This is a genomic window from Gluconobacter sp., from assembly GCF_047722525.1.
In the GTDB taxonomy this organism is placed as follows: domain Bacteria; phylum Pseudomonadota; class Alphaproteobacteria; order Acetobacterales; family Acetobacteraceae; genus Gluconobacter.
The window spans coordinates 1-56712 of sequence record NZ_JBDNYY010000012.1; the positions used below are offsets into that span (position 1 = coordinate 1).

General features: G+C 59.2%; 56 protein-coding genes and 1 pseudogene. 46 read left to right on the forward strand and 11 right to left on the reverse strand.

What is annotated here, in order from left to right; all coding sequences use genetic code 11:
• Positions 1-9 precede the first annotated feature (9 nt).
• From ABF859_RS11225 to ABF859_RS11240, 4 genes are all read right to left on the reverse strand, one after another.
• Entirely contained in the window at positions 10-1707 is a 1698-nt protein-coding gene (locus ABF859_RS11225) for a recombinase family protein (protein WP_415527869.1), read from the reverse strand.
• 13 nt (positions 1708-1720) lie between these two features.
• On the reverse strand, positions 1721-2101 hold the full coding sequence (locus ABF859_RS11230) for a helix-turn-helix domain-containing protein (protein WP_025825656.1): 381 nt from the start codon (positions 2099-2101) through the stop codon (positions 1721-1723).
• Complete coding sequence (locus ABF859_RS11235) at positions 2091-2414, reverse strand: type II toxin-antitoxin system HigB family toxin (RefSeq protein WP_182987235.1); 324 nt, start codon at positions 2412-2414, stop codon at positions 2091-2093. The genes ABF859_RS11230 and ABF859_RS11235 overlap by 11 nt, the downstream gene beginning before the upstream one ends.
• A gap of 102 nt (positions 2415-2516) precedes the next feature.
• Complete coding sequence (locus ABF859_RS11240) at positions 2517-2726, reverse strand: hypothetical protein (protein WP_415527870.1); 210 nt, start codon at positions 2724-2726, stop codon at positions 2517-2519.
• A gap of 137 nt (positions 2727-2863) precedes the next feature.
• On the opposite strand from ABF859_RS11240, the gene ABF859_RS11245 reads away from it, so the two are divergent.
• From ABF859_RS11245 to ABF859_RS11260, 4 genes are all read left to right on the forward strand, one after another.
• Positions 2864-3469, forward strand: a complete 606-nt coding sequence (locus tag ABF859_RS11245) for a DUF2726 domain-containing protein (RefSeq protein ID WP_415527871.1) — start codon at positions 2864-2866, stop codon at positions 3467-3469.
• A gap of 204 nt (positions 3470-3673) precedes the next feature.
• On the forward strand, positions 3674-4354 hold the full coding sequence (locus tag ABF859_RS11250) for a DNA methyltransferase (RefSeq protein WP_415527872.1): 681 nt from the start codon (positions 3674-3676) through the stop codon (positions 4352-4354).
• Between the two features lie 303 nt (positions 4355-4657).
• A complete protein-coding gene (locus ABF859_RS11255) occupies positions 4658-4912 on the forward strand; it encodes a transcriptional regulator domain-containing protein (RefSeq protein ID WP_415527917.1) in 255 nt (84 codons plus the stop codon).
• Positions 4913-4961: 49 nt separating this feature from the next.
• A complete protein-coding gene (locus ABF859_RS11260) occupies positions 4962-5450 on the forward strand; it encodes a DUF2285 domain-containing protein (protein WP_415527873.1) in 489 nt (162 codons plus the stop codon).
• A 22-nt stretch (positions 5451-5472) separates the two neighbouring features.
• Here ABF859_RS11260 and ABF859_RS11265 read toward each other — a convergent pair whose 3' ends face one another.
• A complete protein-coding gene (locus ABF859_RS11265; protein ID WP_415527874.1) occupies positions 5473-6129 on the reverse strand; it encodes a hypothetical protein in 657 nt (218 codons plus the stop codon).
• Between the two features lie 198 nt (positions 6130-6327).
• On the opposite strand from ABF859_RS11265, the gene ABF859_RS11270 reads away from it, so the two are divergent.
• The 7 genes from ABF859_RS11270 to ABF859_RS11300 all read left to right on the forward strand — a co-directional run bounded on the left by ABF859_RS11270 (position 6328) and on the right by ABF859_RS11300 (position 12097).
• Entirely contained in the window at positions 6328-6597 is a 270-nt protein-coding gene (locus ABF859_RS11270) for a helix-turn-helix transcriptional regulator (RefSeq protein WP_019086238.1), read from the forward strand.
• Positions 6598-7716 (forward strand): replication initiator protein A, encoded by a 1119-nt coding sequence (locus ABF859_RS11275; RefSeq protein WP_415527876.1) that lies wholly within the window; start codon positions 6598-6600, stop codon positions 7714-7716.
• The gene (locus ABF859_RS11280; RefSeq protein WP_415527878.1) at positions 7713-8228 is read left to right on the forward strand and encodes a DUF2840 domain-containing protein; all 516 of its coding nucleotides are present in this window, start codon (positions 7713-7715) and stop codon (positions 8226-8228) included. The genes ABF859_RS11275 and ABF859_RS11280 overlap by 4 nt, the downstream gene beginning before the upstream one ends.
• Positions 8225-8830 carry a S26 family signal peptidase gene (locus tag ABF859_RS11285; protein WP_415527880.1) on the forward strand — a complete coding sequence of 202 codons (606 nt, stop codon included), beginning with the start codon at positions 8225-8227 and terminating at the stop codon, positions 8828-8830. Before ABF859_RS11280 ends, ABF859_RS11285 begins: the two co-directional genes overlap by 4 nt.
• A complete protein-coding gene (locus ABF859_RS11290; RefSeq protein ID WP_415527881.1) occupies positions 8814-9149 on the forward strand; it encodes a DUF736 domain-containing protein in 336 nt (111 codons plus the stop codon). Before ABF859_RS11285 ends, ABF859_RS11290 begins: the two co-directional genes overlap by 17 nt.
• Positions 9150-9153: 4 nt before the next feature.
• The gene (locus tag ABF859_RS11295; RefSeq protein WP_415527882.1) at positions 9154-9807 is read left to right on the forward strand and encodes a lytic transglycosylase domain-containing protein; all 654 of its coding nucleotides are present in this window, start codon (positions 9154-9156) and stop codon (positions 9805-9807) included.
• 1057 nt (positions 9808-10864) lie between these two features.
• Entirely contained in the window at positions 10865-12097 is a 1233-nt protein-coding gene (locus ABF859_RS11300; protein WP_415527918.1) for a DUF3363 domain-containing protein, read from the forward strand.
• A gap of 5 nt (positions 12098-12102) precedes the next feature.
• On the opposite strand, the gene ABF859_RS11305 is transcribed toward ABF859_RS11300, so the two are convergent.
• Complete coding sequence (locus tag ABF859_RS11305) at positions 12103-13011, reverse strand: LysR substrate-binding domain-containing protein (protein WP_415527883.1); 909 nt, start codon at positions 13009-13011, stop codon at positions 12103-12105.
• A gap of 172 nt (positions 13012-13183) precedes the next feature.
• Here ABF859_RS11305 and ABF859_RS11310 point away from each other — a divergent pair, with 172 nt between their 5' ends.
• From ABF859_RS11310 to ABF859_RS11345, 8 genes are all read left to right on the forward strand, one after another.
• Positions 13184-13738: a sugar ABC transporter gene (locus ABF859_RS11310; RefSeq protein WP_415527884.1), complete on the forward strand. Its 555-nt coding sequence runs from the start codon at positions 13184-13186 to the stop codon at positions 13736-13738.
• Positions 13731-14057 carry a hypothetical protein gene (locus ABF859_RS11315; protein ID WP_415527885.1) on the forward strand — a complete coding sequence of 109 codons (327 nt, stop codon included), beginning with the start codon at positions 13731-13733 and terminating at the stop codon, positions 14055-14057. Before ABF859_RS11310 ends, ABF859_RS11315 begins: the two co-directional genes overlap by 8 nt.
• 33 nt (positions 14058-14090) lie before the next feature.
• Positions 14091-14933: an MBL fold metallo-hydrolase gene (locus ABF859_RS11320; protein WP_415527886.1), complete on the forward strand. Its 843-nt coding sequence runs from the start codon at positions 14091-14093 to the stop codon at positions 14931-14933.
• A gap of 16 nt (positions 14934-14949) precedes the next feature.
• Positions 14950-15945, forward strand: coding sequence for an aldo/keto reductase (locus tag ABF859_RS11325; RefSeq protein WP_415527887.1), 996 nt, complete (start codon positions 14950-14952; stop codon positions 15943-15945).
• Between the two features lie 114 nt (positions 15946-16059).
• Positions 16060-16908 (forward strand): SDR family oxidoreductase, encoded by an 849-nt coding sequence (locus ABF859_RS11330; RefSeq protein WP_415527888.1) that lies wholly within the window; start codon positions 16060-16062, stop codon positions 16906-16908.
• 27 nt (positions 16909-16935) lie between these two features.
• Complete coding sequence (locus tag ABF859_RS11335; RefSeq protein WP_415527889.1) at positions 16936-18522, forward strand: acetolactate synthase large subunit; 1587 nt, start codon at positions 16936-16938, stop codon at positions 18520-18522.
• A 62-nt stretch (positions 18523-18584) separates the two neighbouring features.
• A complete protein-coding gene (locus tag ABF859_RS11340; RefSeq protein WP_415527890.1) occupies positions 18585-19547 on the forward strand; it encodes a LysR family transcriptional regulator in 963 nt (320 codons plus the stop codon).
• Positions 19548-19592: 45 nt separating this feature from the next.
• Positions 19593-20195, forward strand: coding sequence for a cysteine hydrolase family protein (locus ABF859_RS11345; RefSeq protein ID WP_415527891.1), 603 nt, complete (start codon positions 19593-19595; stop codon positions 20193-20195).
• Between the two features lie 23 nt (positions 20196-20218).
• Here ABF859_RS11345 and ABF859_RS11350 read toward each other — a convergent pair whose 3' ends face one another.
• Both ABF859_RS11350 and ABF859_RS11355 read right to left on the reverse strand, forming a co-directional pair.
• Positions 20219-20407 (reverse strand): helix-turn-helix domain-containing protein, encoded by a 189-nt coding sequence (locus ABF859_RS11350; protein WP_415527892.1) that lies wholly within the window; start codon positions 20405-20407, stop codon positions 20219-20221.
• 49 nt (positions 20408-20456) lie between these two features.
• Positions 20457-20741 carry a helix-turn-helix domain-containing protein gene (locus tag ABF859_RS11355; RefSeq protein ID WP_415527893.1) on the reverse strand — a complete coding sequence of 95 codons (285 nt, stop codon included), beginning with the start codon at positions 20739-20741 and terminating at the stop codon, positions 20457-20459.
• A 105-nt stretch (positions 20742-20846) separates the two neighbouring features.
• Here ABF859_RS11355 and ABF859_RS11360 point away from each other — a divergent pair, with 105 nt between their 5' ends.
• From ABF859_RS11360 to ABF859_RS11435, 16 genes are all read left to right on the forward strand, one after another.
• Complete coding sequence (locus tag ABF859_RS11360) at positions 20847-21143, forward strand: DUF2285 domain-containing protein (RefSeq protein ID WP_415527894.1); 297 nt, start codon at positions 20847-20849, stop codon at positions 21141-21143.
• A 117-nt stretch (positions 21144-21260) separates the two neighbouring features.
• Positions 21261-23249, forward strand: a complete 1989-nt coding sequence (locus tag ABF859_RS11365; RefSeq protein ID WP_415527895.1) for a conjugal transfer protein TraG — start codon at positions 21261-21263, stop codon at positions 23247-23249.
• A gap of 8 nt (positions 23250-23257) precedes the next feature.
• A complete protein-coding gene (locus ABF859_RS11370; RefSeq protein ID WP_415527896.1) occupies positions 23258-23695 on the forward strand; it encodes a CopG family transcriptional regulator in 438 nt (145 codons plus the stop codon).
• A 220-nt stretch (positions 23696-23915) separates the two neighbouring features.
• Positions 23916-24872 (forward strand): P-type conjugative transfer ATPase TrbB, encoded by a 957-nt coding sequence (gene trbB, locus ABF859_RS11375; protein ID WP_415527919.1) that lies wholly within the window; start codon positions 23916-23918, stop codon positions 24870-24872.
• Positions 24869-25237: a TrbC/VirB2 family protein gene (locus ABF859_RS11380; RefSeq protein WP_415527897.1), complete on the forward strand. Its 369-nt coding sequence runs from the start codon at positions 24869-24871 to the stop codon at positions 25235-25237. Before trbB ends, ABF859_RS11380 begins: the two co-directional genes overlap by 4 nt.
• Positions 25237-25512, forward strand: a complete 276-nt coding sequence (locus ABF859_RS11385; protein WP_078527183.1) for a VirB3 family type IV secretion system protein — start codon at positions 25237-25239, stop codon at positions 25510-25512. Before ABF859_RS11380 ends, ABF859_RS11385 begins: the two co-directional genes overlap by 1 nt.
• Before the next feature lie 13 nt (positions 25513-25525).
• The gene (gene trbE / locus ABF859_RS11390) at positions 25526-27979 is read left to right on the forward strand and encodes a conjugal transfer protein TrbE (protein ID WP_415527898.1); all 2454 of its coding nucleotides are present in this window, start codon (positions 25526-25528) and stop codon (positions 27977-27979) included.
• On the forward strand, positions 27976-28758 hold the full coding sequence (trbJ, locus tag ABF859_RS11395; RefSeq protein WP_415527899.1) for a P-type conjugative transfer protein TrbJ: 783 nt from the start codon (positions 27976-27978) through the stop codon (positions 28756-28758). Before trbE ends, trbJ begins: the two co-directional genes overlap by 4 nt.
• Before the next feature lie 5 nt (positions 28759-28763).
• A complete protein-coding gene (gene trbL, locus ABF859_RS11400) occupies positions 28764-30167 on the forward strand; it encodes a P-type conjugative transfer protein TrbL (RefSeq protein WP_415527900.1) in 1404 nt (467 codons plus the stop codon).
• Between the two features lie 5 nt (positions 30168-30172).
• Positions 30173-30856, forward strand: a complete 684-nt coding sequence (gene trbF, locus ABF859_RS11405; RefSeq protein WP_415527920.1) for a conjugal transfer protein TrbF — start codon at positions 30173-30175, stop codon at positions 30854-30856.
• A complete protein-coding gene (gene trbG / locus ABF859_RS11410; protein WP_415527901.1) occupies positions 30853-31845 on the forward strand; it encodes a P-type conjugative transfer protein TrbG in 993 nt (330 codons plus the stop codon). Before trbF ends, trbG begins: the two co-directional genes overlap by 4 nt.
• Positions 31842-33035 carry a TrbI/VirB10 family protein gene (locus tag ABF859_RS11415; RefSeq protein WP_415527902.1) on the forward strand — a complete coding sequence of 398 codons (1194 nt, stop codon included), beginning with the start codon at positions 31842-31844 and terminating at the stop codon, positions 33033-33035. Before trbG ends, ABF859_RS11415 begins: the two co-directional genes overlap by 4 nt.
• Positions 33032-33253 carry a DUF2274 domain-containing protein gene (locus ABF859_RS11420; RefSeq protein ID WP_415527903.1) on the forward strand — a complete coding sequence of 74 codons (222 nt, stop codon included), beginning with the start codon at positions 33032-33034 and terminating at the stop codon, positions 33251-33253. Before ABF859_RS11415 ends, ABF859_RS11420 begins: the two co-directional genes overlap by 4 nt.
• Positions 33254-33561: 308 nt before the next feature.
• Entirely contained in the window at positions 33562-34311 is a 750-nt protein-coding gene (locus ABF859_RS11425) for a sce7726 family protein (RefSeq protein ID WP_415527904.1), read from the forward strand.
• A gap of 7 nt (positions 34312-34318) precedes the next feature.
• A complete protein-coding gene (locus ABF859_RS11430; RefSeq protein WP_415527905.1) occupies positions 34319-35254 on the forward strand; it encodes a sce7725 family protein in 936 nt (311 codons plus the stop codon).
• 7 nt (positions 35255-35261) lie between these two features.
• The gene (locus tag ABF859_RS11435) at positions 35262-36293 is read left to right on the forward strand and encodes an RES family NAD+ phosphorylase (protein ID WP_415527906.1); all 1032 of its coding nucleotides are present in this window, start codon (positions 35262-35264) and stop codon (positions 36291-36293) included.
• Between the two features lie 45 nt (positions 36294-36338).
• Here the strand turns inward: ABF859_RS11435 and ABF859_RS11440 are convergent, their stop codons facing one another.
• Both ABF859_RS11440 and ABF859_RS11445 read right to left on the reverse strand, forming a co-directional pair.
• The gene (locus ABF859_RS11440; protein WP_415527907.1) at positions 36339-38018 is read right to left on the reverse strand and encodes a recombinase family protein; all 1680 of its coding nucleotides are present in this window, start codon (positions 38016-38018) and stop codon (positions 36339-36341) included.
• A 12-nt stretch (positions 38019-38030) separates the two neighbouring features.
• A complete protein-coding gene (locus tag ABF859_RS11445) occupies positions 38031-38225 on the reverse strand; it encodes a hypothetical protein (protein ID WP_415527908.1) in 195 nt (64 codons plus the stop codon).
• A 392-nt stretch (positions 38226-38617) separates the two neighbouring features.
• On the opposite strand from ABF859_RS11445, the gene ABF859_RS11450 reads away from it, so the two are divergent.
• The 9 genes from ABF859_RS11450 to ABF859_RS11490 all read left to right on the forward strand — a co-directional run bounded on the left by ABF859_RS11450 (position 38618) and on the right by ABF859_RS11490 (position 55142).
• Positions 38618-40663: a ParB/RepB/Spo0J family partition protein gene (locus tag ABF859_RS11450; RefSeq protein ID WP_415527909.1), complete on the forward strand. Its 2046-nt coding sequence runs from the start codon at positions 38618-38620 to the stop codon at positions 40661-40663.
• 327 nt (positions 40664-40990) lie between these two features.
• Complete coding sequence (locus ABF859_RS11455; protein WP_141261911.1) at positions 40991-42037, forward strand: ParA family protein; 1047 nt, start codon at positions 40991-40993, stop codon at positions 42035-42037.
• Positions 42034-42468, forward strand: a complete 435-nt coding sequence (locus tag ABF859_RS11460) for a hypothetical protein (protein WP_415527910.1) — start codon at positions 42034-42036, stop codon at positions 42466-42468. Before ABF859_RS11455 ends, ABF859_RS11460 begins: the two co-directional genes overlap by 4 nt.
• Before the next feature lie 458 nt (positions 42469-42926).
• A complete protein-coding gene (locus ABF859_RS11465) occupies positions 42927-47792 on the forward strand; it encodes a hypothetical protein (protein WP_415527911.1) in 4866 nt (1621 codons plus the stop codon).
• A 383-nt stretch (positions 47793-48175) separates the two neighbouring features.
• On the forward strand, positions 48176-50854 hold the full coding sequence (locus tag ABF859_RS11470; protein ID WP_415527912.1) for a hypothetical protein: 2679 nt from the start codon (positions 48176-48178) through the stop codon (positions 50852-50854).
• Between the two features lie 278 nt (positions 50855-51132).
• The gene (locus tag ABF859_RS11475; RefSeq protein ID WP_415527913.1) at positions 51133-52335 is read left to right on the forward strand and encodes a DUF932 domain-containing protein; all 1203 of its coding nucleotides are present in this window, start codon (positions 51133-51135) and stop codon (positions 52333-52335) included.
• A gap of 83 nt (positions 52336-52418) precedes the next feature.
• Positions 52419-52847: a hypothetical protein gene (locus ABF859_RS11480; protein WP_415527914.1), complete on the forward strand. Its 429-nt coding sequence runs from the start codon at positions 52419-52421 to the stop codon at positions 52845-52847.
• The gene (locus tag ABF859_RS11485) at positions 52847-53893 is read left to right on the forward strand and encodes a toprim domain-containing protein (RefSeq protein ID WP_415527921.1); all 1047 of its coding nucleotides are present in this window, start codon (positions 52847-52849) and stop codon (positions 53891-53893) included. Before ABF859_RS11480 ends, ABF859_RS11485 begins: the two co-directional genes overlap by 1 nt.
• Before the next feature lie 322 nt (positions 53894-54215).
• A complete protein-coding gene (locus ABF859_RS11490; RefSeq protein WP_415527915.1) occupies positions 54216-55142 on the forward strand; it encodes a DUF2493 domain-containing protein in 927 nt (308 codons plus the stop codon).
• Between the two features lie 9 nt (positions 55143-55151).
• On the opposite strand, the gene ABF859_RS11495 is transcribed toward ABF859_RS11490, so the two are convergent.
• Positions 55152-55361: a hypothetical protein gene (locus ABF859_RS11495; RefSeq protein ID WP_415527916.1), complete on the reverse strand. Its 210-nt coding sequence runs from the start codon at positions 55359-55361 to the stop codon at positions 55152-55154.
• A 163-nt stretch (positions 55362-55524) separates the two neighbouring features.
• Here ABF859_RS11495 and ABF859_RS11500 point away from each other — a divergent pair, with 163 nt between their 5' ends.
• Complete coding sequence (locus ABF859_RS11500; protein ID WP_415527922.1) at positions 55525-55965, forward strand: hypothetical protein; 441 nt, start codon at positions 55525-55527, stop codon at positions 55963-55965.
• Positions 55966-56562: 597 nt separating this feature from the next.
• Positions 56563-56661: pseudogene (locus tag ABF859_RS11505) on the forward strand (DUF736 family protein); the annotation flags it as partial.
• Positions 56662-56712: the final 51 nt, after the last annotated feature.

Consider the following 56712-nt stretch of genomic DNA (forward strand, 5'->3'; position numbering starts at 1 on the left):
TCGTCAGGCTCATAACCTGAAGGCCGCAGGTTCAAATCCTGCCCCCGCAACCACTGATACCGACACTCCCGTGAGCATCGCTCCGGGAGTGTTTCTTTTTGCAGCCTTTCCAGTGGCTTGACGCTCGATCCAGTTCAGGATCGTTCCCAGTTCTCCATACAGCATCGCGTCGATCTCACCCCGGTTTGGGCCGGGTGTCAGCACGACTTTCTCGATCAGTGCCCGCAGCGCCTCGGCAGCTTCCAGCCGCTCCTCGGGGCGGTTGAGGGCATCGGTCAGGCGGCCGACCTTCCGGGCATAGACCGCTGAGGCACTCGGCAGTATGTCCGGCACGTCATCGGGAACGTCGGAGAGTAGCGACGCCAGTTCGGCTTTGCGGGCTTCGAGCGCGTCCATCTCCGCCTTCATGCTGGGGTGGAACATGCCCTCCTTGATGGCCTCGATGATGCCACGAATCTGTTTCTCGACCTTCACCTGTTCCACCTGCCAGATATCGGCATTGGACCGACGCTCGCGGTTGAGGCGGTTGCTTTCCACCGCATAGGCACGCATGGCCTCGGCCGCGATCTCGGGGGCCATCATCCGGTCCTTGAGGCCGGAGAGCACCCGGCGTTCCAGATCAGGGCGGGGGATGGTGCGGCTGTTGGTGCAGGAACCATTGGTGACGTGGGACGAGCAGGCAAAGCGATCGGAGCCCCGCAGAGCGTAAGGGCCACCGCACAGCCCACAGAACAGCAGGCCCGACAGCAGGGATTTCGGTCGGCGCGTGCCATTCAGCCGGTTGCGCTTGTGATGCGCCCGGACGGCCTCAGTGACGTTGACGTATTTCTCAGCGATGACGTTCTGGCGGGCCTTGGTCGCCTGCCATAATGCGTCATCGACGATCCGCAGATTGGGCACGTCTGTGATGACCCATTCTGATTCTGGGTTCAGGCGTGAGACGCGCTTGCCGGTGGACGGGTCTTTGACATAGCGCTGCCGGTTCCAGACCAGCCGGCCAATGTATAATTCGTTGTTGATGATGCCGGTGCCGCGCTTCACATGGCCCCGGATGGTGGTGTCGCTCCACAGTTTACCCTCGGGGCCGCCGATGCCCTGGTCGTTGAGGGCTTTGGCGATGGCGCGCGGGCCAATGCCAGCGGCGAAGTCACGGAAGATGCGGCGGATGATCTCCGCCTGCTGCGCGTCGATCTCACGGTCGCCCCGGATCTGTTCGCCTTTGGCGTCGAACTGCCGGACGACGCGATAGCCATAGCACAACCCGCCGCCGGATTTTCCATCCTCGACCCGACCGCGCAGGCCGCGATGGGTCTTGGCTGCCAGGTCTTTCAGGAACAGCGCGTTCATCGTGCCCTTGAGACCGACATGTAGTTCGCTGATCTCACCCTCGGCCAGGGTGACGATCGGCACGCCGGCGAATTTCAGGTGCTTGAACAGGGTGGCAACGTCGGCCTGGTCGCGCGAGATGCGGTCCAGAGCTTCGGCCAGAACGATGTCGAACCGTCCTGCCTGGGCATCCTGTAACAGGGTCTGGATACCGGGACGCAGGATCATGCTGGCGCCGGAGATGCCCGCGTCCTTGTAGGCGCCGACCACCTTCCATTTTTCCCGCTTCGCGTGTTCGCGGCAGATGCGGAATTGGTCCTCGATCGAGGCGTCACGCTGGTTGTCGGACGAGTAGCGGGCATACAGGGCGACGCGGGTCATGGGATGTTCCTTATCAGGCGACCTTGTCCATCCGGCTGGGCCGGATCAGCACCTCGGCGGAGATGCCGAGACCGTCATGCAACTGGCGGATCATGTCGATCGACAGGCCGCGCTTGCGGTTCAGCACATCGGCCACCCGGTTGCGCGGGCCGATCATCGGCTCCAGATCCTTGCGGGTGAGGCCCTGCTGCTCCATGCGGAAGCGGATCGCCTCCACTGGATCGGGCGGGTCGATCGGATGGTGCTTGGCTTCGTAGGCGTCGATCAGCGTCGCCAGTACGTCGAGCCGGTCGCCGTCCGGCGTGCCGCTTTTGGCACCCCACAGGCGCCCGACCTCTTCGAGAGCCGCGTCATAATCCGCTTCGTTGCGGATGGGTTTCAGATCAGCCGTCATGCTCCACCTCCGTCACGTCGATCCTGTCATACGCCTTGTGCGTGCCGATCCATTTGATCCAGACGATGCTCTTCTCGAAATCGACTGCCACGATCAGGCGATAGGCATTGCCCTTGATGTTGAAGACGATCCGTTCCGCGCTGACGATGCTGGCCGTGGCATAAAGCCGCTTCACATCGGCGGTGCTCGTCCAGGCGGCCTTGCCGACTTCGGCGAACCAGGCGTCCAGCGCCGCCTTTACGGCCGGCTGGTCCTTCTGGCCCGCCAGACTGTCAACGAACTCTCTCAGCGTGCGACGGGCGATGATCCTCATTGACCGACCTTATATCACGGGACCATAATGGTCACAAGAAAAATACACGCCTGTCCGGCGAGGGGTCGTTCGCCGGGGGGCAACGCTGACGGGAAGGAGAGGCTACCGCATGCGACCGGATCGGGTCTGCCGGGTCTGTTTCCGCTCCAGCGCACGGGCGCGCTCGAACTGCTCGCGGGCGATCTGCCGGCCGATCAGGCGGGCGAGGGAGCGAATGGTGTCATCGGATGGGCGGAATGCGTCCTCAGTCCTTTCCGCCTCAGTGGTGGGGCCGAACACCTCGATCCTGATTCTATCGGGTCTGCGTGCCATTCTGTCCACCTTCCGGGTCATGGGGCGACAGGAACGATGAAGGACAGGACAAGGGGATTTGAGAAGACCGTGCGGCACCCCATGCGGTAATCGGCGGTGATCGCGCAGAAAAGGGAGGCTTATCGGTCGTGGAAAAGGTGATCATTCTTCTGGCGATTGGATATGCCATCGGATTCTATATTCGGGATCGCCGCGCGAAAGAGGCCCTGGCGCAGCAGGCCGCTGTTCGGCAGCAGGAAGACGAGCGGCGTCGGCAATACCGACAGGAAAATGACCTGTCCGATCCCCAGAATCAGTTGCGCTTCATTGGTGAATGCAGCCTGAAGGCTGTCCCTCCCGTCAATCGGGAAGCCGTGCGCGTGCTCTATGCGATCGACGAGTGGATCAAGGATAGGCAGCCCGACTGGCGTTTCGCCTTTGAAGTTTCGATGGGTGGTTTCATCAAGACGCCTTATGCCTCGGATGATCCGCGTCAGAAGCGGGCGTTCAATTCCTACAGCGGTAAGCGCGTCGATTTCCTTCTGATCGATCGTTTTGGCAATCCGGTCTTGGTGGTCGAGTATAACGGTTCCGGTCACGATCTATCCGGCGACGCTGACGCTCGTATGGCGGTCAAGCGTCTGGCCTTGCAGAAGGCAGGTATCCCGTTGCTCGAAATTCCCGAGAGGATGAGCAAGCCGGATGTCTTCGCTGCACTTTCGGAGAAAATTGGAGTGCTGGAAACAGACAAAAGAACAGGCTAATGGCTCCGCCCTCGCGCCGGCAAGGGTTCGCGTCAGCGAGCTGACGCCGCCCGATGGGGTGTCCCCGATCTTCCTGCACTACGCTCCGTGCGGACCGGGTGATACCCCTCCCCATCGGTCGCCCTTGCCGTTGCTACCCCGCTGCTCGCCGCGAGGCAGAGGAACAGCGGGGGCTGTTCCTCGCGGAACAAAGGGCAAAAGACCATGACCGGCAACACCAACACGGCGACCGATTTCCGCAACACCATCCTCAATGGTGACAGCGTGCAGCTTATGCGCGCATTACCTCGCAACTCGGTGGATTTCATCCTGACAGACCCGCCTTACCTGGTGAATTATCAAGGCAGGGACGGGCGGAAGGTGCGCAATGACGACAATGCGCGCTGGCTCCGGCCCGCTTTCAACCAGATGCACCGTGTCCTGAAATGGGGCGGCTTTGCCGTTTCGTTCTATGGCTGGAACCGTATCGACCTGTTTGCCGATGCCTGGAAGGCGGCGGGGTTCCGCATGGTCGGGCATATCGTCTTTCGCAAGTCCTATTCATCCTCTTCCCGGTTTCTTCGGTATGAACACGAAAGCGCCTACCTGCTGGCCAAGGGCAACGTGACACCGCCCGCAAAGCCTATTCCGGACGTGATCGACATGCCGTATTCGGGAAACAAGCTGCACCCGACGCAAAAGCCGGTGGCAGCACTTCTTCCCGTGGTGGAAGTCTTCTGTCCGAAGGGTGGGGTGGTTCTGGACCCGTTCGCCGGTTCGGGTTCGTCGCTGGTGGCAGCGCAGCATCTTGGCCGCGACTGGCTGGGGATGGAACTGGACCCTGACCATGCAGCCACGGCAAGCCGCCGGTTGGTCTGGCACGCGGCGAAGAAAGTGGCGGCATAGGGAGTGAACGCCGCAGACCCGACAATTCGGTTCTGCGGCGCTCCCTTTCTTGGCCTGTCTGTCCGCACAAATTTGCGCCGATCCGACTTCGCGGATCGGCGACGGGAAGATGGAAAATAAGCGCCACTCGCCGGCGAGTGCCCGGCTCGCGGAATATTCTTGCACGCGGGGATGAACGCCATAACGTCGTGCGATCGCGTTACGAGATCGACATATCTCCAAATGCAGTCTGCACAAAATCTTCCCTTTGCGCATCCTGATTGTCCTGCTGCCAGAGACAGGCGCAAGAGGAAGGGTAATGCGATGCCGATATCAGATTGGCAGTCGCCGGCCGCTTACGAACACGCACAAGACATAGCTGCCGCCGGCATGGCCTGGGAATATCTTCGACGTGACGACGAATACCGTCGCGCGTTCCAGCAGATGAAAACGCTTCCGGCTCCGAAGTCAGGGGGCAGCAAAGCCTTTTCCAAACGATGGGGTTTGCGATTTCCCTGTCGATCCGGCGCAGCCTGCCGGCCGCACGCCTGTCTTCTGGCTACCAGAACTCTCGCCTGACGTCATTGAACTGCATGCAGCACTTGCGGACGCGGATGATCCGGCCGTCATGCCGATCAACCTGACGGAATTACCTGATCTCGTTGCACGGCTGGATGAAGATGAAGCGTGGCATGGTTTCTGGCGGCCCGGCTCGTCGGCACATCAATTCTGGCTCCCGACACATCCACCGGATGGACGCGCCACCTATGTCCTGATCCTGCCGCTCGATAAGCTGCTGGAACTTCGCGCCGAGGCAGTGCTGCGTTTATGGCGCGCGCTGGTCGGCCGGTCTGAGGGCAAGCGGGCGCGCGACTTTCCGCAGCAGACACGGGACCGGCATATCCTGATGCTCAGGGCGTTTGATGGCCGGGCAGCTGGTGCGAGCTATCGCAAGCTCGCCGAGGTTCTGCTCCGGTTCGAAGGCAGGAAGGCCGATTGGGAAAATGATCCTCGTAAAAACCAGGTTCGTCGGCTCGTTGCCGATGGTCGGTATTATGTTCGGGGAGGTTATCGTGATCTGTTGCGCTATCCGTTTCGCTTGTCTCAGGGAGATTAAAAATAATCTATATTCTTGAGTTTTATTCGTCAAATTCTATAATTTCTGGAAGTTCCGCTTTCCCCTTTATTTTGTATTCAGAAAGAGTTCTTATTCTTCTGTAAATACTAAGTAATATTTTAAGTGATATCAATGGATCGTTTGTTCTTTCTAGAATGGCTTTAGTTGAGGGAAGGTCAAGAATTTTTGCCATCTCTCCGTTGGCAAAGGTAACTAATTTTAGTTGTTCTTTTGTTAATTCTATTTTCTTTTTTTCAACGTCCATGCGCAATAATTTGCGTTTTTGAAGATCTGTATGAATGGCATTGTAAGTTTTGTTGCATGCGCCAATAGACGCAGCGACACTACCAACTACGCCAGCTATCTGTACGGCAAGTGGAAGATTCAGAAGGAGTTCAATATAGCCTGGAGAGGCATATTGCATTTTCTGGATCAGAGGACGTCTTTTGGGGGGCGTTGCGTACTTTAGCTGATTATAAAAGCTAACAGCACTATATCCTCCTTGCCATGGAAACGCACGAAAAGCGCGCTCTATTCGTTCATCTGTCACTTCATCCGGTGATGGAAGGACGGCTTCAAAAGCGAAGTAAACCTGTTCATAAGCTCTGGGAAACTTGTAGAGATCTTCTAAAGACCAGCGCTTGTCGATAAAAATTTTATAGCTTTTAGGGTATTCCAAAAAAACTCTCCTGTATGGCGCGTAGAATACTGGAATCTCAAATCGTGTTTATTGTTCATGAGAGTAGCATCCCTGATAAGGGTGCCGGAATCAATCCCGCTTAATTCCGGCACTCTCCATCCCGCCGATCCTCCGCCACGGTTCGCCATGGTCCGCTGTCGTTACCGATAGCCGCCGAACCCAACCGGAGGCCCGATCATGCTCGATCCCAAGACGGGGTTGCCGCCCCGTTTCCTGCGCACGCCCGATGCGGCGCGCTTCCTCGGCATTTCCATCCGCACGCTGGAAAAGCACCGCACCTATGGCACCGGCCCGACCTATCGGAAGATCGGTGGCCGCATCGTCTATGCCCTCCCAGATCTTCAGGGGTGGGTCGAGAATGGTGTCCGTCGGTCCACAACCGACGAGACACCCTGCCGCGTCTTTCCCGCCCGTCCGCTGACTCCCGCCGAAAAGGCGACCCTCTGAATGGCCGGCGTCATGCCGCAGCGCGGCCAGCAGGGGCGGGAGAGCGAGCGGCTTCGCCTCGATCCCTTCGTGATCGCGGGCGGTGATGCCCGCCCCCGTGACCAGCGTGACCTTATGGAGCGCCCTTTCTTCTCGCTCTCCAAGGTAAAGCGCGTTGCCCCGATCTTCTATGAGGCCGGCGGTCAGCGGGTCGAGATTCATGGCCTGGCCGAGCACGGCATGGCGACGATCTGGGATGCCGACGTGCTGATCTGGGCCGCCAGCCAGATCGTCGAGGCGGAGAATGGCGGCCTCCGGACATCCCGCTTCCTGCGCTTCACCCCGTACCAGCTTCTGACGGCCGTTGGCCGTGCCACGGGCGCAAGGGAATACCGCCTGCTCAAGGCCGCGTTCGCCCGCCTGCAATCGACTGTGATCCGCACCACCATCCGTAACGGCGAGCATTGGCGCCGGCACCAGTTCTCCTGGATTAACGAATGGGAGGAACGGACGACCCGCGACGGCCGTGTCGAGGGCATGGAGTGCGTCCTGCCGGACTGGTTCTATCGCGGCGTCATCGACCGCTCGTTGGTCCTGACCATCGACCCTGCCTATTTCCGCCTGACGGGCGGCATCGAACGCTGGCTCTACCGCGTCGCCCGTAAACATGCCGGGCATCAGCCGCAGGGCTGGCTGTTCGAGATTCCCCATCTTCACGAGAAATCCGGCAGCCTGGCGCGTGTCTCCGATTTCGCGCTCGACCTGCGGCGCATCGCCGCCCGCCAGTCGCTCCCCGGCTATCGCCTCGCGATCCGGCGCGAAGGACGGCGGAAACTGCTGCATATTCGTCCCGTCAATTTATCCACAGTGCCTGTGGATGACGGTGTGGACGGACACGGGATTTCGGGCGCAGGGACTATCGGGACTTCGGGCGCATCACTATCGGGATTTCAGGCGCACGAACCCCAGTTAAGTCTTTGGCCTGAAACGCGGAATCGCGCTCCTAACTTAGAGTCTAACTTGGAATCTAACTTTTTGATGTTGGGGCGACCGGATACCGACCGTGGTGCCGGTGCCGCCGCCAGGCCGGGCGATCCGCACGCGTGTGGTCTTTCTCCCATGCCGGGAGACGGGCCATGACCAGCGCCACAACGTCCCGTGCGCGGGGCCACGCCCTGCTGTTCGCACACGAGGCATTGACCCATGTCGAACTGACGCACATCGAAAAACGCGTCGAGAACTGGATCAGGTTCGGCCATGAGGCTCAGGAACAGATCCTCGACCGACGCCGTCGTATCTTCTCCTTCCGGCCTGGCAGCGTTTTCGCCTTCGTTCGCTGGGCGGCCAACGATTTCGGCACCATCGCGTCACACATCGACATCCTGCGCGCCGGGGCAGCGGGAGAACCCTGCCAGACGGTGCCGTTCGTTCGACCGGGTGGTGAAATCCTGCTGAGGGTCGTGGGTTGGCCGAAGGTCGAGCAGGTGCTCCGTCATATCGACGGGGTGGAAAAGGCGGGCATCGACGCCTGCGCGGTCGCGCCCGATCACTGGCGGCATGTCGGCAACCGGTTGAACGCGGGTGAGCAGCCGCGCGCCTACACGATGGCACGTCATCGGGCCTGGCTCAGACGGCGGGAGATCGTGCCATGACCCGCTTCGGTTATGTCATGGCGACGTATTTCGTCGCGATGGGCGTGGCCGTCGCCGCCATCGTCCCGGTGCCGGTGAAGCTGCTCTGGAACGCATCCGCCAGTACGTCCCTCGGTCTCTACGACCTTACAGCGCCGAACGGGCTGAAGGCCGGAGATCTGGTCGCCGTCAGGCCACCGGAGCCGCTGGCCGATTTCATGGTCGGACGCGGCTATATCGGGCGAGGTGTGCCGCTGCTGAAGCCTGTCGCGGCGCTGCCTGGGCAACAGGTGTGCCGTGCTGGCCGTACCGTCACTGTGGATGGTGTGCGGCTCGGGGAGGCGCAGGACCGCGATCGGCGCGGGCGTGTGCTGCCGGTCTGGCAGGGCTGCCGCCGCATCGCGCCGGATCAGATTTTCCTCATGAACCCGTCCGTTCGCGACAGTCTGGACGGCCGCTATTTCGGCCCGCTCCCGCGCGCGGCCGTAATCGGTCGGGCGACGCCACTCTACACCGACACGCGCGGCGACGGCCATTTCGTCTGGCACGGTCTGCTCGCTGGTAGGCCCATGCCGTTCCTTCCCAACATCGCTACGGAGACTTCCCATGCCGCAGATCGGTAGCTTCACGCACGACAAGACCGGCTTTGCCGGACGCATCCAGACCTTCCTCGGTTCCCATGAGATCGTCATCGTGCAGGCCGAGAAATCGGACTCCGACAACGCCCCGGATTATCGCGTTCATCGTGATGACGAGGATGGTCCGGAGGTGGGTGCCGGCTGGAAACGCACGGGCGAGCGTGCCGGCGATTACGTTGCCTTGCTGATCGACGATCCGCTCCTGCCGCAGCCATTGCGCGCCAATCTGTTCCGTGACGGCAGCAATGGCGGTCTCTGGTCGCTGCACTGGAACCGTCCCCAAAAGCGTGATGGGCGGGACTGACGTCATGCGGAAGCAGACCCGGATCGTGTGTCTGCTGGCGGCGGGATGTTTTGTGTCCATGGCTCCGGTTGCTGTATCGGCGCAGACAGTCGACACCCCGTATGCCGCCGAGATCGCTGAGGCTGCACGGCGCTTCGACATCCCGGCGACCTGGATCTGGGCTGTCATGGGGGCCGAGAGTGGTAGTGATCCGGGGGCCGTTTCATCGGCGGGCGCGATGGGGCTGATGCAGATCATGCCCGGAACATGGACGGATCTGCGCGTCCGGCATCATCTCGGGCGTGACCCCTACGATCCGCGCGACAACATCCTGGCGGGCGCGGCCTATCTCCGCGAACTGCATGACCGCTACGGTTCGCCGGGTTTTCTGGCCGCCTATAACGCCGGTCCGGATCGCTATGAGGCGTCTCTGGCAGGGCGTCCACTGCCGCTGGAAACACGCGCTTATGTCGCCGCCATTGCGCCTATCATTGGAGGTGGTGTGGGTGTGCCCGTCATGATTGCGGCGCCCGATCGGTTTGCCTGGACCCGTGCGCCGCTGTTCATCGTGCAGTCGGATCGCAGCACGGCGGTCGCGTCTGTGCGCGATATGTCGGGCATTATGCCGCGATCGGATGGCTTGTTCGTCGCGGGTGGCGGCATGGGATCGCGGCCATGATGGCGATGTGCAGGGCAGGGGGTGGAGAGGCGGAAAGAGGGCAGAAAAGGGAGCGCAAGATTAAAGCAGACGGCACCCCATGGATCCGATCCGCAGGGCAAGCCCTTGTCTGCACATTGTTTTGGGTGGCACCCCCTTTGAGGGGGTATGGTGCCGGCACAGGCGGCGAAGTCAGTTCCCCTCCCGTTTTTCGCGGCACTCTTGTCTGTTTTTGGCCGTTTCGGGCGGATCGGCGGCCATGAGCGCAGACGACGACAATCGGTTCCGTACACGGCCGGGCCGTATTCGCGCCGACACGCCGAAGGTCGGTCGTGCCAGCAGCTTCCTGACCAGGGTGCGGACGGTTACGCGCCAGCAGCAGGCGGCGACCGGCGGGAGTGGACGCCCCCGAGGCGGCGGTCCCGGACATGCACCGAAGGGGGAGGGAAGCATCGCGTCCGGACGTGGTGTGCGGCGTGGACGCGGGGCGACGTTCGTGCGCGCCCGGAACCTCTCGAATGGCTGGAGCCATTGTCGGCCGGGGAGCCGCCGTGTCGTCGTCAAATCCCGCTCCGTCCGTGCCGCCGGGCGGAATGGCAAGGCCGCTGCCCATCTCCGCTACATCCAGCGCGACGGCACCGCCCGCGACGGTGCACGGGGCCGGCTCTATTCGGGGATCGAAGACCGTGCCGATGGTGATGCGTTTCTCGATCGTGGGCGCGACGACCGCCATCAGTTCCGGTTCATCGTCTCACCGGAGGATGCCGGGGATCTTGCCGACCTGACGGGCTATACCCGCGATCTGATGGCGCAGGTCGAAGCCGATCTCGGCACGAAGCTCGATTGGGTGGCCGTCAACCATCACAATACCGGCCATCCGCATGTGCATGTCGTCGTCAACGGCCGTGACGACCTGGGCGAGGATCTGGTTATCAACGGCGACTATCTCGCCAGCGGCATCCGCGAACGGGCGAGCGAACTGGTCACGCTGGAACTCGGCCCCGTCACCGAGATCGAGCAGCGCCGCAAGTTGGTCGCCGAAATCGATCAGGATCGTTTTACCCGCATCGACCGGGCGATGCTCGCGGAGGCCGAGGACCGGTTTCTCGATGTGCGCCACGAGCCGGACGATCCGCGTGGCCAGGCGGACCGGACGCTCCGCCTCCGCCGTCTTGGCAAGCTGGGCGATATGGGTCTTGCCACGGAGCACGGGCCGGGGCTGTGGGAACTGAGCGAGCGGCTGGAGCCGACGCTGCGCGAGATGGGCGAGCGTAACGACATCATCCGCACGATGCAGAAGGCGCTCCGGGCGGAGGGCGCCGAGCGCGATCCGATGAGCTTCGCGATCCATGATGCAGCACCGGCGACGCCGGTCGTCGGTCGCGTCATCGACAAGCACCTCTCCGACGAGTTGGGCGAGGAACTGACGCTGGTGGTCGATGGGATCGACGGCCGCACGCACCATGTCGCCGGCATCGACCCGGTCCGTGTCGCGGAGGCACGGATTGGCAGTATCGTTGAGATTGGCCCGCCTGATAGCGCCGGGCGCCCCTCCGATCGCGCGATTGCCAGCATCGCCGAGGGGGGCGTTTATCGGCCGAGCCGTCATCTGGAACAGGCCCGGTTCGAGGGGCGCGTGCCGAGCGGCGACTATGACGGTTTTATCGCCTCCCATGTCCGGCGGCTGGAGGCCCTGAGCCGGGCCGGTATCGTCGAACGGATTGATGTCGACCAGTGGCGTATTCCCGAGGATTTCGCCATCCGTGCTGCTGCCCATGATGCGGGGAGGGGTGGACGGGCCAATGTTCGCATCCTGTCGACTTTCGACCTCGACAGGCAGATCGGCGCGGATGGTGCGACCTGGCTCGATCGGCGGCTGGTCGGAGGTGCTGTGTCCGATCTGGTGCCTGCCGGCTTCGGGGAACAGGTGCGCGAAGCGATGGAACAGCGGCGGGAGAGGTTGATCGGGCAGGGGGATGCGACACGCCACCAAGATGGGCGCGTCAGCTACCGTCGCAACCTGATCGCCACACTTCAGGATCGGGAGGTTGCCCGTGTCGGGGCGGAATTGGCGGCAATGAAGTCCGTGCCGTTTCGGGCGGTCGCGGACGGCGAGATGGTCAGTGGGATGTTCACCGGCACCGCCCAGCTATCCAGCGGGAAGTTTGCCATCGTCGAGAAGTCTCATGAATTCACGCTGGTCCCGTGGCGGCCTGTGATCGAGCGTCACCTCGGTCGAGAGGTGGCTGGCGTTGTGCAGGGAGGATCGGTGTCGTGGCAGATGGGGCGGCAGAGAGGGCTTGAATTTTAACGGATTCAGCAAGAGTTGTTCAAGCTTGGATTTGACGATTGTGCTTCTTTAATAAGCCAATTCGCAAAAATCTGAGTTGAACCACCACTTAATCTGATCGGTTCGGGCAGGATGAGACAGAATGTCTTGGAAACCAAATTGCCCGCAGGCCAAGGCGCAATCAGACGACCGTCCGCCAGTTCTCTTTCGACATAGAGGCGCGGCACGAGTGCAACGCCAAGGCCGGCCAATGCAGCCTCGATCAGCATTATATGTAAATCGTAACGGGCACCGATCGCGGGGTTCGTCAGTGTGATCCCGGTTTCCCGTGCATATCGTTGCCAGGCGTCCGGGTTTTGCCGTCGATGCAGGCGCGGCAAATCATCCAGTGTCGTCGCCCCATCCCTGTCCAAAAGCGTGGGATGGCAAATGGGTACCAGCACTTCATTCAGCAGGTGGTGTGTCCGCATTCCCGTCCAGGCCGGATGGTCGAAATGGATCGCGGCGTCGAAACCGCTGCCGGCAAGGACAAAGGGTTCCATCCGCTCTGCGAGATGTACCGTGACGTTTGGATGTAGTTCCTGAAACTGTCCCAATCGGGGAATGAGCCACCGCGTTGCGAAAGTCGGGATGGCGGCGATATCGAGGCTCGCGCCATCGCTGGGTTGCCCCATCAGCACCTGACTGTCTCGTTCCAAGCGGTCGAGTGTCTCGCGAACTTGAGCGGCATAACGCTCTCCGTTCGGTAAAAGCCGAACACGATTTCCGATGCGCTCGAATAGTATGACGTCGAGGAAGGCTTCGAGCCGGGCGATCTGACGGCTGATCGCTCCTTCGGTCAGGGCTAGTTCATCCGCTGCGCGGGCAAAACTGCCATGACGAGCGGCAGATTCGAAGGCCATGAGCGCGGAGTTACTTGGTATCTTGCGGCGCATGAGCGGTTCCCGGCTCAGTGATTCATTTCTTTGGTCAATCCCACCGTGACATTAGGTCACTGAAGGATGATCCAATATCGATATATGTGCCGAGATTATCCGATTACCATGACAAACAATCAACCAAAGATGTGGTCAGGCCATGTTAACGGTTCCGATCAAGGGATGTCAGATGATCTACACGGTGGAATGCAGTTTTGCCGATCCGCGCAGCGAAGCGGAATGGAACGACTTCTACAGCTTGGACAAGTTACCGGCTTTGGTTTCGGTCAGCGGCTTTCATACGTCCCAGCGTTTCAAGGCGTTGCGCGAAGGTTGCCCTGTCTATCTTGCCATGCACTCGGTAGACGGTCTCGATGTCCTGACAAGTGAAGAGTATCGTCAGAAGGGCGGTGGCAATTTCGCGCGGTGGCAGCCTCACATTACCGACTGGCATCGCAATCTTTATGCTGGTCTTGATCGCGCTCCCTCCGTCGGGCCTGACAAGATTCTGGCGATGAGCGAGAAAGGCCCGGAATCCTTGATCCGCTTGGGCTTCGCCTTCAACGAACTGCACGCGGTGGCGTTGGAAAAATTCCCAGAATATCGATGGCTCGCCAGGTTGAAGCGCTCCCAGACGTTCGAGGCTCTGCCGACGGATATTCATCTCTATGAGCCGATGACCGCACAGTTGGTCAATTCCGAAGATACTGTTTCCAGAAAGCCTCGGCAGGCCAGCGATGCCTAACGTTACGCTTTTTATATCGCAGGAAAAGATGCCGTCGGAAGAGACACTTACGACGCTCACTCGGGAATGCACAGCGCTTTGCACGGACCTCCTCGAGGCAGCACTGGACAAGGTGCATATCATCTACGTCGCCGTCCGGCACGGTCGTGGACATCCGGTTTTTGCCGAAATTCAATTTCGGCTGGAAGTGTTTCGAACAGCTTCTGTCATGGAAAAGTTCATGGAGGAAATCGGTGACAGCATAAAGCGTAATACGGGCCTTTCCGCCCGTATTCGCTGCTTTGGATATCCGACCGAAAACATTCACGCCCGCAACTGAATAACTGCCAGGCAGAGAACTCAGGAGAGAATAATGTCGGCTACACAATTCCCCTTCCAGCAGGTCGGAGATTTCACGATCACGGCGATCAGCGATGGCAATCTGAGCGCCAGCCTGGATCTCCTCTCGAATATCGAGCCCACGGATGCCGCGCGGATGGAAGAGGAAGCGGGGGTGAAGGACACCTCCGCCATTCATATAAACTGCTATCTGGTACGCGGGGGTGGTCGCACGGTCCTGATTGACGCTGGGGCTGGTGGTTTCAAGCAATGGGGAGGCCTTTTGGCGTCCAATCTTCCACAGGCCGGAGTGCAGCTTTCCGGGGTCGACACGATTCTGCTGACGCATGCTCATCCAGATCATGTTGCTGGGCTTTTGGATAAAAACGGGGAGGCCGTCTTTCCGAATGCCGAGCTTGTCGTCCATAGGCGAGAAGTCGAGTTCTGGCAGGATGATGGCAATCTGAGCCGCGCAAGCGAGCGGGCGCGTGGAAATTTTCTCATGGCGCGTCAGGTATTCGAGAATTATCGTGACAGGTTACGTCTTTTTGAAGGTGGCGAGGTGTCCCCCGGCCTGACGGCTGCGCCGCTTCCGGGACATACGGCAGGGCATACAGGCTATCGCCTTGAATCCGGCGGTCGAAACCTTCTGATCTGGGGGGACATCGTTCATTTCCCGGAGATTCAGATTCCACGCCCGGATGTGTCGATCGCTTTCGACCTGGACCCAATTCTCGCAGCTGAGACACGGGCACGACTGCTTGACCTTGTTAGTTCTGAACGGTTGCTGATTGCCGGTATGCATCTTCGCGAACGTGGTTTTGGACGCATTGAGCGAAAAGGTCAGAGTTACAGCCTTGTCTATGAGAATGAATAAAAGAAGGAAAAGGTAAATGTTGTTCTCAAAGCTCGGCTCCACTGGCCTTGATATTTCGCGTCTCTGCTTGGGGTGTATGACTTTCGGAGAACCGGATGCCGGCGTTCATAATTGGACGATTGGCGAAGCTGATAGTCGGCAGATTATCAGGCGAGCAGTCGAGTGTGGGATCAATTTTTTCGATACTGCGAATAGCTACTCAGCCGGCACCTCTGAAGTGATCGTTGGTAAGCTCCTTAAGGAATATACCCGTCGAGACGAAGTAGTTATCGCCACAAAGGTCTTTTTTCCTGAACGGATGCTGGAAGGGAATGCTGCTCCTAATCGCAAGGGTCTCTCGCGCAAAGCGATCATGACCGAGATCGATGCCAGCCTGACGCGCCTTGGAACCGATTATATCGATCTCTATCAGATTCACCGTTGGGATTATGGTACGCCGATCGAAGAGACGATGGAGGCGCTTCACGATATCGTAAAGGGCGGTAAGGCCCGATACATCGGTGCTTCATCAATGTTCGCATGGCAATTCGCCAAAGCGCAGGAGACGGCGCGCCTGAATGGATGGACGCGTTTCGTTAGCATGCAGAATTATCTTAATTTGCTCTATCGCGAGGAAGAACGCGAAATGATCCCGTTGTGTGCGGATCAGGGTGTCGGACTCATGCCGTGGAGTCCATTGGCACGTGGTCGGCTGGCGCGTCCTGTCGGCCAGCAGACGAAACGGAGCGAAAGCGATACTTTCGGTCAGACTCTCTTTGCAGCGACGGAAAGGGCGGACAATACAGTGATTGGCGCAGTTGAACGTGTTGCCGCCGCGCGTAACGTAACTATGGCGCAAGTGGCACTTGCGTGGGTTTTGACCAAACAAGAGGTATCGGCCCCGATTGTGGGGGCCTCTAAATCTTATCATCTTGATGATGCGATCGGCGCGCTGGAGATCGTGTTGACCGATGATGAGATTACCATGCTGGAGGCAGATTATGTGCCGCACCAAGTTGTTGGATTCGAATGACAATATAAAATAAAGTACTTATAAATTATAATAAAAAATATAAATAAATTATGTCTATATATGGTAAAAATATTATTTGTGTTTATTCTTCTTCAATAAGAACGGGAGGGTTTCGTGTCTTCTAAAAATAAAGAAGTAGTACATAGTGACAATGGCGATAATATCGCGAGTGAGGCAAATTCAATGTTCTCTCTGAAAGGCCGGCGCGCGCTCGTTCTGGGGGGCAGTTCAGGACTGGGGTTCGGTGTGGCTTCAGCTCTTGCCCAACTTGGAGCAGAGATATGCATTTTAGCTCGGAACCAGGAGAAACTTAATGAATCTGTCGCAGAGCTTAAGAAAGTAAATGGAAATATTTCAGGAATAAGTTTTGATATTAGTAATTTTGATAAAATATCTTCAGTTATTGAAAGTGTTCGCCAGTTAATTGGAGATCCAGATATTTTTATAGCTAATGGCGGTGGTCCGCCGCCGAGTGCAGCCGTGGAGTTCGACCCAGTCGTCTGGCGTGCTCAGTTTGAGACAATGTTGTTAACTACCATGGCATTCACAACAGCTTTTCTACCGTCCATGCGGCAGAATGGCTACGGACGTATCGTGATGATTTCGTCAGTCAGTGTTGTAGAGCCTATTCCTGGCCTTGTTTTGTCAAATACCTTGCGTGCCGGCCTGGCAAATTGGGGTAAAACGCTGGCCTCGGAAGTGGCTGCCGATGGTGTGACAGTAAATACGCTCATGCCCGGCTTGTTCGCAACCGATCGCGTTAAAAGGCTGAACCAGCTAGCTGCGCAGGCCAAAGGTGAAGATATCGAGACGATAGCAGCTAAGGAACAAGCCGCAATTCCCATCCGGCGATACGGCCGGCCCGAAGAGTTTGGTGCCGTCGCGGCTTTTCTTGCCAGTCCAGCGGCTTCTTACGTCACAGGCGCCCTTATTCCAGTTGATGGCGGATTGATGAAGAGCTGACTTCTTCATTTTTCTCGCGGCAAAAATATGAATGAAGTGATTCCGATGGCTCACGCAAAGTCGCGCTTCCCCACTGGGGCAGAAACTCTCGTCTCTAGCCTTGCTGCAAGTGGCATTGATGTTTGCTTTGCCAATCCAGGAACGTCGGAGATGCACTTCGTCGCTGCGCTTGATAAAATCAATGGCATTCGACCGATCCTATGCCTTTTCGAGGGCGTCGCTACCGGGGCAGCGGACGGTTATGCCCGGATAGCAGGAAAGCCCGCGTCTACTCTTTTACATCTTGGGCCAGGTCTAGGTAATGGTCTTGCTAACCTTCACAACGCGAAACGTGCTTCCGTACCCATGGTCAATATCGTCGGAAATCATGCTTCTTATCACCTGCAATTCGATGCGCCATTAACCTCAGATGTCGCAGGGTTTGCGCGTCCTGTATCCGATTGGGTACATACGTCACAAAGTGCTCGAACAGTCCCTGCGGATGCTGCTCGCGCGGTGCAGGCAGCCAGAGCAGCACCTGGACAAATAGCAACGCTTATTTTGCCAGCAGATACCGCGTGGCTGCCTGGGGAACGCGCGTCCGGCCCGCTGCCTGTTTCTGGGGCCAGCGATGTTTCTGCTGCGGCAATAGATCAATGTGTCGCGGCCTTACGGAGTGGACGAAAAACAGCTATTTTGCTCCGTGGCGCTGCCCTAACAGGAGCAGGACTGAGAGCGGCCGGGCGTATTGCTGCGCAGACACACGCCAGGTTGTTCTGCGATACCTTCGCGCCTCGTATTGAACGAGGTGTTGGGCGGATTCCGGTAGAGCGTCTCCAGTATCGCGCGGATGAGGTTGTGCAGCAGTTGTGTGCTTTCGAGACTTTAATTTTAGTAGGAGCTCAACCGCCAGTTGCTTTCTTTGCCTATCCTGGCAAGCCGAGTTGGCTCACGCCGGAAACATGCACGATTTTAACACTCTCCTATCCTCATGAAGCCGGATCGGAAGCCGTTGAAATGCTAGCTAACGCATTGGGGGCTCCGGAAGTAAGATTAATTGGTTCCCAGAGTAACTTTACGTTGCCAGAGGATGATATCTTAACCGCAGAAGCTGTCGTACAGATTGTCGCGTGTCTATTGCCCGAGAATTCTATTGTAGCTGATGAGGGGCTGACCTCTACTTTCCCTAACTATGACTTGCTTGCTACAGCAGCACCACATGATCATTTGAACCTTACTGGGGGTTCGATAGGTGGCATTCTTCCGCTCGGTACTGGCGCTGCGGTTGCGGCCCCCGAGCGCAAAGTTGTTTGTCTAGAAGGTGATGGTAGCGGTATGTATACCCTACAAGCACTATGGACGCAGGCCCGTGAAAAGCTCGATGTAATTACGATTATTTTCGCAAACAGATCTTACTCTGTTCTGAATCAGGAGTTGGAACGAGTTGGGGTAGCGACTGCCGGGCTGCGGGCGCGTTCGTTGTTTGACTTGCGAAATCCAGAAATAAATTGGGTGAACTTGGCCCAAGGTATGGGGGTTGAGGCTGTCAGCGTTGATACTGTTAAGGAATTTTATGATGTATTGTCATCGGTTTTTCTGAAACGTGGTCCCTTCCTCATTGAGGCTGTGATTTAATAATGCGTCGGATACGCCATATTTCCGACGTGACAGGAATTGCAGGCGGACGCATCCCGCTTATGACGCTTATCCAGCTCCTCTCGGTTGCACAACATCTGAATTTTCGCCATGCTGCCGGTGCACTCGGGGTCGCGCAATCGAGCGTTAGTGCTCGGATCAAGGCGCTGGAAGAGACGCTTGGCATCGTCCTGTTCGAACGGCGTCATCGCGGCGTCCGGCTGACCGAGGCCGGGCGCCGTTTCGTCACTGAGGTGTCGGCAGGTATCGAGCAGATCGACCATGCCGTCAGAACGGCTGGTGCCGTTTCCGATGGTACAGTGGGTCGCCTCGCGATTGGGCTGAACGGCTCGATCGCGACAGGGTTTCTCGCCGATTTGCGTCGGCGCTACAGCGCAGCCCACCCGGCAATCGAGCAGAGCATCATCGAAGGACCGTCGTTACATACTCTCGCCATGATACGCGACGGCACGCTCGATGTGGCTTTTATCATCAATGTCTCCAATGTGCCTGACTGCCATAGTCGGCACCTCTGGAGCGAGGCCCTGGTGATTGCTCTTCCTACCGCGCATCCGCTCGCAGATCTGGAATCCCTCGGCTGGGCAGATCTCCTCACGGAAAACTTCCTTGTCCGGTCGAGTGGCGCCGGGCCGCAGGTTTTCGAACATATCGTCCGGCGCGTGGCCGAACATGGACGATCGCCGCGCCTCCAGCGGCTCGATGTCGGGCGGGATACGTTGATGCACATGGTTGCCGCAGGAGAGGGGATCACGCTAACCCACGAAGCAGGGGGTCATGTGCCATTCCCCGGCATCGTTTTCCGTCCGATCTACGACGAGAAGGAACAGGCCCGGTTCAGCGCCGTCTGGTCGCCCCAGAACCGTAGCCCCGCGCTGCGGAATTTTCTGGATCTCGCCACGCATATGAGTCGTCTGGACGATTTGACCATGCGGGGTCAAACCATGTCATCCTCGTTTTCAGCCAAAGCACCGGGACAGCACGAAACTGGCGGCGCACCTTTATGAAGCGTCGGCCTGTCGATACAGCCTGTTATCAGGAGGAAAATCCCAATGACCCTTGAAACCTTCCGTCAGATCTACGGTCTCGACGACAGCCCGTCACCGCTCGACCGGTCGGTACTGATCCTGATCGACATCCAGCGCGAATATCGCGACGGACGGGTGCCGCTTACCAATGTCGATGCGGCGGCGGATGAGGCAGGACGGCTGCTCGATCTCGCGCGGCGCGAGGGCGTGCCAGTCATCCATATCGCCCATGACGCAGGACCAGGCGCTCCCGCCTTCGCCAGCGATAGTCCGTATCGCGATTTCCTGCCCCAGGTGACGCCCCGCGAAGGGGAGACGGTTCTGTTCAAGACCCATGCGAATGCGTTTATCGGCACCGGGCTCGCGGACCGGATCAAGGAGACAGGTCGGAATGAGGTCATCATTGCCGGGGATACGGTGGGTGTCTGCGTGTCCACCACGGCCCGCGCGGCGGCGGAGGAATACGGTCTGCGCGTAACCCTTGTGGCGGACGCCATTGCCGCACGTGATGTCGCTGATCCGCTGGGTGGAACGATCGCGGCCGAAACCGTGCGCCGCGTTGCGCTGGCCGAGCTGGCGGATATGTTCGCCGTCGTCGTGAAGGACAGCACCGTGTGGAAGGACTGAGGGCGTTTTTCCCCCTCAGCCGGTCAGCGCGGGCTGGCCAGGACAGCTTTCAATAGCGCCCCTGGTTCCACGTCCAAGGCCTCCGCAATCTTTCCCAGAATCGTAACGCTTGCCGAAACCAGGCCGGCGCGATCGGCCAGCTCCTCTTGCGTCATGTCCCTGTCATGACGCATCCGACGCAGGTTGACCGCCATGACCTCCTTGAGATCCATGCCATCATCGAGACCTGCGCCGGAACGATCGTTCCAGGAATGATCGTTCCTATTCGTCCCGACCCGTGGTATCCTCGCCCTCTGGCGGGGGCTTTTCTGCGCCAGGTGCGAGACGAATGAGAAGATCGGCGCCGGAAACGCCAAGGGTGGCTGTTATGTCAGCGAACTCGATGACATCGATTCGTCGCTCGCCATTCTCGTATTTGGCGACGAAGGATTGGGGCTTGCCGAGGGAGGCCGCCAGTTCCGCCTGCGTCATACCCCCGGTCTTACGTGCTTCGACAAGAAGCGATTGCAGCAAAAGCTGCCGGGGTGTGCGCAGGGATTTCTTCACGCGGAACAGCTCTCCGACGGGCAGGGGAGCTGTTCCGATAATCCCGATTCAGGATTATCCCATTTTAGGATATGTTTGACTGCAATCCTGCTGGAGGGCTGTCGGATGACAGCAAGACCCGAACTGGACCCCGATGTCGATGACCTGGCCCCGACCGTGCCGGAGATCACGACCTACGACGAAGTGCATTTCATCACCTATCTCCGCCTGCTCGATGCCGAGGCTGATCGGGCCGACTGGGCGGAGGTGGCGCGGATCGTGCTGCATCGCGATCCGGCGGACGCAGAGCGCACGCGCATCTGCTGGGAAAGCCATCTCGCCCGTGCGCAGTGGATGACGAAAATCGGCTACCGGAAAATTCTCGAGCAGGCCGTGATCGACGCCCGCGCAACCCGGCACTGACCGTCCTTTTTCTACGCCATGGTATCCGGTGGTACGATCGCGAATCATTATATATTGCCTGCCGCTGGGTCGCCCCTTCTCTGATCGGTTTCATTCCTCAAGCCGATTGGAGCCCCGATGTCCGGAAGCCGTGTCCTGTGGGGGCAGGTCGCCCTCGTTCTGCTGATCGTCTTCGTCGCCATCTGGAGTGCCACGGAATGGACGGCCTGGCGTCTCGGCTTTCAGCCCCAGCTTGGCGCACCCTGGTTCATGGTGGCGGGCTGGCCGTTTTACGATCCGCCGGCCTTCTTCTGGTGGTGGTATTTCTACGACGCCTACGCCCCGTCGATCTTCGTGGCGGGCGGGTATATCGCGTCGTCCGGCGGCCTCATCGCCATCGTCGTTGCCATTGGCCTGTCCGTCCTCCGGGCGCGGGAAGCCCGCAACGTCGCCACATATGGCTCGGCCCGCTGGGCGGATGCTGCCGAGGTGAAGGAAGCCGGGCTGCTCGACCCCGACGGCGTGGTGCTGGGCCGGCTGGATCGGGACTATCTCCGGCACAACGGTCCCGAGCATGTGCTGTGTTTCGCGCCGACCCGCTCGGGCAAAGGCATAGGGCTGGTCGTGCCGACGCTGCTGACCTGGCCGGGCTCGGCGATCGTCCATGACATCAAGGGCGAGAACTGGGGGCTGACCGCCGGATTTCGTGCGCGCCACGGGCGCGTGCTGCTGTTCGATCCGACCGATCCGGCATCCTCGCCCTACAACCCGCTGCTGGAGGTCCGGCGTGGTGACAGGGAGGTGCGCGATGTCCAGAACATCGCCGATATCCTCGTCGACCCCGAAGGTGCTTTGGATCGACGCAACCATTGGGAGAAGACCTCGCACTCCCTGCTGGTGGGTGCGATCCTGCATGTCCTTTACGCCGAGCCGGACAAGACGCTGGCCGGTGTCGCGAATTTTCTTTCCGATCCGAAGCGGCCGATGGAGGCGACGCTGCGTGCCATGATGTCCACGTCGCATCTCGGCAAGGCGGGCGTGCATCCCGTCATTGCCTCTTCGGCGCGCGAGCTGCTGAACAAGAGCGACAACGAGCGCTCAGGTGTATTGTCCACCGCCATGTCGTTCCTGGGCCTCTATCGCGACCCCGTGGTGGCAAAAGTGACGGCACGATGCGACTGGCGCATCGCGGATCTCGTGTCCGGCCGCCAGCCCGCGAGCCTCTATCTCGTCGTACCGCCATCCGACATTGCCCGCACCAAGCCGCTGATCCGCCTGATCCTGAACCAGATTGGCAGGCGGCTGACGGAGGATCTGCATGTCTCCGCCCATCGGCACCAGTTGCTGCTGATGCTCGATGAGTTTCCCGCCCTTGGTCGGCTGGATTTCTTCGAGAGTGCGCTGGCCTTCATGGCGGGGTATGGGATCAAATCTTTCCTGATCGCGCAGAGTCTCAACCAGATCGAAAAAGCTTACGGCGCGAACAACAGCATTCTCGACAACTGTCATGTCCGCGTCGCGTTTGCCACCAACGACGAGCGTACCGCCCGGCGTGTGTCGGACGCGCTCGGCACCGCGACCGAGATACGTGATTCCACCAATTATGCCGGCCATCGCCTGTCACCCTGGCTCGGGCATCTCATGGTCTCACGACAGGAGACGGCACGACCTCTACTCACGCCCGGCGAGGTGATGCAGCTTCCGCCGACCGATGAACTGCTGCTGGTCGCGGGCGTCGCCCCCGTCCGCGCGAAGAAGGCGCGCTATTACGAGGACGCGCGGTTCATGGAGCGTATCCTCCCGCCCCCGGCCACCGGAGCGCAACGCCCGTCCGCGCCTCCGTCCGATGATTGGTCGGCGCTGGAGACAATGGCGCCATCAGGAGGATCAGCACCGGGTGGGAACACGGGCGCTGATGGTGATCCCGCCAATGCCGGCATCCGCCGCGAACCGGAATTGCCGGAGCATGAGGACGTCGTGCCGCCCGAGCATCCGGGCGTGCAGGAGTTCGATGTGCTCGACGACGAGCCGGATGTCGATGCCGCCAAGGCGCGCGCCATCCGCCAGCAGGCCCGCTCGGTCGCCCGTCAGGCGACAATGGACCCGGCCGACGGCCTCGATCTGTGAGGATGCCCATGTCGAGCAAGACCCGCATGAATGTGTATTTCGAGCCCGAGCTTCTGAAGCAGGTCGAAGCGCTGGCGCTGCGACGCAACGTCTCGAAGTCGGCGGTGATCGAGGCCGCCGTCGCCTCCTTTCTCTCTGCCGACGCATCGGAGCGGCTGGAAGCGGTGTTCGCCCGTCGCATGGACAGGATCGACCGCCAGATCGCCGGGATGGAAGAAGACGTCGCCATTATGGGTGAGACGCTGGCACTGTTCATCCGCTTCTGGCTGACCGTCACCCCGCCACTGCCTGACAGTGCCCAGGCATCGGCTAGGGCGAAAGGCGTCGAGCGGTTCGAGGGTTTCCTGCAATCGCTCGGGCGAAAACTGGCCACTGGAGATCGGTTTCTCAGGGAACTGTCGCGCGATATCGACACGCGGCGCAATGGAGGTGAAAATCCCCAGTAAACGTCAGATTGAGTGGGCCTGTCGCAAGGATTCGTCAATCCCGCCGATCGCCGCCGTTTCCACGCGATGACCGCACGGTGAGTGATAGTTGTTGAATCGAGCCGAAATGGCCTTCTTTTAATCATCCCCGTATGGGGGCCATCTGTTCCGGTCCCGTTCGAGCGGGGATCAGATGGCGGTTTCGCACCATAATTCGGAAAGTCAGGCACGTGGCATTTCCATGCTGCGCACAGCGATGGGGCCGGCGATCGCAGGGCACCTTGCCGATCCTTCCGTGGTCGAGGTGATGCTTAACCCGGACGGGCGGCTGTGGATCGACCGTCTGTCGGAGGGCCTGTCCGACACGGGCGACGTCATCACACCCGCCGACGCTGAGCGCATCGTGCGCCTGGTCGCGCATCATGTCGGGGCGGAGGTGCATGACGGTGCCCCGCGTGTCTCGGCCGAATTGCCGACCGGCGAACGGTTCGAGGGATTGCTGCCGCCCGTCGTGACGGCCCCGAGTTTCGCGATCCGCAAGCCCGCGGTCGCCGTGTTCACCCTTGATGACTATGTCGCCGCCGGAATCATGACCGATGCCCAGGCGGATTTCCTGCGGCATGCGGTCTCGGAACGGAAAAACATCCTCGTCGCGGGCGGCACAAGTACGGGCAAGACCACGCTGGTCAATGCCCTGCTGGCCGAGGTGGCCAAAACCGGCGATCGCGTCGTGCTGATCGAAGATACGCGCGAACTGCAATGCACAGCACCCAATCTCATAGCGCTGCGGACCCGCGAAGGTGTGATCACTCTTTCTGACCTTGTCCGCTCCGGCCTCCGCCTGCGACCAGACCGTATTCCCATCGGTGAGGTGCGTGGAGCCGAAGCGCTCGATCTGGTCAAGGCGTGGGGGACCGGCCATCCCGGCGGCATTGGCACGCTGCACGCCGGATCGGTATTGGCCGCCCTGTATCGTCTCGAACAGCTGATCCAGGAGGCGGTGGTCACGGTGCCACGCGCCATGATCGCCGAAACCATCGACGTCATCGCCGTGCTTTCGGGGCGTGGCAATTCCCGCCGCCTTTCCGAACTGGCTGAAATCGACGGCCTCGATCCCTTGACGGGCGCCTATCGCATCCGTCCGGTCAGCTTCTCTTCTCCCGAAACATCCTGCTCTGCCAATGGAGAATCATCATGATTCCGCCCTCACGTCTGCGCGCCGTGGTGTGCGCTGTCGCACGTCCTGACCGGCATGTGCCGGATCTTCGTGTATTCGGAATATCCATGCTGCTGTCGCTTGCTTTCGCGTCATCGGCATGGGCGTCAGGATCCAGCATGCCGTGGGAAACGCCCCTGAACGAGATTCTGGAATCCGTGCAGGGACCGGTGGCGAAAATCATCTCGGTGATCATCATCACGGTCACGGGTCTGACCCTGGCCTTCGGGGAAACATCCGGCGGGTTCCGCCGCCTGATCCAGATTGTCTTTGGACTAAGCATCGCTTTTGCAGCGTCCAGCTTCTTCCTGTCGTTCTTCTCCTTCTCGGGCGGAGCGCTAATCTGATGGCGGGATATGACGATGACGCGGTGCCGGGCTTCCATGTCCCGGTGCATCGCTCGCTGACCGACCCGATCCTGCTGGGTGGCGCGCCCCGTGCTGTCGCCATCGCTAATGGCACGCTGGCGGCTGCGATCGCCCTTGGCCTGCGGCTGTGGCTGATCGGGGCCGCATTCTGGATCGTGGGTCATGGGCTCGCGGTCTGGGGTGCCAGGCGCGATCCTTTCTTCATCGAGGTGGGGCGGCGGCATCTGCGCTATCCCGCCTGGTTGCGGGTCTAAGGAGGGCAGGGCGATGATGTCGCTTGGCGAATATCGCAGTCGTGCCGCCCTCCTGTCTGATTTCCTGCCCTGGGCCGCGCTCGTTGAGAAAGGTGTAGTGCTGAACAAGGACGGCAGTTTCCAGCGCACGGCGAAAATTCGAGGCCCTGATCTGGACAGCGCCACACCGGCCGAACTGGTGGGTGTGACGGGGCGGTTGAACAATGCCCTGCGCCGTCTGGGGTCAGGCTGGGCCGTGTTCGTGGAAGCGCAGCGCGTTCCGGCCACGCTCTATCCCGAGAGCGATTTCCCGGATGCCGCCTCGCACATGGTGGACCTTGAGCGCCGGGAAGCCTTCGAGGATGAAGGCGTGCATTTCGAGAGCCGGTATTTCCTGACCCTGCTCTGGCTGCCACCGGCGGAATCATCAGGTCGCGCCGAGCGTTTTCTCTACGAGGGTAGGGAGCGCGACGGGCCGGACCCGTACGGCATCCTGAATGCCTTCGTGGATCGTAGCCACCGGCTTCTTGCTTTGCTGGACGGGTTCATGCCCGAAGCCTCCTGGCTGAATGACGGCGAGACGCTGACCTATCTGCATTCCACTATTTCAACCCGGAACCAGCGGATCCGGGTACCAGAAATTCCGATGCATCTTGATGCACTCCTGGTGGACCAGCCGCTCTCGGGCGGACTGGAGCCAAAGCTGGGCGATGCGTATCTGAAAACCCTGACGATCACCGGTTTCCCGTCACGGACCTTCCCCGGAATCCTGGACGATCTGAACCGGCTGGCCATGCCCTATCGTTGGTCCACCCGAGCCATCCTTCTGGACAAGACGGACGCCACAAAGGTGCTGACGAAAATCCGGCGTCAATGGTTCGCCAAGCGCAAAAGCATCGCAGCCATTGTCCGGGAGGTGATGACCAACGAGGCGTCGGTGCTGGTGGATAATGATGCCGCCAACAAAGCGGCCGACGCCGATCTGGCTTTGCAGTCCCTCGGTGCCGACGATGTCGGACAGGCGTATCTTACCGCGACCATCACGGTCTGGGATGGCAGTGCCAGCATAGCGGCGGAAAAACTACGCCTCGTCGAAAAGATCATACAGGGGCGCGATTTCACCTGCATGGCGGAAAGCCTCAATGCCGTGGAGGCATGGCTGGGATCTTTGCCAGGGCATGTCTACGCCAATGTCCGCCAGCCGCCGGTTTCGACACTGAATCTGGCGCATATGATCCCGCTCTCCGCCGTATGGGCCGGGCCGGAGCAGGACGGGCATTTCAGGGCAGCCCCGTTGTTCTATGGCAGGACGGCGGGTGCCACACCGTTCCGGTTTTCCCTGCATGTCGGCGATGTCGGCCACACGTTGATCGCGGGACCAACGGGTGCTGGCAAATCCGTCCTGCTGGCGTTGATGGCGCTCCAGTTTCGCCGTTATGCGGGATCGGAGATTTTCGCCTTCGATTTTGGTGGTTCCATGCGGGCGGCGACGCTGGCAATGGGAGGCGACTGGCACGATCTCGGTGGCGGTTTGACCGATGATGATCCATCGGGAGAACAGGGTGGCAATGTCTCGCTCCAGCCTCTGGCGCGGATTGATGATCCCGATGAGCGAAAATGGGCCAGTGAATGGCTCGGCCAGATCCTTGTCGGAGAGGGGGTGACGCTGACCCCGGAGGTGAAGTCTCACCTCTGGTCGGCCCTGAATTCTCTGGCGTCATCGCCCAGCTCAGAACGCACGATCTCAGGTCTGGTCGCACTCCTCCAGTCTAATGCCCTGAAGCAGGCGCTGGCTCCATACTGTCTCGGTGGTCCTTATGGCCGCCTGCTCGACGCTGATAGCGAGCGCGTAGGTGACGCCGACGTGGTGGTGTTCGAAACCGAGGGCCTGATCGGCTCGGGCGCTGCATCATCCGTGCTGTCCTATCTGTTTCACCGCATTGAGGGCCGTCTGGACGGGCGGCCCACCCTGCTGGTCATCGATGAGGGCTGGCTGGTGCTGGATGACGGCGATTTTGCCGGCCAGCTCCGGGAGTGGCTGAAAACCCTGCGCAAGAAGAACGCCAGCGTCATCTTCGCCACGCAGTCCCTGTCGGACATCGCCAATTCCCGCATCGCGCCGGCGGTGGTGGAAAGTTGCCCCACGCGGATTTTCCTGCCCAATGAACGGGCGATCGAGCCGCAGATCATGGCGCTTTATCGGGACTTCGGCCTGAACGACCGGCAGATTGCCATCATCGCTCGCGCGGCCTCGAAGCGGGAGTATTACTGCCAGACCCAGCGCGGCAACCGGCTGTTTGAACTTGGGCTCGGTCCTGTTGCCCTGGCGCTGTGCGCGGCCTCCGGCAAGGACGATCACCGGCTGATCGACAGTGTGCTGGCGGAACACGGGCCAGACGGCTTTCTCCCGGCTTGGTTCGAAGCACGCGGCGTTGCGTGGGCGGCCGACCTTCTGCGTGACGATCGCCGATCGGAGGGCGTGCCATGACGGAAAAACTTTTCCGCATCCGGGCAAAACTTTTCCGTCGTATGGGGCTGTTGGCATCCGTCATGGCCCTGGCCGTTGGTGCCGGCGTCAGTTCGGTGCAACCCGCCCACGCGCAATGGGCGGTCTATGATGGGGCTGCGCATGTCCAGACCGTGCTGATCGCGGCGCGGGAATTGCAGCAGATCGATAACCAGATCACGTCTCTCGCCAATCAGGCGCAGATGCTGGTCAACCAGGCGAAGAACCTCGCCCTGCTGCCCCTGTCGACATTGTCGACACTGCAATCGACAATTTCCCAGACCACGGCACTGCTCGGGCAGGCGCAGAACATCGCTTATTCGGTGACCTCGGTCGAACAGCAGTACCAGCAGGCGTATACATCAATTTCGTCGGGCATGTCAGACAGTGCCCTGTTCAGCCAGGCACAGACACGCTGGCAGAATTCCGTGGGTGGGTTTGAGGATGCCCTGAAACTTCAGGCGCGTGTGGTAGGAAACATTCCCTCTGACAGTAGCGCCATGACCCAACTGGTTTCAGCCAGTCAGAGTTCGGCCGGGGCGTTGCAGGCCGCACAGGCCGGAAACCAGCTTCTCGCCCTGCAATCCCGCCAGCTTTCGGACGTGGTCGCGGTCCTGTCCGCCAATGGCCGGGCCGCCGATCTGGAGCGGGCGCGGCAGGCAGTAGTCGAGGCGGAAAGTGCGGCGCAGTACAAGCATTTTTCCCAATATAACGCCTACAGTCCGACTTCGGTCTCCATGTTCGGCAGCAACGGGAACTGACGGCCATGGCGACCAATGATGTCGGCGTCATCGATACTTTCCTGAACACCTTCACCACCACCATCGATACCGGCTTCGGTCTGGTGAAGGGGAATGTGATTTCATTGGCAGGTACGCTGTCGGTGCTGGACATCGCACTGGCCGGTCTGTTCTGGGCCTGGGCGGCGGATGAGGACATTATCCAGCGTCTGGTGAAGAAGACGCTCTATATCGGGTTCTTCGCCTGGGTCATCAATGATTTCGATGCGCTTTCGAAGATCGTCTTCGACAGCTTTGCGGCCCTCGGTCTGAAGGTCGGCGGTGGCAGTCTGGCGCTTGGAGATTTTCTGCGGCCCGGCCGTCTGGCCTCCACGGGGTTCACGGCGGCGCAGCCGCTTCTGGACTCTGTTCACAATCTCCTCGGTCCTGTCGCCTTCTTTACGAATTTCATCCAGATCTTCGTGCTGTGTCTGTCCTGGCTGATCGTGCTGGCAGCCTTTTTCATCCTCGCCGTGCAGCTTTTCGTAGCGCTGATTGAGTTCAAGCTGACCACGCTGGCGGGTTTCATCCTGATCCCCTTCGCGCTGTTCAATCGTACGGCTTTCCTCGCCGAGAAGGTGCTGGGCAATGTCGTCTCCTCGGGTGTGAAGATCATGGTGCTGGCGGTCATTTCCGCCATCGCGTCCGTTCTGTTCGCCCAGTTCACGACGTCCTATGGCAGCGATGTGCCGACCATCGGCCAGGCTGTCTCGGTGGTGCTGGCGTCTCTGTCGATCGTCGGACTCGCCATCTATGGCGGCAGCATCGCCAATGGTCTGATCTCCGGTGCTCCGCAGCTTGGTGCGGGCGCGGCAGTCGGTACCGGCATGGCGGTTGGCGCCATGGGTACTGCCGCTGTTGCCGCGCCCGCTGCCGCAATTTCCGGAGGTGCCGCTGCGCTGGGCGCAACAGCCGCTGCCGCGCGGGGAGGGGCCGCGATTGCCGGGGCAGCCACATCCGCCTATTCGGCCGGAGCCGCAGGTGCGTCTGGCAGCGCGGTCAGCATGGTCGCCGGGGTCGGAGGCATGGGCCGGGCTGTCGGCGGGAATGTCGCGCATGCCGTCAAAGGGGCGGCCTCACGTGCCGGTTCATCCCTCAAAGAAAGCTATGCCGCCGGTGGACGCTGGGCCGCACGCGGGATGGGCGGCGAAGGCGGAGATAGCGGACCGGCACCTTCTGGTGGCGGTGGTCCTGCTGGAGAAGGGGGTGGCGGCCCTACCGGTGAGGGTCCGTCTGGTGGCGATGGTGGCGGTTCCGGCGAACCGCCCCGCTGGGCTCAGAAGATGAAGCGCCGGCAGGCCGCGACCCATGCCGCCGAGGCCGCCCATGTCATCCGCTCCGCCGATGGCGGGGGCGGATCTTCCTCAATTGATCTGTCGGAAAAGGAATGAGGACGATGTTCCGTCGCTCGACCACACGCTACGGGACCACGCCCGAACCGGTGACCCCGTACCAGAAAGCCGCACAAATCTGGGATGAACGGATCGGCTCTGCCCGCATCCAGGCCCGTAACTGGCGGCTGATGGCGTTCGGGTCGCTATTCCTCTCGGCCGGGCTCGGGGGCGGGCTGGTCTGGCAGTCTGCGCGCGGCACCATCACGCCGTGGGTCGTGCAGGTGGACCGTCTGGGCGAGGCGCAGGTCGTGGCCCCGGCCACGTCCGGCTACATGCCTGCTGATCCGCAGATCACCTGGTATCTGGCACAGTTCGTTCACGACGTCCGATCCCTGTCCTCCGATGCGGTGGTGGTCCGGCAGAACTGGCTGCATGCCTATGATTTCACCACCACGTCCGGTGCGCAGGCGCTTAACGATTATGCCCGCCTCAATGATCCGTTCTCGCGCATCGGGCACGAGCAGGTCGAACTGGACATCGCCTCGGTGATCCGGGCTTCGCTCAGCAGCTTCCGTGTGGCCTGGACCGAACGCCATTACCGCGACGGCGCGTTCACCGGCACCGAACGCTGGACCGCTATCGTCTCGGTCGTTCTGCGCACGCCGCGTGACGCCGACCATCTTCGGAAAAATCCCCTCGGAATCTACGTCTCCGCCATCAACTGGTCGAAGGAGCTGGGCCAATGATCCGTCGTGCTCTCCCGCTGCTGGTCCTGCCTCTGGCCGGATGCGCGCAGCATTACCATCCGCCTGTTATCCGGTACGACGATGCTGTTCAGGCCACGCGTCTGCCGGATCCGCCGAAACCGGTACAGGTTGTTGAAGTCCCGCAGCCACTTCCCCTGCCGGGCCAGCTCAAGCCGCTGCCCTCACGACGCGTCACCCATCCGGCCCCCGAAGTCGCCGATCCGACCGCGCGCGTGACGCAGGCCAATCTGGCGGCGCGCATCCAGCCCACACGGGCTGGATTCATCAATGCAGTGCAGGTCTATCCTTATTCTCCGGGCGCCCTCTATCAGGTTTATACCTCGCCCGGCGAAATCACCGACATCATGCTCCAGCAGGGCGAAAAGCTGGTGGGCACCGGGCCTGTCGCGGCCGGTGATACCGTGCGCTGGATTATCGGTGATACTGAGAGCGGGGCAGGGGCGACAAAACGGATTCATATCCTGGTCAAGCCGACGCGCCCGGACCTGACCACCAATCTGATCGTCAACACCGACCGGCGGACCTATCTGGCGGAACTGCGCTCCACGCCAGCGACTTACATGGCATCGGTGTCGTGGGACTATCCCGAGGACGACCTGATTGCCCTGCATCGGCAGGACAGCGCCGCCGATGATGCTGCCCCCGTGGATGCGGGGCTGGACTTGAATGCTCTGAATTTCCGTTACGCCATCCAGCCGGTCAAAGGTGGCACGCCGCCCTGGCTGCCCGGCCGGGCCTTTGATGATGGTCACAAGGTCTATATCGCCTTTCCTGCCGGCATAGGGCAGGGGGAACTGCCCCCGCTGTTCGTGCTGGGAGCCGATGGCGGTCCGGAACTGGTCAACTACCGGGTGCGGCAGAACTGGATGATCGTGGACCGTCTGTTCGCTGCCGCCGAACTGCGGCTGGGCGACAAGCATTCCGAGCAAAGGGTGCGCATCGTCCGCACTGACGGACGGCGGACATGAGCGGGCAAGCGCCGAGAGTGGACGAAAATCCTGCGGCTCCCGCCACAGGGGGAAATTCCGTATCACCACCTCCCGATCTGCGCCTGCGGGCGGAACGGCCGCGCGTGGTGCGTCTTAACCGCACCGTGGTCTGGGCGCTCGGCGGGGCAGGGATGCTCGCCATTGGTCTCGCGCTCGGCTACGCGCTGGAGAACAGCAGCCACAAAGCGCCGCCTGCCGCCAGCCAGGACACGGATGTGCGTCCGTCCGCCGATGGGTTGGCAGGGCTGCCCTCAGACTATGTCGGCAACGGCGTGCCGAAGCTCGGTCCTGCACTGCCCGGTGACCTTGGGCACACTATCCTGAAGGCACAGGGGCAGGGGAAAGCTACATCAGGCGGGGAGGATCGCCGTGCTGCCCAGGAGATCGAGGCGGCGATCGCCAGCAGGCTGTTTGTGCAGACGGGGGAGCGTGACCGGGCCAGCGAACAGGCGACCCCGCCCGCGCCGGGCGCTTCTGCCACTCAGGGGCGGGCGTCCGCCACGGCCGGGTCACAGGCCGGAAACCTCGCCTTTCTGGAAGGGCAGCCCGATCGCGCGACGACCAGTCCGGACCGCATCGCGCCGCCTGCCTCGCCCTACGTCCTCCAGGCGGGCACGGTGATCGCTGGCGCGCTGAATACGAAAATCAGCTCCGACCTGCCCGGCCAGATCGTGGGCCATGTCACCCAGAACGTCTATGACAGCCCGACCGGGCGCTATCTTCTGATCCCGCAGGGTAGTATCCTGTTCGGGGCCTATAACAGCGGGATTTCCTTCGGACAGCAGCGTACCCAGATCATCTGGACGCGGCTGATCTTCCCCGATGGTGAGAGTCTGGTGCTGGAGAAGCTCCCCGGTGGCGATGCCATCGGCCAGTCCGGGCTGTCCGACGAGGTGAACAACCATTGGGGGCAGTTGTTCAAAGCGGCCCTGGTGACCACGCTCCTCAGCGTCGGCTCCGAGGCGGGGACCAGTCAGAGCGAAAACAATCTGGCCCAGGCCATCCGTTCCGGCGCCAGCAACGGCTTCTCCATGGTTGGCAACCGGCTGGTCGATCGCAGTTTGAACGTGCAGCCGACGCTCACCGACCGGCCGGGCCTGCCATTCACGCTCGTTTTGAATCGCGATCTGGCCCTCAAGCCCTGGAAAGAGAAGGAACCTCGCCCATGACGAAGCTGAAGCTTGGGCCGATTGATGATGACAAGCCTGTGAAGGTCACGCTGGAACTGCCCGCCGTGCTTCACCGTGATCTTGTTGCCTATGCCGAGATTCTGGGTCGTGGAGCCAGGCAGGCGCCCACCGATCCCACGCGTCTCATAGTGCCCATGCTGACCCGGTTTATCGCCACCGATCGGGGCTTCGCTAAGGCGCGGAGAGAGAAGCTCTAGCGTAAGGGACGCTGATTGGTTACAATCAAGAGAAGAGACTGATCTGGTGTCATCGGAGTTTTTGTCTGGTCTGCCCCGCCAATTTTCTGGATTCCTTGGTAAGATTTTTTTGATAAAAGCAATCGAATCGTAAGGTTATAAAGTGAACTGCTCAATGGACGGGAGGAACGGCCATCTACAGCTCAGTACAACTGTCTGCGTTTACACGCCTATTTTCCGCTGCTGTTTTTCGGGAGCTGGCGAAGAAGGGGCGGTCTGGTCTGTTCCGTCGGCTTGTCGACCAAACTGATCTTGAGGCTCGTTGTGGCTTGCAGGCAAGCGTTGGTGACGTTTTCGATGCGGCTTTCGACACACTTAAAGTGGCGGGGAAGCGTGACGAGTATGTCTATCGGACGGCAATCAGTCACAAGATACTGATGGGCACCCACTCACTGCGTACTGCGTCGATGCTCAATGAATTCCGGGCGGGATCATGCAAAGCTGACCTTGTTGTTTTGAACGGTACAGCGACCGTTTATGAGATAAAATCCGAGCGGGATAGTTTGGTCCGTCTCGCCAACCAGGTCGAAAATTATAAACGTGTATTCGCGAAAGTTAACGTTATCGCGAGTGAAAGTCATGTAAACGGCGTCTTATCTACTGTTCCGTCAGACGTTGGTGTTATGTGCTTATCCAAACGCTACCAGATCTCAACGGTGCGGGAAGCTCTGGATAGCCCTGAGCGGATTTGCCCTGCATCTGTATTCGAGTCACTTCGGGCTGCTGAAGCGACTTCGATTATTAGAGCGTTAGGACGTACTGTGCCAGATGTTCCTAACACTCGACGTCATGCTGTTTTACGAGAGCTTTTCATTGATCTCGATCCAATGAGTGTGCATGCCGAAATGGTACGTGTTCTCAAGCGGACCCGTAATCTTGCGCCACTGAGTGAACTTGTCGAGCAGTTGCCGCAATCGTTGCAAGCTGCTGCCCTATCAATTCCCGTTCGCCGGACCGATCATGATCGGTTGGTAGAGGCCGTCAGAAGTCCGCTGGATGCGGCAATGGCATGGAGCTAAAGACCGCATGTATTATCCTTATTTTCGTGGAAAACAATTCGAACTGATTACTATTCGTGAAATGGCCACTTTAATGGCTGAGAACAATTTCACTCCGATCATTGAACCCGTTAGAGAGGCGTTAGGGGGACTTGAAAAAACCCTTAAAGCAATTTGCTCTGCCGGTGGTCGTGCAATCGTTATTGTAAATCCTCATCACGGTGACCATCAAGAAGATGGTGCTAATATTAGTCAATTGCTCAGAGATGGTTATTCCTGTCATGAATCTATCGTTGCAGGAATCTTGTTGCGTAATGACATGAATGTAGAAGATGTCCTTACGTGTTATTCATCTCACGCTGATCATCATCCAGTATTTATTCATGCCGGCTTTAGTGCACCGAAATTGCTGGTTGCGGAGCTGGCAAGTGAAATGAAGAATATCAAGAATGTCTTCATTGAAGATCATGCTAAACTTCTTTATCGAAAGCATTTTGTTTCAAGTGATCGCGTTCTTGTGCAGGATGGTTTTAATCGTCAGAGGAATGCTGATTACCCAGAAATTGAGGAATTTTCTGATTTGCATGTGACATATTCAGATCTTGGTATGTCTGGCTTCGGAGATTTTTTGACGGTTGGTGATAGTTATAGTGAAAGCGGAGGCCCCGCGTATGCAGTTGCTCTCCATTTGACTTTTATAGATCCTGACCAAGACGATATGATGTATATCTATCATTTTGTGTCAGATACTAAAGATACTCCAACAGATCCTGCCGGGAAATTCGGGCAAGCACTTGATAAGCTAATCAAGAAACTTAATACGAAGAGATCGAAGCTACTCGAAACTAGTGCGATTAAGGAGTTTCGAGAACTACATGCGAAAGGTCATTTTCCAGGGCTGGGTTATGTAAAAAAACTCTCAATGAAACATCATATCGAGACCTTAGCAGCCTATCTCGGTTGAGGCGCGTATGGCTAAAAGATACTGTTGCCCTGAGTGTTTTGGTGACGTTGGGCTTCGTGGCAACATAATACCGTCACTCAAATCTAAGCAGGGCACATGTAGTTTTTGTGGCACGCTAAATGTACCTTTAGTCGAGCCATCGCAGCTTGCGGATGTTTTTGGGGCGCTTATTAACATCTATGAACGTAATGATGATGGCAAGCTTTTGGTTGAGTGGTTGAAGGATGATTGGAATCTCTTTGACCATCCCGCAATGGACGTGGCACATGCTAAAGAATTGCTCAGTGAAATTCTGGATGATGGCGAAATAGTCCGTCAATATTTTGCTCCTTCCGAGAGTTACATTAGCAAGGGTTTAGAGCAGTGGGAAAAACTTCGTGATGAAATGATGTATAGGAATCGTTGGTTTCTCGACGTGGAGATCGACCTTGATCAGTTGCGAGGACATTTGGCGTTGCTGATTGCGTCGAACTTGCCGCACCGCTGGTTTCGCTCCCGTATCTGTGTCGACGACGAAGATTATCCGATCGACCAGATGGGTGCGCCACCACGTCGTAGGGCCTCGCACGGTCGTGCCAATCCTGCGGGTATCCCATATCTTTATCTTGGATCGCAACCAGGCACTGCAGTGGCAGAAGTCCGACCACATACCGGCGAAAATGCTTGTGTGGCTCAGTTTGACATTCCAAGTATTAAAGCTGTCGATTTGCGTAATCCACGTAAGCTTGTTTCGCCATTTATTTTGACCGACACTACTGACATAGGCCAGTTACGAGCTGCTCTCCCGTTTCTGGAGCGCCTTGGCGATGAACTGACCCGACCGGTGCTACCTCACGGTGCCGCTATTGATTATATTCCTAGTCAATACTTATGTGAGTTCATTAAGAAAAGCGGCTTTGATGGGGTCATTTATCGTAGTTCTGTGAGTGACGGGTTCAATCTGGCGCTTTTCGATCCCGAGAAGGCTTCTTGTGATTCGGTTGCACGCTACAATGTTTCTAAAGTGGCCGTTGATGTAAAACCGGTCAAAGAGGATTAGCGTATTTGTCATCTATCGAAAGACTGTATGAATTTTATTTTTGATTTATATAGAAAAAATCAATGACTGTCGGTATCGGGGGCTGCGTGCCCCCGCAACCATCTGAACTTGCGATACGAACGCATCAAGAACGCCACTGTCCCGATGGACCGTGGCGTTTTTCTTGCGCGCCGCGAACTGCAGGATCGCCGCCAGATCACCGCGCAGGATGATCGCCAGTTCGCCGTCCGCCGGTTGGAGCGTGATCTGCGAAATGAGCGTGCGCAGGCGCTCGGCAGCCTCGGTCTTCGTCTCTTCCGCCTGAAGGCTCTCGTGCAGGCTGGCAATCCGCTTCTGGTAGATCTCCGCCATGTTCGGATGGAGAAGGGGAGGCGGCTCTTCGGTATTGGCGACCTTCTGTTCCAGTTCCTCCTTGCGGGCTTCGAGCGTCGTCATTTTTTTCATGACCCGCTTGGATGCCTCAATGTCATCTGAGGCAAGGATAAGATTCAGCGGTTTATCCAGTTCTCTGTCGATGCGAGGAATTTCATTCCGCATTGCTGGGAGATCGGCACCAAGTTCCATGCGTAGTCGGTTCACCTCGCGGGTGAATTCGTTGCAGAATTCCTTGAACAGCTCCGGTTCCATCAGATGTGTCCGGAGACCGCTTAGAACCGATGCTTCCAGTGCGTCGCGACGGATGTTGAGGCGGTTGTCGCAGGTGCCCTTATTACGCGCCGTCGAGCAGCCCAGCAGATCCTTCGAGATCATGCTGTACCCACCACCACAGCAGCCGCAGCGGATCAGCCCCGCAAAGAGATGGCGGGGACGGCGCCGCTCACTGAGGGCCTCGTTGCCCCGTTCCGGCTGGCTGAAGGTTGTTTCGGCCTGGCGTGCCTTTACAGCGTCCCACAGATCCTGCTCGACGATCCGCAACTCCGGCACGTCCTGGATCACCCATTCGGATTCAGGATTGAGGCGCGAGACGCGCTTGCCGCTATCGGGGTCTTTGAGGTAGCGCAGGCGGTTCCAGACCAGCCGACCGACATACATCTCGTTGTTGAGGATACCGGTGCCGCGTTCCCGATTGCCGTGAATGGTGGACGGCCCCCACTCACGGCCCTGTGGCCCCGGAACGTCGTCACGGTTCAGTTCCATGGCGATCGTGCGCGACGACTTGCCCCGCGTGTAATCGGTGAAGATCCGCCTGACTGTGCGGGCCTCCTCCTCATTGATGGTCCGGTCGCCCCGGATGCGCTCGCCTTTCGTATCGAACTGGCGCACCACGTCATAGCCATAGGAATTACCACCGCCGGACTTGCCGTCCTCGACGCGTCCGCGCAGCCCTCGCCGGACCTTCTCGGCCAGATCCTTGAGGAACAGGGCGTTCATGGTGCCCTTGAGGCCGATATGCAGGTGTGTGACGTCTCCCTCGGACAGGGTGATGATCCGCACGCCGGAGAAGGTCATCCGCTTGAACAGACCGGCGATATCTTCCTGGTCGCGCGACAGTCGGTCCATGGCTTCGGCCAGTACGATCGTGAAGCGGCCACGCGTCGCGTCCTGGATCAGTTCCTGAATACCGGGGCGGAGCAGGGAAGCGCCCGAGATCGCCCGGTCGGTATAGCTGTCGACGATCGTCCAGCCCTGCTTTTCCGCGTGAAGCCGGCAGAGGCGTAACTGATCCTCGATCGAGGCATCACGCTGGTTTTCGGACGAATAGCGGGCATAAAGCGCGACCTTCACAATCCCATCTCCCTACTCCTGGAAATCGCGTCGCCTCGCGGCCTCCACTTCAGCGTTGACGAAATCCCGTGCGGCCTGACGGGCCAGAAGCCGGACCAGACTGACCAGCCGCGGATCGGCTCCACTGCGTAATGGTGTCACGTTGGCGTCCGGGGCGTCGAGAACGAGCCGCAGCTTGCCAGCTATCGTATCGCGTTGGCGTGCCATCTTCCCGTCCTTTCTGCATGGACCTTTGGTTAGCTCTAACGGCAGTGTGGATGTCGGACGGGATGTGCGTGAACAGAAAAATACGCGGAAACAAAGAGATGGATCGTAGGAAGAGGGCTTTGGGATAGTCGCGAACACGCGCGGCTATCGCTGCCCGCACTATCACAAATTGGTGATGTCGCGACTATAATAGTCGCAATTTATCGCAGCGTGTATCGACTCGCAGGTTGGTTGGGACGGATCGGCGTTCCGTAAAGCCGTATCTACGCGGTTCCGTGGATGCGATCCGGCGTCTGGTGGGGCCGGGAGAGAGGAAGAGGGAAGTGGGGTTTTCGTGACGGATTCAGGGGTGGGAGAGAGGCTTCCGCCCGTCCGTCACGGAGTGTCCCGTCATGGCGAGCGCCATCCAGAAAATCGCCCTCAATGCGTCCCGTGATATCCCTTTCAACAGGCTGGTGCTGTCGCAGTCCAATGTGCGGCGTGTCAAGGCCGGCCTGTCGATCGAGGAACTGGCCCGCGACATCGAACGTCGCGGGCTGCTCCAGAGCCTGAACGTCCGGCCCGTCCTGAACGGGGAGGGGGCAGAAACCGGCGCTTATGAGGTGCCTGCCGGTGGCCGCCGGTTCCGCGCCCTCGAACTGCTGGTGAAGCAGAAGAAACTGGTGAAGACGGCCCCGGTGCCCTGTGTCGTGCGGGAGGCCGGATCGGCCATTCTCGCCGAGGATGATTCCCTGGCCGAAAACGTGCAGCGCGTGGCCCTGCATCCGCTGGACCAGTTTCGTGCCTTTCGCGACATGCTGGAGAAGGGCATGTCCGAGGACGAGATTGCGGCCGCATTCTTCGTCGTGCCGACCGTGGTTAAACAGCGCCTGCGCCTGATGAGCGTGTCGGACAAACTGCTCGAGATCTACGAGCAGGATGGCATGAAGCTCGAGCAACTCATGGCCTTCTCGATCAGCGATGACCATGCCCGTCAGGAACAGATCTGGGAGATCGTCTCCCAGAGCCACAATCGCGAGCCTTATCTGATCCGCCGCATGCTGACGGAGAAAACCGTGCGCGCATCGGATCGCCGCGTGCGCTTTGTCGGGCTGGAGGCTTATCTGGCGGCCGGCGGGCACATCATGCGTGACCTGTTCGAGGCTGATGATGGAGGATGGTTGGATAATCCGACCCTGCTCGACCGGCTGGTGATGGAAAAACTGGCGTCAGCCGCAGAGGATATCCGTGCCGAGGGCTGGAAATGGGTCGAAACGGCGCTGTCCTTCCCCTGGGGGCACACACGGGACTTCATGGAGATCGAAGGCACGCCTGTTGTGCTCTCGGACGAAGAAGCGGCCCGTCTGACAGCGCTGCACAGCGAGCAGGAAACCATCGAGGCGGAATACGCGCAGGCCGATGAATTCCCCGAGGACGTCGATATCCGGCTGGGCGAGATTGAGCAGGCCATTGAGGCGCTGGAGGAACGCCCTGTGTCCTTCGATCCGGTGGACATGGCCCGCGCTGGTGTCTTTGTCAGCCTGGACACCGATGGCACGCTGCAGGTCGAACGGGGCTTTGTCCGGCCAGAAGACATGCCGCTGGAACCCGAGGATGTCGCCAGCGATGGCGATGCCATGGATGGCATTGAAGGCTATGATGATCGGGATGAGCCGGAAGGCATGACATCCCAAGAGATCGAGCCTGAAGAAGAGGACGGGTTGAAGCCACTTTCCGACCGTTTGCTGACCGAACTGACGGCGTGGAGGACACTGGCCCTGCGGGATGCTTTTGGGGCCAATCCGCATATCGCGCTGACGGAACTGCTGCACACGCTGGTGCGCGACCTCTACTGGCAGGTCTCGGGCGCGGGTTGTCTGGAAGCCTATGTCCGGGAAATCCCGCTGCCGGTGCATTCCCCCGACATGCCGGGTAGCCTGCCAGCCCATGCGCTGCGCCAGCGCAACGAGGGCTGGAAGCATGACCTGCCGGAAGACGAGGATGCATTCTGGCTGTGGCTCGACCGGCTGGACGACACCAGTCGCATCGCGCTGTTGGCGCATTGCCTGTCCTTCGGGATCAATGCGTTGCATGAATCGTCCCATGGTCCGTCTCTGGCACGCAGCGTCCGGGAGCGGCTTGCGCGAGCTGACCGTCTCGCCACGGCGCTCAAGCTCGACCTGGCCGAGGCGGGCTGGCAGCCGACGGTGGAGAATTATCTCGGTCGTGTCACCAAGGCCCGTATTCTCGAAGCCGTGCGCGAGGCGCGTGGTAACGAGGCCGCCGACCGCATCGCCCATATGAAGAAGAGCGACATGGCGCAGGCTGCCGAGCAGTTGCTCGACGGCTCCAGCTGGCTGCCCGAGGTGCTGCGGACAAAAGGTTTTGCAGGGCAGCTTGAAGCAGGAGGGATCCAAATTTGCGCGTCCGATAGTTCTGAGGCCATCGCGGTAGAGTGATACGAGTCCCATTTATAGAGCGGCTTTCGATCTCCGGGAGCCGCCTTCTTGCTGCCTGGAGGCTTCCGTTTTCGTCCTCATGTCTGTCATTAAGATTGCTGCTGCGTGTTTTATGGAGCCAGCGCACATAGCCTATTCTCTCGATTTGGTCGTTCAGCCGATCGGTAAGCGCAATGGTTGACGCGGTGCACCGCGACCGTGATCGCCTTTCCGGTTCCCCCCGTCATTTCTTTGCTCATAATCTCATCCTCAACGGAACATCTGACTTGCGGATCGTCTGTGAACTATGTAAACAATATATGTGACCGATGGTCACAGGGGGCTGGAATGGCAGAAAACGACGACGACCTTATCGGTATCAACGAAATCGCGAGTATGGCGAGTGTGTCGCGTCAAGCTGTCGCGAACTGGCGCGCGCGCTTCGCGGATTTTCCGAAGCCGCTGGCTGATCTCAAGGCAGGACCGGTCTTCAGGACAAGAACGATCAAAATATGGCTTAGGAAAAGGAAAGTGCCAATGGCCCGTGTCGTATCACTCATCAATCTGAAGGGGGGCGTCGCCAAGACGACCACCACGGTCGCAGTGGCGGAAACGCTGGCTTCGAAGTTTGGCAAGCGCGTTCTGGTGATCGATCTTGATCCACAGACCAATGCGACCACCATGCTGATCGGAGAAAAGCGCTGGAAAGAGATCAATGAAAAGGGGTGGACGCTTGCGACTTTGTTCAAGGATGCGCTGGATCCCCATAACAAGATATTCGATCTGAAAAAGACACTTCAGAAGAAAGTCTCTGACGTGCAAGGGGCCGAAAAAGTTGACCTGTTGCCGTCTAGCCTTGATCTGATCGATGTCCAAGATAAGTTGGCCAGCGCGCCAACGGGACAATTCTACTCCGTAACGCCGATTGACCTTCTCCGCCTTGCAGTAAAATCAATTCTTGACGATTATGATCTCGTCTTGGTGGATTGCCCACCAAACCTCGGAATCATCACATTGAACGGGCTTCGCATTTCCGAAGGTTATATTATTCCGACGGTTCCCGACGTACTCTCGACCTATGGCATCCCCCAGATCGTCAAAAGGGTTGGTAATTTCTCCAGGGAGATCGGAGAGGACATTGAGCCGCTTGGTATCCTGATCACGAAATATATGGAGAACTCCACGGTTCATATGAACGTCTCAAGGGATCTGCGCCGTCGTAACGATCCGCCGGTGTTCGAAACCGTGATACGTCAGGCAAACCAGATTGCCGCCGCAGCCGAAATGCAAAGTGGACGACGGACACTTAAGCAGAAGTACGGTTATGGTGACTTGACTACTCGATATATCGAGTTCGCGCAGGAATTGCTGGAGAAGATGGAGATCGAGGCATGAACCTGAAAGACACTCTTATCAGGATAGCCACCGTGGTCGCCGAGGAGGCTACGCGAAATCCCGAATTTCAGGCACGTCTTGAAGCAGCCTTTGCCACTAGTGAGCCAGCGGCGTTGCATTCGTCATCACCCTCCAGAGCTTCATCGCAGCGGGGGGCTGAAGTCGATGGCAAGAATATGAGAAAACGGCGCGGCGGCAGGCGATCTCCGGCGGTTCTCGATCCAATCGATCTGGTAGTTCATGGTGAGGTCAGGCTACGCGAGCAATTGGCGAGCCTCGAACTGGACCTGCTTCATGACATTGTCGCGCAGTATGGAATGGACCCGGGCAAGCTCGTCATGAAATGGCGGGACCGGGATCGGGTAATCAATCGCATTGTGGAGATGGCGTTGGCGCGGGCCACAAAGGGCGATGCCTTTCGGAAAGAATGATCTTCCACAGTCGTTACTTTCAAGACAGAAAGACGCAGGAGGCCAGTAATAATCGCATACTCATATTCTGTGCGATCTCATGCCGGGTACCGCTGTCCTGTGGTCTTGAAGTAGACCGGCCTCAGTCCGCGTCCAAGCCACATATCAGGTCAACGGAAACAGAGTAGGCACGGGCGAGTTTCGCCTTCGACGCAGATATTTGGCGGAGAGTTTTGTACCCCAATTAGCAGACGTGAATTATTTTACAGTACAGCAGCCTACTTGGTCGAACGCGAACAGGAATTTTATCGGCCTTCAAAAGGGGATAGCCTGATCTTCCTAGATAATCACTTTGTGGATTTGGTCATTTCGACCAGTAGTTTGGGCGAAACTTTAAAATTTTGAAAGAGACGCGATTGGATAACGAAAAACCACCCACACCGAGAATGAATGCGGGTGGGCGGGCAACAGAAGCCGGAATGGATTTCCAGGCTGAGGTCGGCACCTGGCTTGCCGCCCATCTGTTGGCACGAATGCCGGTTGGCGGACGTTTCGGCCTTGCCAATGCCGCCTTACCTGTTTCGATCCAGCTCGAGACAGGTGATGGACTTGACGACATTCGCCTGGCACAGGACGACGCTAGCCTCATTGATCTGCAAAGCAAGACTAGCGCGGGGCTTTCCAAAAGCGTCGAAAGCCCGCTCGGCAAGACCATCAGTCAGCTTGTTCGGATCGTGATGAATGCCCGAGCCGCCGGTAATGTGGTCGATCCAATGAAAGTGCGTGCGGTGCTGGCAGTTAGCGCAGGCGCGTCGCGTACGCTCGATGCGCTGGAGCGAGGGTGCCGCGCATTCGATCTTGGCGGCAGTTGGGTCGGCACTAAAGCCGGGCGTTCTGCGGCGGAGAGTGAAGCACTTGATCTCTTCGAGACGCATGTGCGGGCTGCATGGTTAACACATTCGACCACTCCGCTGACCGATGAAGAACTCGTGACAATGGCACGGATGTTTTGTGTCGTACGTTTCTCGATGAACGAGGGAGAAGACAACTGGCGCGAAGCCTCGCGTCTGCTTGGCGTAAGGCTCTATGGTTCAGAAGCTGCTGGTGATGCACCATTGCGCGCATTGAAGGGCATTGTTCGGGACATGATCGGCAGCGGTGCAGCCGCCGATCGCGCTGGTCTCCTGCACGAGCTTCGTCGGCTTGGCCACAATGACGTGGCCGCTGCCGATTACGCCGCCGATCTGGAACGCCTATCGACCGCGACCAAGATGGAGCTTACGCGTCTTGCCGGACACACGCGCCTGCCGATCGCTGGCGGCATTCCGATCACGCGTGCCAGTGACGGCCCGCTTGACGCGGCTCTCGATACTGGCTCGTTCATCGTGGTCGGCGAGCCCGGTGCCGGCAAAACCGGTGCTTTGGTCACGCTGGCGCAAATGCACCAAGCGGCGGGTGACACGGTTGTGTTCCTCTCGGTCGACCGCTTCCCGGGCGTGGCCATCGCCGCCAGTCTTCAGTCTGAACTGGGGTTGGCACATCCGCTAATTGAGGTGCTCGCCGCCGCGCCGGGTTCGGGACGTAAACTGCTCATCATTGATGCGCTGGATGCCGCGCGTGGGGGGGCAGCGGAAGGCGTTTTCTCTCAGTTGATCGAAGTGCTGAGTACATCTGCTCCTGACTGGACTGTGATCGCATCGATCCGTACGTTCGATCTGCGCAATGGGCGTCGGTTCCGCGATGCGATGCCCGGATCTCCTCCAGATCCCACTTATGCCGAGCCCGACTTAGGCAATGTCCGGCATGTCCTGGTGCCGCGGCTGGCGGAAGATGATCTTGACGCCGCTGGTGCCGCTTCCTCAGATCTTGGCGCATTGTTTTCCGCCGCGCCCGACAAGCTGCGCGATCTGCTGCGTAACGTCTTCAACCTCTCGCTCGCCGCACAACTGCTCGCGGATGGTACAAGCCCCGACAGCATCCGCACCGTCGGTACGCAGTCAGATCTGATCGACGCCTATGAGGATCGCCGGCTCGTTGGAACACCGATGCATAGGGCCGCAGCTGCCACGGTCAGCGCCATGGTGCAGCGTCGCCGCCTTGCGGTGCGGAAGGTGGTCGTCGAGCACGATCAGCTCGACACGGTCATCCAGACCGGCGTGCTTACCGAATCTGGCGATCTGGTCAGCTTTGCCCATCATGTGCTGTTTGACCATGTTGCCGGTCGCTTCTTCCTCGAATGGGACAATCCTGCGCGACTGATCTCACAAATCAGCGGTGACAGCGCGATCGGGCTCATGCTCGCACCGGCGCTGCGCTTTACAATAGAGCGACTGTGGCGCGATGACGCAAACGACAAGGCTCAGGTATGGGGTTTGATCGCGGATATCTCCAGAGATCCGGCGGTCGACCCGGTGCTCGCCAATGTTGCACTGCGTACCGCGATTCAGCGAGTGAGCACGAAAGCCGACATCGCGGGGTTGGTTGCGTTGATTGCCGCCCGTCCGAATGATGAGACGCTTGCGATAATGCTTTCACGGCTTGCCCGCTTCGTCGGCTTGGCGGTCGGTGCTGCAGGTAACATTCTGCCAGACGAAGCGCTCGCGTGGGCGATGGTCGCCGACGCCACGATCAGCGCGCATTCGAGCAATTTTGTCGACGCGACACGTTTCCTGCTCCAGATCTTGTTCGACAATGCTGATCTTAATGAAACTGAATTGCTTAATGTGTTCAACGGCGCAGCACGGGCACTGCTCATTTTTGCATGGGCCGCTGATCCGTTGATGCAGCAGACGGCAACTAACGCGATCCGTTTCGTCGGCAAGAGCTTTGCAGCCGATCCTGTCGCATCGCGAGCGTTGCTTGACCGCATTCTTCGTGACCCGCATTTCTCTCTCCATGCCGACAAGGAGGCTCCCTGGCTCTCCGAGCAGATCATACCGATCGCGCATGCCGACGCCGATTTCGCGATCGAGATCTACCGTGTGCTTTATTCACGCGACATCACCGATAACAGCACCTCGTTCATGGGCGGGCAGATGAGCCGGATCCTACCGCTCTCGTCGAACCGCAGGCAGGACTATAGCCACTGCCGCTACAATCTGGGTCGGCGGGCTACCCGCCTCCTTAAGTTTGCGGTGCCGCTCGGAACGCGTGCGATCATCGAGGCATCACTTGGCGACACCGATCGCACGATGCCCGTGGGCGACGACCGCAAACAGGTCGCTGTGTCGGGCCGCACGCCGTTCGACCTACTTGGTTACGATAATGAGTATAAAGCCTGGGATGACACAGAAAATCGCCACGGTACGCAGGACGACGATGTGCTCGCTCAGTTCGTCACACATCTGCGTGGCTGCTCGCCTGCCGTCTTTGCCGAGACGGTTGAGGCGGCCGCAACCGGCTATGCCGGGTCAGCCGTATGGAAGCGTATCCTAGGCGTTGGAGCTGAGCGTGTCGACGAGGTAGCGGATCTGTTGTGGCCGTTCGCATGCAACATCACGATCCTGACGCATCGTGATATCGTCCGCGACGCGGTCCACTTTCTAGCTATGGTTTATCCGTTGAGGTCGATTGAGGAGAGGACAACCTTCGAGAATGAAGCGTTGCGGCCGGACTTGTTTGCGGATGAAGCCGAGCAGCGCTGGTGGCGTCACACGCTGAGCCGCTTTCTGTCATCGGTCGATGTGGTCGCGATCGCGACGGATACAATGCGTGCGCTGCGAGAGAAACTACTCGAGACGAACGAACTGGTCAGCAATGCGTCGACGCGCTCGGTGTCAGTGTCCTGGGAGTCATCGCGCGGAATCACACGCACCCTCCTCGCCCGCGAAGGTGTTGATGTCGAGGAGGGCCTCGACGCACAGATGATAGCCCACTCCGAAGCGCTATACGAGAAAGTAGGGGCTACACCTTCGGACAGCGAGAGTATGGCGCTCGCCGTGCTCTGGGAAAATGTTTTAGCAACGATCGCATTCTATGATGCGCATGCCGATACGATACACGAGAAGGTCCAGCAGCCGGTCTGGGGACATGTAGGCAATGCCATTGAGCGTATTGCCACTGCCCCAACCTATGCGCCCGGTGTCGATGGTATGCCATCGGTCGACGAACTGCTTGCCGTGTTGCGTCGGCTATGGGGGAGCCGTTTCCCGGAGATCAAGAATAAGGATGAAGATTCCAGCCTAACCTGGAGCAATTGGGACGTCCGCGTTTACGCAGCCAACGCATACGTCTCGCTTGCTGGAAGGTTTGGTACAGATCGCCGCGAGATCGTCGACATGTTCGATACGATCCTTTCCGATCCCGTACCACAGGTCCGCCTGCAGGCGACTCAAAACCTTCAGGTGTTGAGCCACGTTGCACCCGAGAGAATGTGGGGTCTTGCTGAGCGCATCGCGCGGATTGAGCCACATAACGGTGTAATCAGCCATCTTCTGCATGATGTTATTCCGCGTTTTATCTGGCACGATGTTGAGAAGTGCAAGGCGATTATTGAGATCGTGCGTGCTCGCAGCGAGACGATCCGCCGCGACGATAAATCTGGACGTGACGAAGTTGCCAAGCAGCTCGGCAGTCTAACGGCGCAGCTCTGGTGTTGGCAGAACGAGGCCATTGCGCTCGAATGGCTTAAGGCATGGGTCAGCGATCCTGCCGTACACCGCGAGTTTTGCACGGCCTTCTTGTCGATGCTGCGCGGCGCCTTCTTCGCACGCTACATGGATGGCGAGAAGCGCGATACTGAGCTTTCTGATCGCTCGCAGCAGGCGGCGATGATCATCTTGGATGCATGCTTGGCGGCCGCAGAAGCCAGCTATATCGCAGTTACGAGTGGAACGGTCGGTGACGTTGAGCGCAATGCCGCCGTTACCACCTACAACTCAGGAGAGGCCGTGATCGGCCACCTGATGAACCAGCTTTATTTCGGCTCGGGTGCGTATGCCGACAATCGCGAGGGACTAGTCGGGCTTATATCTCCTAAAGAGATGCATCGGTTTCTTGTCAATTACCGCCCGATGCTCGCACTGCTTGCGGCGTCGCATGAACCCTCGACGCACCATCAGCTCGTTCAACTTTACGAGTTTCTAATCCCTGGCGATCCGGTCGGTGTGTTTGACAGTCTCCATGCACTGCTTACTGGGGCAGCTAAACGAGAAGGCTATCATCATGAAAGTCTCGCTGTATCGGTGATCGTGCGGATGATCACCCGTTATATCGCCGATTACCGCTCGGTCTTCGAGGATAATGCACGTCGCACCGCACTCGTGGAAATTTTACGCCTGTTTTCCGACATCGGTTGGCCGGAGGCATTGAATCTGCTCTATGATCTCCCCGACTTGCTTCGCTGATGATGACCAGCCCTTGATACCAAAACAATGCAGAAGACGATCTTTAATCCTGCCTGAACTGCCTGTTCGTTTGAAGAAGACAAGTAGATAGACAACTGTCGCCTTATGGTAGACATCCACGCGGTTGTGACGGTTGCCATAAGGCGACATTACCAGGCGGACCGCGATAGATCGAGTTTGGGACACATCAGCCACACGCGCACCTAAGCAAGATTGACAGGTCTCGAGTGTAGCCGACGTTCACGAGAGGGACGTGGCCAGCCAAGCAAGGAGCACACGTGTTCACCCACGGGCAGCTGCCGTAAGGGAGGGCGCCCTTCAAGTGAAGGTCGCCATGCATAATCTTAAAGTCCTTATTTTTTCCCTAACTGGGCATGTAAAGCATGAGTATGATCAACGCATCTACACATCCCTCCAAACGCAAGGTCAACGAACAAGCAATCCAGCGATTGTTCGCACGGTTGGCCAAGCAAAATGCGCTGTTTGCTGCGATTCAAGGTACTGAAGCAGTCCGCCAAGCTGCCACCGCTCTCAGGGGACCGCATATCATTCCTGCCCTGTCCATCGACTCTTTGCAGCGGGAGCGAATTATACTTGCTGCTGACGAGGCGTTGAACGCGCTCGGCGATGTTGAAATCATATCCGACAATACTAGCATTTCGCGTAACCCCGGAGAGATACTTCGCCCGGACTTCGTGCTCTTCAATCGCAAACTTGGGCGGCTTATCCTTGTCGAGTTGAAGGACGACAAGCAACCTGAACGCCAGGCTGTCACGGAATTGCTCGCATACGAACGCGAATTACGGAACCATTTTCCTTTCATGGGTGGAATGGACGTTGTGTTTGTTCTCATCGCGCGCGAGTGGGGTGATCTCCTCAATCATGCTTATGCGGCGCTTGCGGCACGAGGCCGCCCATCGCTGCTGGCACTCACTGTGTCGGGGGAAGAACCAGATTTGGCATTCACGGTGCGAACCGATCAGGCTTGGTATCGTCACTTCCAGGTTCATATCGCACCAGCGGCACTGAGATCGCGTACCTATCGTGTACAGTTTAAGGATGTGGACCCAGAAGCATCTTGGCTGGCACTGAGAGAAGCCGGAGATCTCATGCGCCAAGCAGCAGACCGGGCCGGCCAGCATGGCTTTAGCTGTATCTGGGAAAATGGATACAATAGTAACGAGGTCGGGATTATCATATATGCGGTGGATCCCGCGCATCTCCATATTCCGGTCGACCCGGTAAATCCGACTCGCGACAGTGACTTCGCGTCTTTTTTCAGCAGCTTCTTCTCGACTAACGAGATGCGGTTCGAACCTGGGCTAGAAGCAATCCTCCTGCCCTTGCGTCAGGCATTGCGGAATCGTGCGACGATCGAGCATTTGCGAGACGGCACTTGGCACGATGACATGACTTGGCTTGAGGATCACGGTAACATCGTCACCGGATATCAGTATTGGGGGATGGTTGCCGACTTCGCGGGGCAGATCGGAACAAGTGCTGCCGCCCGGGAACATTTTCATCTCGATCAATCTGTCGGCGTCGGTTCCCCAGTGGTCGGTCTGCAAATCATCACAGCAATGACCGGCAGCCAACCGTTTTTTGGAGGGCGCATCGGGGCGCGATCACTTTTTGAAGTCGGCGTCTTGCTGCAAAGTGCTATGACGCTGGCCCAACAGGGTTCAATCGATCAGGCAAAATGGATATGGGTGAATTGCAAGCTCGCCGTTTACAATGCTGAGCTAGCCGATCTAGCACGCAGTTGGGTCGATCCAAGCGGGCCTATGGAGCCGCTCTACCTCTTCGCCGAACCTACTGCAGAAGCTGCGGAAAACATAAGACAATTTGGCGATTGGCTGCTTAAAGAACTCGATGAGTCGCCTTTGTCTGGCATCTTTAGAGCGGCCTTTAAGGCGGGATTCACACCGAGTCTATCGCCAACTTGCTCTGCAGAGGCATATTGGCAAGTCTGCCTAGACCTGTGCGCGTCGATAGACCAGCATCAAGATTCCCGAGATAAGTGGACTACTGCGATCACTTCGCTGCCCGAGTGGCTTCAATCCTGCGAGACCGCCTTCGCCCTGTTTGAAAGGATGTCTGCCACGGTTGATGCTAAGCAATGCATGCCTATTCTGGTCGACCTCAGCGATGCTTGGATACCGCCGTTACGTCGTCGACAGGTTCTCGCCCATAACGTGGCTTTCGATGTCGAGGATTTACGGCACGGCATTGATGATATGTTGCGCAATTTACCCGAGGGCCAGCTGCCCTGCATACTTATTGGTGCAGATGGGGGAGTGGGTTCAAGCATCATCGACCAGCCCGAAACAATGGCTCCGCTCGATCACACGCAGCAGGTCGCGGTGCTTAATCGTGCTTCAGGCCGCGATCTACTCATCGTCCTCGACTGGAGCGAGTTAGCAGATGGAACGCTTAAGGCGCTTCGCAGCAACATAGACGGAAAAATCATAGAACTTCATGAGTGGGGGTATGGCTCATTCAATTCCTTGAGGAGAATCGACAACCACTGGCTCGGCGAAAAAATTGATTTCAGTGACGATGGCCTATACCATCCCGGAACAGCAGGTGCGCGTTTTTTGGAAGTCAAACATTCGAAAGATATTGCTCCAGAAATCGCAATTGTCATTAATACTACCCAACCGCTCGATAGAACTGTGACGCCATACTACGAGATGAATCCGGGAGCCTTCACATATAAAGGCGTCTGGCTCGGCTACATTATCGTTGATGTGGCTCTTGATGGCTCTTTCGAGCGACATACTCTACTATTCGACATTTGTGATCCAGCTAGCCAAAATGCATTATCTCATATGCGAGCGCAGGCGCACATTCATTTTTTGCATTGCGATCCATCAGGTAACGTTGTTGCTTTCCACGAAATCAAAAACACTTTCTCTCTCGACAATATCATAGAACTAGCATCGCAGATTTGTCCCGGCACGGCACAAGGCAACGCCCGACGCATTCTGTGTGATAATAAGGCCGACGCCCAAGAACATCTGGAAAGCGGCCTTGCAGCGAATTCAGCACAGATCAAATGAGGTAATTGGGCTCACAGGGAGAGCGCGTACGAAACTTGTGTACCATGCAAGCTCATCAGCAGCAAAGCGTATGGCTGCTTTCGGTCATCCTTTCCCAGTAATCGACATTCCCCCCATTGCGGTCGTAATTTCGGGTAGGTGACAGTGCGCCATACTCCGGGATGAGGGGTAAGGTGTCTTCTGCGGTTGCATGGGATCCCGTGTGGGAAGCGGTGATCAGAGGCAGAGGGTGGCTTCGCCTTGGGTGCCGAATAACCGGTATCAGAGGAAAGTTTCCCATGACCACAACCACCATCCTGCCCCCTGCGTCCCGTGGCGCCGCTTCTGGCGGGTTCCGGATCGATCCTTCGCGTGGGGAGCGCAGCGCCCGCGTCTCGTCCGAATGGTTCTCGCGGCCCGATGACGGGCGCTACTTGTCCCTGTCCGACCTGCATGCCTCCACACTGGCGCGGGCGGAGCAGGCCACGGCCCGCACGGTGGAGAGCCGCGCCATTCGCGTCGAGGCCTCGCGCGACAATGCCGAGCGTCTGACCCTGACCGTGCCGGGACAGAATGAGCCGATTGCGCCCACGCACTGGTCGTTCGGCCAGATGTGCAGCCTGGTCGGCGCGCCATCGTCATACCTGCGCAACCTTCCGGCCCCGCTGGCGGCGATCAATCTCCAGCACGGGCTGCTGTCGCACCGCGCCGAACTGGTCAAGACGCTGGAGACCGAAGACGGGCGTGTGGAACTGCGCGCCGTCACGGGGCCGGATTACGGCCGCATCTGGGACCATGAACTGGTCGGAGCGGTGCGCAAGATTGCCGGTGACGGCACGGGTGATACCAACTGGAAGGTGCCGGGTGTGATCGACTGGGCCACCATGACCCATAATCCCTATGTGGACATCACGAAGGAAACCACGACGCTGTATGCGTCCGACCGCGATGTGTTCCTGTTTCTGGTCGATGATACGCATCCGATTGAGGCGGGACGCCTGCCCAACGGCGACCCCGATCTCTATTTCCGGGGCTTCTACGCCTGGAATTCGGAAGTCGGTAGTAAAAGCCTCGGTATCGCCTCCTTCTACCTGCGCGGAGTGTGCCAAAATAGAATGCTCTGGGGCGTGGAAAATTTCGAACAGATTACGATCCGGCATAGCAAGTTTGCAGCCTCACGCTTCGTGCATCAGGCCACACCAGCGCTCCGGAATTTCGCCACGGCCAGCCCGGCCTCGTTCGTCTCTGGCATTCAGGCCTCGCGTCGGGCGCTGGTGGCAAAAACTGACGAGGACCGCGACAGTTTCCTGCGTCGGCGTGGGTTCTCGAAACCGGAAACCACCAAGATCATTGAAACTGTGCTGCACGAGGAAGGGCGCAAGCCGGAGAGCGTGTTCGATTTCGTGCAGGGGATCACGGCGCTGGCCCGCACCAGGGCCAATCAGGACACGCGGCTGGATCTGGAGGAGAAGGCCCGCAGGCTGATGGAGCGTGCTTCCTGAAAGCAGCTTCTCTGTCTTTCCGTAAAGACGTTTTTACGAGCCCGGCCACTGTGCCGGGTTTTTTCGTTTCGGGAGTCATTTCGATGGCCGATTTCTTCACGCATTTTTCCTGCGTGCTCGATGTGGGCACGGTGGACAATGCCGCAAAGGCGCTCGACCTTTACAATGAATTCATGGACGAACTGGCGGCGGAAGATCCGCCCTCTGACGGTTTTGTCCTGTCGATCGTGCCTGAATATGGTGGCACGAAACTCTGGATGCACAATGAGACAACAGGCGATCCGCATCAGGTGGTGGAATTCGTGCTACGCTGTGCGCGGGCATTCCGGCTGCGGGGACGATGGGGGTTCCAGTGGGCCAATAGCTGTTCACGTCCCCGGATCGGGGCCTTCAGCGGTGGCGCGCATCTGCTTGACCTTGGCCGGCGCAAGACGATTTCATGGATGACCACCGATCGCTGGCTGGCGATCGCCCTGGATGGGGGCAATCCCGACACAGGAGGGCAGGGGTAATGGCCTCGCATGATGCAGGCGATCTCGCCCGCCGCCTGGCGGAGAACGCGGAGGCGGCGTGCCGGCGGTATCTGTCCGCCGGTCGCCGTCACGGCAATTACTGGCTGGTCGGCGACGTGCGGAATGTGCCCGGCCGGTCGCTGTTTGTCCGGCTGCACGACACCGCCAACGGCAGGGCCGGAAAATGGACCGATGCCAGTACTGGTAAGCACGGCGACTTGCTCGACGTGATCCGCGAAAGCCTCGGCCTGGTGGATTTCCGCGACGTGGCCGACGAGGCGCGTGCCTTTCTCAGCCTGCCGCGTCCCGATCCGGCACCTTCTTCAAGGGATCGTCCCGCGCAGGAAGGCGGTCCCGCCAGTTCATTGGAAGCCGCACGTCGACTCTGGGCCATGTCCGGGCCGATCGCGGGCACACCCGTAGAAGCGTATCTCCGTAGACGCGACCTTACGCTTTTGCACGGAGCCGGCGCCCTGCGCTTCCATCCGCGCTGCTTTTACCGGCCGGACGAGGACGGTCCGACCGAGACTTGGCCCGCCATGATTGCCGCCGTCACCGACCTCGACGGCACTCTGACCGGCGTGCATCGCACCTGGCTGGCGGCGGACGGCCTTGGCAAGGCGCCGGTCGATCATCCGCGCCGTGCCTTGGGCGGGTTGCTCGGCCATGCCGTGCGCTTCGGGGTGGCATCCGACGTGCTCGCCGCCGGGGAAGGCATCGAGACGGTCCTGTCGCTGCGGCAGGTTCTGCCCGATCTGCCACTAGCCGCCTGCCTGTCCTCAGCGCATCTCGCCGCCATGGCGTTTCCGCCCATGCTGCGCCGTCTCTACGTCCTGTGCGATGATGACTCGGCCGGGGATCAGGCGCTGGCGACGCTGCACGCCCGCGCGGATGAGGCAGGGATCGAGCTGATCGGTCTGTCACCGCGTCTGGCGGATTTCAACGACGATCTCCGTGCCCTTGGGCGCGGTGCGCTGCGGGCAATCCTGCATCCGCAACTCGCGCCATCGGACGTGGCACGCTTTCTGGAGACCGCCGGCACCTGAGCAGGCCGGAAAGAGGGGCGGGCGGTTTCCGTTTTCTGTCGGCGGTCCTGTTGTGCCTCCCGTTCGGCAGGTCCGCGCCTCGGCCTTTCAGGTGGGGAGCGGGCGTCAGCCGGGCCGGGCCTTCAATGGCGGGGACGGCTATTTTCCGTCGCGCCCCTGTGGGGGCGCTTTACATCGCGAAGCAAAATAGCCGGCCCCCTGCCATCCTCCGCTGCGCTGCGGCCGCGCGCGAGCGCGCGGTTCCGGCCCATCCCTGGTCTGACGCTGTCCGCCCCCGGAAAGGCCGCGGAGGGCGCGGCCGGAGACCTGGGAGGACCGCATCATGACCCGCACCGACGATTTTGAGCCGCCGCACGCCGCTTCATCCACCGCCCATGTGCTGGCCGAACTCCAGATGTATGGCTACCGTCCCTTCGAGGACGAGCCGGACCTCAGGCCGCTACCCGAAGCTCCGCGCATCGGGGGTGCCGTGGCCGACGTCTTCGACGCCATCGCCGCGACCCTGACCGACACACGGCTGGAACCCGACCTCGAGGCATTGCTCTGGTCCACGGTCAACATCTTCCATCGCATGGTCGGCCAGGTCGAACGCGAGCTTGACCGCAACGAGGTGGCGCAAAAACGCAGTCAGCAGGAGCAGGACGGCAGCGAGATCCGCTCGGTGGAGCTGGAGCGGCTGATCGCCGAAGGGCTGACCCTGATCGAGCGCCGCAACGCCTACGAGATCTTCCGCGACGAGGCGCAGGAGCAGTTCGAGCGCCTGACCCTGAGCGCGTGGCGACCAAAGGTCGGCTCGCTGGTCTCACGCCGCACGATGACGGCCTCCATGATCGACAGCCGCGATTTCCTCAACGCCCGACGGCGTGCCGAGGGCGAATTGCTGGTCCCGCCCGGTCCCAAGGTTGTCGTCACTGGCGGTCTCGATTTCGACGACCATATCCTGATCTGGGATCGGCTCGACAAGGTCCGGGCCAAGCATCCCGACATGGTGCTGCTGCACGGCGGTTCGCCCAGGGGCGCCGAATTCATTGCCTCACGCTGGGCCGATCACCGCGAGATCGTGCAGATCGCCTTCAAGCCGGACTGGACCAGGCATGCCAAGGCAGCGCCTTTCCGCCGCAACGATGCGCTGCTCGACACCCTGCCGATCGGCGTCATCGTCTTTCCCGGAACCGGCATTCAGGAAAATCTGGCCGACAAGGCGAAAAAGCTCGGCATCCCGGTCCTGCGGTTCGGAGGCGGCGCGTGAGCGCCGTCTTCACTCCGGATTGCCCGTGACGGAGATCCGCGCAGCCCGGGCGTAGAAGGCGAGTTCGGTATCGCCGGGCGCCAGAAGATCGAGCAGGCCTTTCATGTCCTGCATGTCCGAATGGGACTGAAATGGCCCCGGCTGCCGCTCGATCGCCAGCACTGCAATGGCGAGTGCCTTTTTGACCAGATGCAGTTCGCGTCCCGTGATTTCCGCCATGATGTCTTCTCCATGCGAGGAGATAACGATGCATGTCCGCGTGCCGGACGCCAGTACGATTCTCGTTCCGTCGACACATCATTTTCGCTATGATGCGAGTGCGCCGTGGTGGTGGTGGCAGGCGCACCCGTCCGACATCGTCGATTGCACGGAGACCACCACCATGTTCATCCTTGCTCCCTTCCTGCTCGTTGCCGGCATTGGCTTCCTGTGCTGGTTCTTCTTCACCGTCGCAGTTTTCGCACTGCCCTGCGCCACCGATCTGATGGCTGCGCTCTGGGCCTTTGATACCGGTGCCGGCCTATTGGGTGCGGTCATCATCGGGTTTGTCGCGGGAGCCGCGACCTTCATTCTCGGCCAGATCGCATTCGCCTGCGTGCCTTGGGCGTGGCTCAGGCTGCTGATTGTCCTGCTCTATACCGTGCCCGCTATCATCATGGGCTACAGCACCACACATGGGATTGCCCAGATGATGATGCCGTCTGCGGCATGGCAGTTCTTTTTTTCCGTCATCGGCGCGATCGCGGTGGGGATCACCGCTTTCATCCGCTTTACAGCCGTGGCCCCACCCGGACCGTACGGCGGAAACATCGCGCGCGTCTGACCCCGCCCCGGCAGACTGCAGGCAGGTGACCAGACCAGATGCGTCGTCTGCCTGCCAGTCCTGTCATCAGGGGAGGGCGGCTCACGTGGTGTTAGCTCGCCTCAACGCGTTACTGGCCCTTGCCGCTTTCCTCTTGGAACCACTCGGTCATGGACGGCCCTCGTCCGCGACCGGCTGACAGAAACAGCAGATAGCGCGGCAACCTGTCTGGCATCGTCCCCGGAACGGGTCATGTCATGGCCTAAAACGAACGCGTGACGACGCTCATGCTCTTTCCTGCCGGATCCTGCACGCCGAGGGGGCCTCATGTTCTCCGTGATGGTCGCTCTGTCGGGCTGCGCACGCATACGGCCTCTGAAAATGGCTGATCTAGCCGAGGGGCGGCTGCGCCTCGATCGTCTCTGGCGCAACGGCAGGCCGTAATTTTCTTCCCCTGACGGCTGCGCCGTCATTCCTCGCGAAACAAGAAAATTCCGTCCCGCCGTCCTCCGCTGCGCTGCGGCCCTGAAGGGTGCGCCGCCGATCGCCCCCGGCTCGTCGATCGCCATCGAGGCCGCAATGGTGCGGGCTCGATAACAGAGATCACGGAGCAGTATCATGGCCACCATCGGCACCTTCAAGAAGTCCGGCAACGAGTATGTCGGCGAGATCGTCACCCTCTCGGTTCAGGTCCGCAATGTCCGCATCGTTCCCGATTGTGTTGAAAAACTCCACCTTGCGGTAATTGCTGCCTGCTGATTCAGTATC

Coding starts and splice junctions, on each gene's coding strand:
- ABF859_RS11365 (WP_415527895.1), top strand. CDS start 21,261: ATGTCCGGAAGCCGTGTCCTGTGGGGGCAGGTCGCCCTCGTTCTGCTG.
- ABF859_RS11275 (WP_415527876.1), top strand. CDS start 6,598: ATGGCCGGCGTCATGCCGCAGCGCGGCCAGCAGGGGCGGGAGAGCGAG.
- ABF859_RS11490 (WP_415527915.1), top strand. CDS start 54,216: ATGACCCGCACCGACGATTTTGAGCCGCCGCACGCCGCTTCATCCACC.
- ABF859_RS11350 (WP_415527892.1), bottom strand. CDS start 20,407: ATGGATCTCAAGGAGGTCATGGCGGTCAACCTGCGTCGGATGCGTCAT.
- ABF859_RS11285 (WP_415527880.1), top strand. CDS start 8,225: ATGACCCGCTTCGGTTATGTCATGGCGACGTATTTCGTCGCGATGGGC.
- ABF859_RS11255 (WP_415527917.1), top strand. CDS start 4,658: ATGCCGATATCAGATTGGCAGTCGCCGGCCGCTTACGAACACGCACAA.
- ABF859_RS11250 (WP_415527872.1), top strand. CDS start 3,674: ATGACCGGCAACACCAACACGGCGACCGATTTCCGCAACACCATCCTC.
- ABF859_RS11480 (WP_415527914.1), top strand. CDS start 52,419: ATGGCCGATTTCTTCACGCATTTTTCCTGCGTGCTCGATGTGGGCACG.
- trbG (WP_415527901.1), top strand. CDS start 30,853: ATGATCCGTCGTGCTCTCCCGCTGCTGGTCCTGCCTCTGGCCGGATGC.
- ABF859_RS11380 (WP_415527897.1), top strand. CDS start 24,869: ATGATTCCGCCCTCACGTCTGCGCGCCGTGGTGTGCGCTGTCGCACGT.
- ABF859_RS11370 (WP_415527896.1), top strand. CDS start 23,258: ATGTCGAGCAAGACCCGCATGAATGTGTATTTCGAGCCCGAGCTTCTG.
- ABF859_RS11260 (WP_415527873.1), top strand. CDS start 4,962: ATGCCGATCAACCTGACGGAATTACCTGATCTCGTTGCACGGCTGGAT.
- ABF859_RS11500 (WP_415527922.1), top strand. CDS start 55,525: ATGTTCATCCTTGCTCCCTTCCTGCTCGTTGCCGGCATTGGCTTCCTG.
- ABF859_RS11315 (WP_415527885.1), top strand. CDS start 13,731: ATGCCTAACGTTACGCTTTTTATATCGCAGGAAAAGATGCCGTCGGAA.
- ABF859_RS11300 (WP_415527918.1), top strand. CDS start 10,865: ATGCTCGCGGAGGCCGAGGACCGGTTTCTCGATGTGCGCCACGAGCCG.
- ABF859_RS11320 (WP_415527886.1), top strand. CDS start 14,091: ATGTCGGCTACACAATTCCCCTTCCAGCAGGTCGGAGATTTCACGATC.
- ABF859_RS11280 (WP_415527878.1), top strand. CDS start 7,713: ATGACCAGCGCCACAACGTCCCGTGCGCGGGGCCACGCCCTGCTGTTC.
- ABF859_RS11305 (WP_415527883.1), bottom strand. CDS start 13,011: ATGCGCCGCAAGATACCAAGTAACTCCGCGCTCATGGCCTTCGAATCT.
- ABF859_RS11335 (WP_415527889.1), top strand. CDS start 16,936: ATGAATGAAGTGATTCCGATGGCTCACGCAAAGTCGCGCTTCCCCACT.
- trbB (WP_415527919.1), top strand. CDS start 23,916: ATGCTGCGCACAGCGATGGGGCCGGCGATCGCAGGGCACCTTGCCGAT.
- ABF859_RS11485 (WP_415527921.1), top strand. CDS start 52,847: ATGGCCTCGCATGATGCAGGCGATCTCGCCCGCCGCCTGGCGGAGAAC.
- ABF859_RS11475 (WP_415527913.1), top strand. CDS start 51,133: ATGACCACAACCACCATCCTGCCCCCTGCGTCCCGTGGCGCCGCTTCT.
- ABF859_RS11465 (WP_415527911.1), top strand. CDS start 42,927: ATGGATTTCCAGGCTGAGGTCGGCACCTGGCTTGCCGCCCATCTGTTG.
- ABF859_RS11470 (WP_415527912.1), top strand. CDS start 48,176: ATGAGTATGATCAACGCATCTACACATCCCTCCAAACGCAAGGTCAAC.
- trbJ (WP_415527899.1), top strand. CDS start 27,976: ATGACGGAAAAACTTTTCCGCATCCGGGCAAAACTTTTCCGTCGTATG.
- ABF859_RS11450 (WP_415527909.1), top strand. CDS start 38,618: ATGGCGAGCGCCATCCAGAAAATCGCCCTCAATGCGTCCCGTGATATC.
- ABF859_RS11240 (WP_415527870.1), bottom strand. CDS start 2,726: ATGGCACGCAGACCCGATAGAATCAGGATCGAGGTGTTCGGCCCCACC.
- ABF859_RS11345 (WP_415527891.1), top strand. CDS start 19,593: ATGACCCTTGAAACCTTCCGTCAGATCTACGGTCTCGACGACAGCCCG.
- trbF (WP_415527920.1), top strand. CDS start 30,173: ATGTTCCGTCGCTCGACCACACGCTACGGGACCACGCCCGAACCGGTG.
- ABF859_RS11495 (WP_415527916.1), bottom strand. CDS start 55,361: ATGGCGGAAATCACGGGACGCGAACTGCATCTGGTCAAAAAGGCACTC.
- ABF859_RS11415 (WP_415527902.1), top strand. CDS start 31,842: ATGAGCGGGCAAGCGCCGAGAGTGGACGAAAATCCTGCGGCTCCCGCC.
- ABF859_RS11225 (WP_415527869.1), bottom strand. CDS start 1,707: ATGACCCGCGTCGCCCTGTATGCCCGCTACTCGTCCGACAACCAGCGT.
- ABF859_RS11455 (WP_141261911.1), top strand. CDS start 40,991: ATGGCAGAAAACGACGACGACCTTATCGGTATCAACGAAATCGCGAGT.
- trbL (WP_415527900.1), top strand. CDS start 28,764: ATGGCGACCAATGATGTCGGCGTCATCGATACTTTCCTGAACACCTTC.
- ABF859_RS11460 (WP_415527910.1), top strand. CDS start 42,034: ATGAACCTGAAAGACACTCTTATCAGGATAGCCACCGTGGTCGCCGAG.
- trbE (WP_415527898.1), top strand. CDS start 25,526: ATGATGTCGCTTGGCGAATATCGCAGTCGTGCCGCCCTCCTGTCTGAT.
- ABF859_RS11270 (WP_019086238.1), top strand. CDS start 6,328: ATGCTCGATCCCAAGACGGGGTTGCCGCCCCGTTTCCTGCGCACGCCC.
- ABF859_RS11420 (WP_415527903.1), top strand. CDS start 33,032: ATGACGAAGCTGAAGCTTGGGCCGATTGATGATGACAAGCCTGTGAAG.
- ABF859_RS11385 (WP_078527183.1), top strand. CDS start 25,237: ATGGCGGGATATGACGATGACGCGGTGCCGGGCTTCCATGTCCCGGTG.
- ABF859_RS11445 (WP_415527908.1), bottom strand. CDS start 38,225: ATGGCACGCCAACGCGATACGATAGCTGGCAAGCTGCGGCTCGTTCTC.
- ABF859_RS11235 (WP_182987235.1), bottom strand. CDS start 2,414: ATGAGGATCATCGCCCGTCGCACGCTGAGAGAGTTCGTTGACAGTCTG.
- ABF859_RS11435 (WP_415527906.1), top strand. CDS start 35,262: ATGGCTAAAAGATACTGTTGCCCTGAGTGTTTTGGTGACGTTGGGCTT.
- ABF859_RS11230 (WP_025825656.1), bottom strand. CDS start 2,101: ATGACGGCTGATCTGAAACCCATCCGCAACGAAGCGGATTATGACGCG.
- ABF859_RS11360 (WP_415527894.1), top strand. CDS start 20,847: ATGACAGCAAGACCCGAACTGGACCCCGATGTCGATGACCTGGCCCCG.
- ABF859_RS11295 (WP_415527882.1), top strand. CDS start 9,154: ATGCGGAAGCAGACCCGGATCGTGTGTCTGCTGGCGGCGGGATGTTTT.
- ABF859_RS11340 (WP_415527890.1), top strand. CDS start 18,585: ATGACGCTTATCCAGCTCCTCTCGGTTGCACAACATCTGAATTTTCGC.
- ABF859_RS11325 (WP_415527887.1), top strand. CDS start 14,950: ATGTTGTTCTCAAAGCTCGGCTCCACTGGCCTTGATATTTCGCGTCTC.
- ABF859_RS11430 (WP_415527905.1), top strand. CDS start 34,319: ATGTATTATCCTTATTTTCGTGGAAAACAATTCGAACTGATTACTATT.
- ABF859_RS11290 (WP_415527881.1), top strand. CDS start 8,814: ATGCCGCAGATCGGTAGCTTCACGCACGACAAGACCGGCTTTGCCGGA.
- ABF859_RS11310 (WP_415527884.1), top strand. CDS start 13,184: ATGATCTACACGGTGGAATGCAGTTTTGCCGATCCGCGCAGCGAAGCG.